Below are 57,671 nucleotides of genomic sequence, written 5' to 3' on the forward strand. Positions count from 1 at the left end.
GATAACTACAAAGCAGGGTAAAGGTGTAGTGATTGGGTTTACCGACAATACGCAATTCCGAGGCTATTGGTATGGCACGAACAAAATGCTAAGTAATGCTATTTATCAGTCAGGCTTTCTTAAGTAAGTCGCGAGTTGTTAGGTAGTAAGAATTGTAGTGGTAGCGGTTTCGATTACCTTGCTGCCAGCAGTGAGCTTTTGGGGGGCGGTGTAAAGGTCATTGCCCACACTAAAATACTAAGTTGTGGGTAGCGAGCTCTCAATAAGCTTGCCAATGCGTTTACCGTAACACCGGTAGTAATGACATCATCCACGATGGCAATGCGCTTAAGATCAGGGTTAGAAGCGACTAGTTTATCAATACATTGTGGCGTTAGTGAAAACACCTGCTTAGCATGCTGAAGCCTTTGTGCTTTCCCTAAATGATGCTGAGCAGACCTACCTTGTCGAATCGCCCAATTGGTGCAAATGGGAATATTCAGTGCACTACCAATGGATTTAGCTAGCACTGCAGCCTGATTATAATGCCGCGTTGCCAGCCGCCACGAGCTTAAAGGCACTGGTAAGAGAAGTTGCGCCGTGGTGTGTGGTAGAGGCGGTGTATGATGAGCTAAGTGTTGCTGTTTACCGACAAACCACTTGGCTAATACCTTCCCCGAAGTGAGTGAATGTTGAAACTTAAAGCCATGAATTAAGGTGGTTATTGGGTAAGTATGTAAAGCCAGTACCGACAGTTGCTGATACGCACTATGCTTAACGTGCCGACCAACTGGCCCAAAGGATAGTAAATTATTACCGTGATCTTTGGCCGAGAAAAAAAATATATCATGTTCACACCAATGACATACTGGCGCAGGACTTGCTTGATAACATAGTAAGCATGAAAGATTCATAGTACGTGAATTTTTGTATTCCTATGTTAAGTCGCTTTTTCTCGCACGTAGCGACAGTACGATGACGTGTCTTTAAGCATTTTTTGAGATAATGGGTAATCATGCATACATGGCAGCCTATTAGGTTTGCTTCTTCATGCAACAGCCAAAGGATGTATACAGTGAAAGATTTGCATACAAACACACCGCTTGTCACCCGAACTCAAGGTACAGGAAACGATCTGGTTTTCCTTCACGGTTGGGGTATGAATAGTGGCGCTTTTACCTCGTTTATCCCCTATTTAACGAATAGTTTTCGAGTCACCACTATCGATCTTCCCGGTTTCGGCGAAAACGCTCAGCACGTGCCTTCCCCTTATGACGCTGAGTCTTTAGCACAAATGATAGCGCCATATATCCCACCAGAAAGTATTGTTGTAGGGTGGTCTTTAGGTGGTTTGGTGGCGCAACGATTAGCCCTAATTGGTAAAGATTTTAAGGGTTTAGCGCTTAAAGGTTTAGTTACGATAGCCTCTACACCTCGATTCATCGCTGGCCCTTGCTGGCCTGGTATTGCAGGTGATTTACTGGCCATGTTCGAAAGTCAGTTAGAGAGTAACTACAATAGAACGCTAGAGCGCTTTTTGGCTATTCAAGCGATGGGAAGCGATACGGCCCGCCAAGATATCAAAGCCATTCGCGGGCATATCAGTGAATACCCAGAACCTGACCAGCACGCACTGAAACAAGGCTTGAGAATTCTTTCTACAGAAGATTTACGCCAAGACATTGGCCGTATAACGGTGCCAACTCTTCGTCTATATGGTCGCTTAGATAGTCTAGTGCCTACCAGTGGCATAGATCGTATTTGCGAGTTGCACCCTCAAGCCGATACGGTGGTGTTACCCCACGCAGCGCATGCGCCGTTTATTTCTCACCCTCAACAAAGCGCCGATATTTTGTTTAGCTTTGCATCAAGCGTATATCAACAAAAAGCATCGTGACCCGATGCTTTCAACATTGTGTTTAGGTGTTGTATAGCGGCTGCAAGTATATACGCCTTAATGTCGAGCCAGTGAAAGACTAGGCGAGAGGGAAGAATATTGCTCGTTTTCACAGCCAGTTAAGTCTTATGAGCGGTACAGACCTTTTCATTTAGTGCAATTTGGTTAATAATTGCACATGAGAGTGTAGAGGTAGTGTATGTCTGGTATATCAGGTGTAAATAGTAACAATATAAATTCCGCGATTTTGTCCGGACAATTTGGTTTGCAGAATGCCAATAATGGTATTACGCAGGCTGCGTCTAATATTGCCCAGCAAACCACGAACGCAGAGCGAGATCCGCAAGCAGTTTTAGCCAATCCTGTCACCCAAAGCTTACAGAATGTACGCAATATACTTCCCTCTTCCCAAGATGATGTCACCACTAATCTGTTGTCATTGAAAATCAACAGTATCAATGCTCAGGCTTCCGCCAAGGTGCTTGATGTGGCAAATGACACCATAGGCACCATAATCGATACGTTAGCGTAGTAGTGTAGGAGTGTAATGTGAACATTGTTACCCCTATCCTCACGGCCATAGCGTACCCTACTGCAAACGTTAATACTGAGTCTGCAAGAAGAGACAATGCATTACGTGAAACTATCCCTCAGTCGGGAGATGCAGAGAAAGGGGCATCGCAAAAAGGCCTAGGTTCGGACAGTGACAAAGCTCGAAATCCGGGACAAACGCCTGCGCCTGTTACCTACGATCGCCCCCAAGTCCAAACTGAACTGCAAAGCGCGTTTGAAAGCGTGTTTGGCGAACAAAAAGACAATGGCTCTGATGAAAGCGCGGGTAAACAAAATGCCCACGATCAACAGGAATCAAGCCAACGGGAATCAAGCCAACAGCAAGCCTCACAGTCTGAACAGCAAACAGAAGAACAGCAAGAGATAAGTAATTTAGAGGCACGTGATCAAGAGGTCCGTACTCACGAACAGGCGCATGCCGCTGCGGGTGGACAATACGCTGGGTCGCCGCAATACGAATATACCACTGGGCCAGATAACAAGCGTTATGTTACCGATGGTGAAGTGTCTATTGATATTTCTGAACTAAATAGCCCTGAAGAAACCCTTCGTAAAATGCAGCAAGTACGTGCTGCTGCACTCGCCCCAGCTGAGCCTTCGGCACAAGATTTAAAAGTGGCAGCAGAAGCTACCCAAAAATCGTTTGAAGCTCGCAGCGAAATCGCTGAAGACAACGCTACAACATCATCGGTATCGCCTAGCGCATCAGATATCACGCCCCCTGATATTGATGAAATTACCGATAATGCGGGTGTTGAACGCCCTACAAGGGCATTAGACGAAGCTGTTTTACAAGCGCAAACGGTTGAGCAAGATGCTGTAAGCCAAGGATCACCAAGCGCCGCGAGCCAAGGAGCACAAAGTACTAGTGAAGCTTCAAATGAGATTGGTGGTGGTTTTGATACGCGCTCATTAGCATTTGGTGACCAAGCCTTACAAGATGAAGCCAATAGCGGCAGTGACCAAGAAAGCCAAGCCAATTCAGCCCGTATTGGCCGCATCCAAAATTTCTACACGCAAGCCTATACACCAGTACGTGAAGGTTTTTCCGCTAGCGCCTAGGGTTTGGTGCCTATCACTTAATACTTATAGCGCTTATTTAGCCCCGCTTACCGCCCACGACCAACAACATGTATTCTTAACAGCACCACTCTCATAAATACAAACTTCCATTGGATAGATACAAAAAAGCCAGCATGTATGCTGGCTTTAAAATTATAATCGCGCGAGTAAACAATGGCGTTAGGCGTTATTTCTTTGCTTTAGCGAACGCATCGGCAAAGGCATTACCCATAGCACTGTTTTGCTGCTGGCTTTGTCCGCCACCACGCTTGTGGGGCTTATCTGCGCGAGGATTACCACGCTGAGACCCATTAGTTCGTGGATTCCCATTAGACTTTGCGTTAGCAGCGCCATTGCTGTTATTGCTTTTGTCTGCTTGATTCGACGAGGTTGGGGTATCTTCTAAACGCATAGTAAACGATATACGCTTACGTGGTACGTCTACCTCAAGCACCTTAACTTTAACGATGTCTCCTGCTTTCACTACATCCCGTGGATCTGAAATGAACTTGTTGGTTAGCGCTGAAATATGCACTAAACCATCTTGGTGTACACCAACATCCACGAATGCGCCAAAGTTAGCAACGTTGCTCACCACGCCTTCTAAAATCATACCCGGGGTAAGATCTTTAATGGTCTCTACCCCTTCTTTAAAGGTGGCAGTTTTAAACTCAGGGCGAGGATCGCGGCCTGGCTTATCAAGCTCACTTAAAATATCTTTTACCGTGGGTAAGCCGAAAGCATCACTGGTAAAGGTATCAGGCGATAAGGTTTTTAGTAGCTCTGTGTTACCGATAAGATCGTTAACCGCTACTGCGGCCGTATCCACAATTTTATCAACCACAGGGTAAGCTTCGGGGTGAACCGCAGACGCATCTAGCGGGTTACTTCCATTTACAATACGTAAGAATCCAGCGGCTTGTTCGAAGGCTTTTGGCCCCAAACGCTCGACTTTCATTAGTGCTTTTCTATTGTCGAAGGCGCCATTAGTATCTCTAAAATGCACAATGTTATTTGCCAGCGTCTTGTTTAACCCAGACACATAACTAAGTAGCGCGGGTGAGGCCGTATTTAAATCTACACCCACAGCATTTACACAGTCTTCAATAACGCGGTCGAGAGATTTACCTAACTGGCTTTGGCTAACGTCATGCTGATATTGGCCTACACCAATGGCTTTAGGTTCAATTTTTACAAGCTCGGCTAGCGGGTCTTGCAAACGACGAGCAATTGAAACTGCACCACGTATAGACACGTCCAAATCAGGTAGCTCGTTTGAGGCTAATTCAGAGGCTGAATAAACCGAGGCGCCGGCTTCGCTTACCACGATTTTTTGTGCACCTAGCTCTGGGTTATTTTTAAGCATTTCCCCGACAAGCTTATCGGTTTCGCGGGAGCCTGTACCATTACCTATACTAATAAGCTCAACTTTATGTTGCTTACATATAGTGGTGAGGGTACGCAGTGACTTGTCCCACTGATTCTGAGGCGCATGGGGGAAGATGGTATTTTTAGCGACAACTTTACCTGTTTTATCAACGATGGCGACTTTCACTCCCGTACGCAGACCAGGATCAAGACCCATGGTGGTCTTAGCGCCAGCAGGAGCGGCCATTAGCAAATCGTTAAGGTTCTTAGCAAACACCTCAATCGCTTCTTCTTCAGCGCGTTCACGAAGGCTACTGAATAACTCAGTTTCCATGTGTAAGGCGATTTTAATTTTCCACGCCCACTGCACTACTTGCGTTAAGAAATCATCGGCAGGACGTTGACGGTGCATAATATTGTAGTGGCTAGCAATAAGGTGTTCACAGTGAGAAGGCGCACTGGCATCATCTTGCTGCGGGTCGGCATCAAGTTGAATATTCAACATGCCTTCGTTACGACCACGAAACATAGCAAGGGCGCGATGTGAGGGTGCATTTTTGTATTTTTCGCTGTGTTCAAAATAGTCTTTGTACTTAACCGCTTCTTGCGCTTTACCGTTTGCTACTGTGCTTTTAATATGTGCGTTTTCAACAAGGTAGTTACGAATTTTACCAAGCAGTGCCGCATCTTCAGCAAACCGTTCCATTAAAATAAAGCGAGCGCCTTCAAGCGCGGCTTTAGTATCAGCCACGCCTTTTTCGGCATTAACATATTCAGCAGCTAATTCGTCGATAGATTGGTCAGGGTTAGCAAATAAGGTATCTGCTAAGCCTTCAAGGCCTGCTTCAATGGCTATTTGACCTTTGGTGCGTCTACGAGGCTTAAAGGGTAAGTATAAGTCTTCCAATGTGGTCTTACTGTCAGCGCCGGTTATATTGCGCTTCAACTCATCAGACAGTTTTCCTTGTTCATCAATAGATTTTAAGATGACTTGGCGTCTGTCTTCTAGTTCACGAAGGTAAGTAAGACGTTGCTGAAGCGTACGTAACTGAGTGTCGTCTAGCCCTTGAGTGGCTTCTTTACGGTAACGTGCAATAAACGGCACCGTTGAACCTTCATCAAGAAGCTTAACCGCAGCACTGACTTGGGAAGTTTGTACGGCAAGTTCTTCGGCAATTTTGTTAATAATCATAATACGCTCTAGGCAATAGCAAATAAGGATGTAGGGGCTAGCATTAGCCTTTTTACACCGCTTTCATTTTAGTTGGAATAACTGGCGGCAATTATACCACCGCGACGGGTCAGGAGAAGCCTGTTTGTATGGTCAGTATTCATGGAAAACGTTTTAACTTTATTACAGTTTATCGGTTGGATCGTACCAGATACGGTTTATCCACCATTCTTTTACATCTGTTTCAGTTTTTACCGTAACATCATCATCTTCTTCTTTCCCCACTAGGGCTCGAGCCATAGGAGAGTCGATAGAAATATAATCTCGACGGCCAAATATTTCATCGTAACCCACAAGGCGAAGTTCTAGCACCTGCCCTTGTTCGTTTTCGATTTCTACCCAAGCACCAAAATAAACTTTATTTTCCTGCTGGGGACTATAATCTACAACTTTTAGGTTTTCCAAACACTTACGTAAGTAACGTACGCGCCTGTCGATTTCACGTAATTTTTTCTTATTATATTGGTAATCTGCGTTTTCACTCCGATCACCTAAACTGGCAGCCCACGTTACCTTTCGAGTGATCTCAGGTCGTTCTTCCCGCCACAAGTGGTCAAGTTCCTGTTTTAACTTTAAATATCCTTTTCGTGTTATCAGTGGTGTTTTCACAATTATTTAGCTAAATTGAAATCTTATGGCTAGTGTATGTGGGTGAATTAATAGAACGCAATAAACAAATGCGTCGAAATCTCCCATTTAAACCACTTTGTGCAAATATTGAACATAAACCTTTAGGTTGTTGTCGCAGTATAAATAACAACCGGCTAATGAGCGGGAAACTCGAATGGAAGATGAAGCACGAAAGGTGGAAAAAAAGCCTGTAGACAGGCGCCGAGCTGAAACTAACAGATCAATGGGCGGCACTATAGCCGGGTTCATGCTGTTTTTAACTGGCGCGTTAATGGTGCTGTACGGCTTACTTGATATTGTAGTACGTATGGATAGCCTAATAACCGCAGGGTATCTCGTGATTGGCTTATTGATGTATAAGCTTGGGCAATATCTGTTAAATCATTTTGCGGTATTTAAAATGCAGCGTGAACGGCGTCGCGCGCCACCACGTCATACTTAAATAGGTTGTCGATAGGCCGCATAAACAGCGAGTTATCGAATGGTTAACTGTCTAATACACCTTCTAGGCAAGGTGTGTGTTTGCTGTATTCGTAGCGATATCTGTGATGCAGCCTTCACTTATACTCGTTCTTTCTAGTACTACCCTTAGTTAACGCATTAAAAAGCCGACACTTATGTAAGTGTCGGCTTTTATTGTTAGTGGCAAACGCAAAAGCGTAACCGCTACACAGCGTTGAAGCGCGGCGTGATATTACTCAGCAGCCGCTTCTTCAACGATTTCTAGCAATTCAACGTCGAAAATTAGCGTTGAGTTAGGTGTAATTGAACCCGTAGCACGTTCGCCATACGCTAAATCAGAAGGGATATGGAAGCGGTACTTCGCACCTTCTTTCATAAGCTGCACGCCTTCAGTCCAACCAGGAATAACTTGGTTAAGTGGGAATTGAGCTGGCTCACCACGCTTGTATGAAGAATCGAATTCAGTACCGTCTAACAATGTGCCACGGTAGTGAACTTTAACGACATCTTCAGCTGCTGGGCTTGCGCCTTCACCTTCTTCTAACACTTCATACTGAAGACCAGAGTCGGTAGTAGTCACGCCATCTTTCTTGGCGTTCTCTTCTAAATACGCCGCGCCGGCTTCAATATTGTCTTGTGCGGCCTTTTGCGCCATTTCTTGTTGCTTAGCACGAAGTACTTCTTCGCCTTGCTGAGCAATTTGCTGAATTTCTTGTGGGGTAAATTTCAGTGTATCGTTAAGGCCATCTTCAAAGCCTTCTTTCAACGCCGCTTCATCTAGCGGAAAGCCCAGTTGCTCTTGCTGTTGTGCGCGGTTGCTCACGAACAAGCCCATACTTGCACCCATAGCGTACGCTTGTTTTTGTACGTCTGTCATTGATTCTGTCGAAACATCGGCGGTTTCAGCGATGTCAGTGCCGGTAGTAGCGGCCTCATCAGAGGTATTTGGCTGACAGGCAAAAAGGCCTAGGGCAGCAATAGTAGATAAGGCAACAAGCGACTTCTGCATAAAACGTCTCCATAAATTTTTATCATCATGCGTCTATGTTTAAACTGCTGCATCCAGGGCAGTCTGCACGATAGTGAAAGATGCGTGATCCATGCTATGTTAAACCTAGCATTCACAAAGCGAAACCTATTTGATTATGTTTAGGGCTCAAATGTTCCCCAGATTATTGTTACTCACCTTATTAATAAGTGGATCTATAGGATGTACCTTCCCTGAGACCACGCCAATTAAACAATGGCGGCATGTGGAAGAAGGGGCCTATGCAGCTGATATATCGCCGGATGGCACTATCTCCGTTGTATCAGGTATCAATAATGGCATCAATGTATGGCAAATAGGCGAAGACACCCCTTTATATCAATGGAGCCATCAAGGGGAAGGCAATAATTTAGTCGTTTCGTTACATATATCAGCCGACAATACTCATGTTGTCACTGCCGACAGAGAAGCGTTTGCGCTGTGGAGCATTGAAACCGGCGACCCAATTGGCTTTTGGCGTATTGACGAAGCGTCTATTCGAGATGTCGCCATCTCGAATAACGGTAATGGCATCTTAGTGGCTCGTTCGAATGGTAAGGTCATGTTTTTTGAGCCTAAAACGCAGCGCAGACTAGAGTTTTTAGGGCATCAAGAAAAAGTGAACTCTATTGATATTTCCCCGAATGGCAAGTTTGCGCTCACTGGTGGCAACGACTATATCGCGTATTTATGGAGCACAGATACAGGGCAAATAATTCATACCTTCACGCACCCTTCTCGGGTAACCAAAGTGGCGTTAGACGACAAAGGCCGTTTTGCCTTTACTGCCGATAGCCAAAGCAAATCACAAGTGTGGAACGTGCAAACTGGCGAGGCCATTAGTGGGCTGAGTTTTATTGCGAGACAAAAAATCTTCACTGATGCTGTATTTTCTGATGATGGTAAGTATTTGCTAACAGGCTCACCATCACGCCAAGTGTATTTATGGGATTTGAATAGTGGAAAGGAAGTTGACGCTTGGCAGGTTGCATCACGAGACACTGTTTCACCGCCAACTGCAGTTGTTTATGGCGTTGGCTTTATGTCCGATGGTAATATTGTGACAGAAAGTAGCAGTGGTCTTGCCGAAGTATGGCAGCGCAGTAAATAGAGTAGATTATGACAGATAAAAATAGCGGTACTGACAGTGTCGCATTTCGGGTAGAACTCGATAGTACGAACAACAGTATTGAAGAGCTCCAAACGAAAATAGCGTTTCAAGAGCATACTATTGAAGCTTTAAACGAAGCGCTGTCTTCGCAGCAGCAACAACTAGATGAGCTTACCTATAAGTTACGCCACGTTATCGACAAGGTTAAGTCAATTGAGCCTTCGAACATGGCCAAAGACTCAGAAGAAACACCGCCTCCCCATTATTAATAACCCGAACCCTAATATTAGCTTTCGAAACATTAGCGAGTCTTGATGTAACGAAAAGGCTTGTTGTATTAGGGCGCAGAGCGCTAGGGCATAGAAAGCTAGCGCGTATCAGGTGACGTGCTTTGACTGTCTGATTCAGTGGTGTTGGTTGAATCAGGCAATGCGGGTTCAGATAAGGTTTCCAGCTCTACCGACTCTTCAATGTCGCCGCTGATTGCTTTGATAAAAGCGTTTTTGATAATGGCGCCCAGCGCACTAAATACATCGGTATCTGGGCTACTCAAATCCCCTTCAATCGGAATGCGAGTAGCGACTTGATCTTCACTTTGGTTCTCAAATATCTCAGTAATAAAAGCCGATAATAGCTCTACGGTACCTTCAAGAAATCCATCGCCATCTCGTTCAATATCGCCCTTCCATGAAAATACTTCCACATGGTGCAAAATGGGTTTTATGTAACCCTTTACTTTTCCATCATCGGCAGCGACTTCGGCAGCCAGCGTAAGTGAGCCAGCCTCTAGGTCGAATGGCGCGTAGGTATCCAGCAGGTTCTTAAAGTTAATTAGTGCCACATTGTCGGCTTGAAGATTGAGATCGAAAGTGGGATTTTGTGTGGCAGGGTTAAGCTTTGCTTTAAGGTTCAGTGTACCTTGCTGGGCAGTTTGTGCGCTCACTGTAGCGTTAGCCACCCGATTGTCAGATAACGCATCGCTATTCACTAGATTCGTGACTTCACCTTGGATATCGTGCAGCGAGATATCAATAACAGGCGAGGTTTCAGGGTTATAAAAACCAATTTTCCCATCTGAAACACTGAGTTTATCGATACTTAATGGGAATAGTTGATTTGCAATGTTGAGCCAATCTTCGTTTTTACCGGCTTGACTGTTATCACTGGTGGCACCATCGACAAAATTAATTTCAGGACGAGTAAGGTTTACAGTACCGCTTGCGGCCCCTTTGATAAGTTGGCTCCAGTTCAATGTGAACTCAACCTTATCGGCGCGAAACAAAGGCTTGTCTACTTGTCCGTTAGACTTGTACAACAACACATGCTCTAAACTATAAGCACCGCGCCATAGCATTAAATCTACGTCACCTACTCGGCCGCTGTATTCACCCGGCTGACTGAGTGTTTTATTGATATACCACTGAGCCGCATAAGGCATGCTCATACGAATGATAATGAGCAACCCAAGTACAATGGCGAGTGAAATAAATAAGTAACGATTTGCGGTTTTCATAAATACTCCTTTCAAAGAGTATTTCAAGATTTATGCCGCCCAAAGTCAGCCTAATGTAAATGTGGTGAGGTTGAATAACTCTTTTCTATCAGTGAGTTAATGTGATGGAAGATGGCGCTTTTTAACACTGCATAATGTAAAGATACGCCGAATGTGGGCGGGATCTTCACAGAATGCGTAATAGTTACTGCTTATGAGTAGTACACTGGCGCTAATGGTAATAGCGTGAACAGTGAAATCAGAAGTGACACAAACGTGATGGATGCAACCGCGAACTAGTGAGGTTTGAAAATGCCAATCACGTTTTCGTTTTCGCGGGTGGCGGCATTCACTTGTTCTTCGGTTTGCGCTTCATTGTAACCACAAGCCACGCACTCTAGCTTTTCTACGTTATTTTCGTAATATAGCGAGATAGTGTCTAACGCTTGGCATTTTGGGCAGGTAGCGCCTGCAACGAAGCGGCGTTTAATCGATTTTTGCATTGCAGCTCTCTTAACGTAATTTACTCAGTATTATACCGTGAAAAGCCATTTCCTGATCAGATTTTGATAGGAATTTGCTATTATACGCGACCTAAATTGTTCCCGCGAAGGTTATGAATGATAAAGCTTACCAACGTATCGCTAATGCGTGGCAGAAAAGTACTGCTAGAAAGTGCATCGGCGCAGGTATTTCCAGGCCATAAAGTCGCCCTTATAGGGAGCAATGGCTGTGGTAAATCGACCCTGTTTTCCTTACTGCGTAACGAAATGTCAGTAGATGCAGGCGACTGTGTAGTACCTGCTGATTGGCGTATAGTGAGTGTTGCACAAGAAACCCCTGCCACCGACAGACGTGCAATAGAGTACGTTATTGATGGTGATAGAAATCTTCGCCGTTTACAAGCACAGCTTCACCAAGCTGAGCAAGATGAAGACGGCGTATTGATTGGTAAAATTCATGGCCAACTAGAGCAAGCTGGCGCTTACGATGTAGAAGCAAGAGCCGCGACTATTCTATCAGGGCTGGGCTTTACCAACGTTCAGCTTACCGCACCGGTTACTGATTTCTCTGGTGGTTGGCGTATGCGTCTTAACTTGGCGCAAGCACTGCTATGCCCCTCTGACCTATTGTTGCTAGATGAGCCCACAAACCACTTAGATTTAGATGCCGTTATTTGGCTAGAAAAGTGGCTGCAGCGCTACGAAGGTACCTTGCTGCTCATTTCTCACGATAAAGCGTTCATTGATAACACGGTAGCGCAAATTATTAGTGTTGAGCAGCAACAGCTAATTACCTATACCGGTAACTATTCTGCCTTTGAAAGGCAGCGTGCCGAACGACTTCGTTTACAAAATATAGAGTTTGAAAAGCAGCAGCAAAAAGTGGCGCATTTAACCTCTTTTATTACCCGCTTTAAGGCCAAAGCGAGTAAAGCCAAGCAAGCGCAAAGCCGCATTAAGCAACTTGAAAAAATGGAAACGCTGTTGCCAGCTCATGCGGCTAGCCCATTCAGTTTTGAGTTCGTACCGCCTGCTGCACTGCCTAACCCCCTGGTGCAAATGGAGCACGTACAGTTAGGTTATGATGACCATATTGTATTGCAGCAAGTGAAGCTTAACTTGGTGCCAGGAAGCCGTATTGGTCTATTGGGGCGAAACGGCCAAGGTAAATCTACTCTTATCAAGTTGTTAGCTGGTGTACATGCCCCGAAACAAGGCGTTTTCGATACTGCTAAAGGCCTCAAGATTGGTTACTTTGCTCAGCATCAATTAGAAACTCTCGACCCTAACGCCACGCCTATTTTGCACTTACAGCGCATAGACGAAAAAGCTACCGAACAGCAATTGCGAGATTATTTAGGCGGTTTTGGCTTTAACGGCGATGAAGCGCTTTCAGCTGTTGCGCCTATGTCTGGTGGCGAAAAAGCGCGGTTAGTGTTAGCGCTTATTGTGTATCAAAAGCCAAACTTGTTATTGCTCGATGAGCCTACCAACCACCTTGATTTAGAAATGCGTCATGCGTTGAATATTGCGCTACAAGGCTTTGAGGGTGCCATGGTGTTGGTATCGCACGATAGATTTTTACTCTCATCGGTATGCGAAGACTTTTACTTAGTAGATAGCGGCGAAGTGGCGGCGTTCACTGGCGACTTAGACGACTACCGCGACTGGATTTTAAAGCAACAAGCCGCCGAAAAAGCCAAAGCGAACAGCGATGCGAAAGCGTTAAATGAAGACGCAAGCGCTGTTAGCGAGCGTAAAATCGATCGTAAAGAAGAAAAGCGCCGAGAAGCAGAGTTTAGAAAGCAAGTCGCACCACTGAAAAAAGCCTTAGAGAAGCACGAAAAGGCCATGGACAAATGTTCAGACGAGTTGAAAACCCTTGAAGCATCGTTATCAGATACAAGTTTGTATAACGATGATAAGAAAGCCGAGCTGATGCAACTGTTAGATAAACAGGCAAAGCTCACTCAGGAGCTTGAAGAAGAAGAGATGCAATGGCTCGATGCACAAGAGCAAATGGAGGCGCAGCGCGCAAGCTATGAAGCACAGTAATGCGATTGTAAATGCAGAAGATTTTTGGCAATACGCAGGTAGTCGCTATGGCAAAGGCGACGTAGCGCCACTTGCCATTTTGTTGCAAGACCGCCATGGTGTGAACGTAAACATACTATTGTTGATATGCTGGTGTATTGAACATGGCTTCATTATTAATTTGCCTCAGTTAAACGCGGTGATAAACGCCGTTGAAGCATCAGAGCACGCTCTTAAGCAACATCGACTTGAGCGAAAGCAAGCGAAGCCAGAAGACAAACAAGATGCAAACTACCCGCAGGCCTTAGCGAAATACAATCAGCTAAAAGATGACGAGCTGGAATTAGAAAAAGCGCAACAAGCTATTATTGTAGAAACGGTTAATAGCCTTGGTTTAGCGTCCTTGCCCTCAGGCGCCTCTAGTATGTCAGGTGTGTTCAATGCCTCTATCGCTGCACTTATTAATGGGTATAAGCTACGAGAAAAACAGGAAGCCCGTGAATTAATTAGCCAGTTACTTAAGCAATTGTCGTAGAAAAAAATAAGAAAACATCATGAGCAAAATCGCGTTATCGCATGGAAAGATTATAAAAAGCAGCTTTCGGGTACCAAGTTGGGCAAAGAACCGTCATGTTCAAACTATATGGCCACGCTTCATTCAAAAACGCTTACCGCTAAAATACAGCATGGAACGCCTAACATTGCCAGATGACGATTTTGTCGACGTTGCATGGGGGCCAAAGCCCGCAGAGCCTTCGGGCATTATTGTGATGTTCCATGGCCTTGAAGGCAGCATTCGTTCACATTACGCCAATGATATGATGGCCAATTTATCGGTAAATGGCTGGCAAGTGGTGATGATGCACTATCGTGGCTGTAGCGGTGTTCCGAACCTAAAGCCAAGAGGCTACCATTCTGGCGAGACTGGCGATCCGAGCTTTTTTCTTGATTGGCTAAACCAAAAATTCCCCCAACTCCCTAAAGTTGCTGTGGGCTTTTCGCTTGGTGGTAACATGCTGTTAAAGCTGCTTGGTGAGAACCCCGCGCAAAAGTGGCTGAATGCGGCTATTGCTATATCGTCACCGTTGAAGCTGTCTGAGTGTGCCAAATCAATTAACCACGGTTTCTCGCGGGTGTATCAGAAATACCTCTTAAACAGCATAAAAACCACGCTACGAAAGAAAATGTCGTTTATCGACTATCGTAAACTTATCCAATTAACGGGTGATGATGTTGATGGCATTTCCAGTTTTGCGCAATTTGATGAAAAAGTCACAGCGCCCTTGCATGGTTTCGAAGACGCGAACGACTATTACGAGAAGTGCAGTGCGTACCACTTCTTGAGCGCTATTCATTGCCCTACGCTTGTATTACACAGTATTGATGACCCCTTTATGAACCATTTAGTGGTGCCTAAAGAAGAAGAATTAGCACGCAATGTTACCCTTGAACTCAGTGAGCGTGGTGGCCATGTTGGCTTTATGCAAGGTTCGGTGTTTAGCCCTAAAGTGTGGCTTCATGAAAGGGTAAAAAGGTACGTTAGCGATGTACTGCCCATTAACCCCACCACGCCCTACGTGTAAGTTTCCTATCTTGTTTGCACGTTAGCTGGCTTTATCTCATGCTTAATCGTTAGCGTGAGCTCACTTTTTTCTGGAGGCAGAGATGATAATTCCAATCGACGCGGTTGATACCGAAACCCTACATAGTTTAGTGGAAGCATTTGTGCTGCGAGAAGGCACAGAATACGGCGCTGAAGACGTCACTATGGAAACCAAAGTGACACAGGTATTAGATGCGCTTAAAAGTGGTGAGGCCGTGCTAGTGTATTCAGAGCTTCACGAGAGCGTGGATATCAGACCAAAAGGCGATGTGACATCCCAAAGTGAGTCTGCTGAAGAAGAGTAGGTATACCTGCTGCTTAAAACAGAGCTTGTACGTAAATTGAAGAATAAAAAAAGCCGGGCGAGTGACCCGGCTACCTTTCATCAGGAGAGCATCCCAAAACGAGAAAGGTTTAGAAACTGTAGCGTGCAGTTACCTGCATGACGTCTAAGTCATCCATAAGCTTGTAGTTGGCACCCACGGCCCATTGAGGGGTGATGTAATAGTTCGCGCCTACTTTGAACGTGGCATCGCCATCTTCAACGTCGTAGTAGCCTACTTCGCCTAGAAGCTCAACCTGCTCAGTCACCATAGAACGAACGCCAGCATTCACACTGTAGCCCGTCTCATCATCGAAATCGCCATCGATACGCTCAAAGTTGGCGCCGAAATATGCATCGGTAGTGGCGTTAAGTGGCATTCTGTAACCAGCACCTAGGGTTAGCATATCGAAATCGAAGCTGCCTTCTTCAAAGTTGCTGTATTCACCGTTTAAGTAAATGTTGCTGTTTAATAGATATTTGCTGCTTAGTACGAAACCATCGGGTTCGAACGATTCGTTATCGTCAAAATCCATCTTGCTATAGCCGCCTTCTACATAACGCCAGTCTGGAGACTCGGCTAACGTTGCAAAAGAGGCTGCGGTAGCGGTAAGTGCTGTAAGTAAAGTGATTGCTTTGCGCATTTGAAAAAACTCCTATTTATCGCAGAAAGAAAAAATACCTGCGCTTCAAATTTTGCGAACCTGTGCATCGTGATGTGCAAACAAGTATCGCGAATTCCATCGTTAAATCTGAAGTTAGTTTTGCAAAGGGTTTGCCAATCACGATATGAACTGATGGTTAAATAGACGATTTTTCTTTAACATACAGAAAGATAGCGGTTTTTACCTAAAGCTGCTTTTTATCTCCGGAATAGATTTATCAAATAGTGTTGATTATCTGAACAACAAAATCTGCTAAATGTGTATCTAAAAAACAACACTATATCCTTTCGTCTAATGACTGGTACGTTTTTACACAGTGAAAGATGGCGCTTAAATTCAAAAAGTACTTTTGTAAATGTTTGAAAAGATGACGTTTGATGGTTATTCAACCTCTTTTAGATAAGTTGGATCATTCTTTGCAACTGCTCTTAATGAGTTCAAGCGCGGTTAATTCGCTACCCAGTTCTTCTTCCTTTATGGGTAAGCGAGGTTCCTATCAAAAAAGCACCTTTGGGCATTCATCTACGGAGTTAGCTGGTGGCTTTTTTGAACGCGTTTTGGCATAGCCCTAATTCACGGAGATTACGACATGCACCAAGAGTTTAAACAAGGCCGCTTTGATGGCGTGAAGAGCGTCAGCAAAGTAACTAAGCGACGCTCCAGGTCACTTTTCTCTCGCGTTGCGGTTGTGATTACCAGTGCGTTGTCATTATTAGTCGCGCCAGTGATTAATGCTGAAGGGGTGAGTAATAGCAACGAACCTCGTGATGCATCCCCTATTCTTCAATCTGTTATCGACGCCGCAAAAGCGTCTGCCGAGGAAAGCTATGAGCAAAACGATCATGGTCTCGATGACGGATTAAAATCAATTGATTATCAAACCTATCGGGCTATCCGCTTTAATCCTGAAAAAAGCCTGTGGAATGGCGAGAACGACTACGAAGTGCAGTTTTTTCATCCTGGCTTTCTTTATGAGCTACCTGTGACAGTTCACACTATCGATGAATCTAATAGCGCTCAGCGTATTCCCTTTTCTAGTGACATGTTCCGCTATGACGACAAAGCTGCGCCGTTAGCAGGGCTGACCAACGATAAAACGGGGTTTGCAGGCTTCCGGGTTCATTACCCATTGAAAAATGAAGCCTATAAAGATGAGTTTGCCGTATTTTTAGGGGCCTCTTATTTTCGTCTAGTGGGTAAGAACCAAGTATATGGTATTTCTGCTCGAGGGCTTGCCATTGATACTGCCCTAACGAAAGGGGAAGAATTTCCTCACTTTACTGAATTTTGGCTTATTGAGCCTAAAGAAGGCCAGCCTATTACGATTTATGCTCGACTGGAAAGTCCGTCAGTGGCCGGTGCGTACAAGTTTGTCATTGAGCCAGGCATAGATACACAAGTAGATGTGAAAAGCTGGTTGTTTGCCCGCGAAGATGTAGAAAAGCTAGGTGTCGCCCCTTTTACCAGCATGTTTCTTTATGGCGAAAACAGTGAAAAGCGCTCAGACGACTATCGCCCTGAAGTACATGACAGCGACGGTGTATTAATGGTGACACATGCAGATGAAGAGATTTGGCGTCCATTGACTAACCCAGCAAAACTACAAATTACTTCGTTAAGTGACAGCGCGCCAAAAGGTTTTGGCATGTTACAGCGCGATGGCGAGTGGGGTAACTACTTAGATGGTGAAGCAAACTATCATATTCGCCCAGGCCTTTGGGTAACGCCCACCGAAGGGTTCGAGAAAGGTCGCTTAGAGGTGGTAGAAATACCGACTAACTCAGAGACGCACGACAATATTGTGGCGTACTGGGTGCCTGAAGCGCCATTACTTAGCGGTGAATCTCGTTATTTTGCGTATACCTTAAAAACAGTAGAGCGAAACCCCGTTGTTAGCGAGTTAGCAACCGTTATTCGTACACGCCAAAGTAAACCGTCGTTACCTGGCGAGAAAGTGAAAGATGAAACAAAGCAGGCTCAGCGCCGCTTTATTGTTGATTTCTCTTCTCCTGACTTCTCATCGCCGGAACTGGCAGCACCTGAATTGTCAGCTAATGAAAATACGGCTACAAGCTTCAACCCAGACACTACCAAGCTTATTGTGCAAGGTAGCAATGGTGCAATTTCTCAGCAGCGCCTTTACCCCGTTAATGAAGGTAAAGAATGGCGCGCCACTTTTCTTCTTATGCCCAAAGACAAAAGCACGGTAGATATGCGTGCTTATATCGAGCTAGATGGCAAACGTATCAGTGAGGTTTGGAATTATGTCTATCAACCCAAGTAATGCTTCCATTTCCCCTAAATCCTCAACAAAGCGTGATCGATTCATCACGACAGGAGAGCACATGCGCTTATTTATAATGGCAATGTTAGTGCTTCCGAGTACGGCTTTGGCCGGTTGGAGCCTTTATGAAATTTTTCTTCCTAATGGGTTAACTAAACTTGAGATGGCCCAGCTTGGATTAGGCCTAATGTTGTTCGCTTGGCTGTGTATGGCCTTTTGGACCGGTATTATCGGTTTTGTACTACAACTGTTTAATATTGACCCTTTAAGCTTACGTAAAAAGCAAAGTAAGCCTGATGAAGCCACACAGTTAACTCAGCGCCATGCGGTGGTAATGCCTGTATACAATGAAGATACGCGCCGAATTATGGTGGGTTTTGAAGCGTGTGTCCGTGAGTTAATGAATACGCCACAAGCTGATCATTTCGATTTTTATATGCTAAGTGACACACGGGATCAAAACAAAGCAGATGCCGAGCTTCGCGCGTGGCAACGTATGACCAAGCGTTTAGGCAGCTACGCGTCGCAGGTATTTTATCGTCGCCGGGAAAAGAACCTTCATCGCAAAGTGGGTAACTTAAAAGAATTTTGCGAACGCTGGGGCGCGAACTACGAATCTATGATTGTATTAGATGCCGATAGTATTATGACTGGCGAGCGAATGTTAGATTTAGCCCGCCGTATTGAACAAAACCCAGATACCGCATTAGTACAAACTATCCCTATGCCGGTACGTCAAAATACCTTCTTTGGCCGCTTTGTACAATTTGCTGCGCACCTTTACAGCCCAATGCTGGCAACAGGTTTGTCATTTTGGCAAACCGATAGCGCCAACTATTGGGGTCATAACGCGATTATTCGCATTGCGCCCTTTATGCAGCATTGTGGTTTACCTAAATTAGAAGGCAGCGCCCCGTTTGGTGGTGAAATTTTAAGTCATGACTTTGTTGAAGCTGCGCTACTTCGCCGTGCAGGCTGGCAGGCCTATTTACTGACCGATACCACGGGCAGCTATGAAGAAGTCCCTAGCAACGTTGTCGATTACGCTATTCGTGATCGTCGTTGGGTACAAGGTAACATTCAGCATTTAGGTTTGCTGAACGTGAAAGGCCTGAAAGCGGCTAACCGTCTTCACTTCTTATTTGGTGCGTTTGCCTATATTTCATCACTAATACTGTTTTGTATGCTAGCGCTAGGTACAGCTGATGCACTCATCCGTGCTACGTCTGTTCCAGATTTCTTTACCTCTGAATATCAGTTATTCCCAAGCTGGCAGGTAGCCCGTCAAGATATGATGATGGTCACAATGTGGGGTACAGCTGCGTTGTTATTTTTACCTAAAGTACTAGGGATAGTATTGGCGCTTATCAAACGCAGAGAAGAGTTTGGTGGCACCTTTTCGTTACTGAAAAGTTCTGCATTAGAAATTACAATGGCCATTCTTATTGCACCGTTAATGATGTTTTATCATAGCTTCTTTGTGATCAGTGTTTTTGTTGGTCATTCTGTTAAATGGGAAGCACAAGAACGTGAAGGTAAAAAAGTACCTTGGAGTGTGGCCTTTAAGCATACTCAAATTATGAGTTGTTTAGCCGTAATTTGGGGTGTGACTACATTTTATTACACACCATCGTTATTTATGTGGTTGCTACCTGTGTTAATTGGAATGGTACTGGCTGCGCCGGTTATTCGTATTACTAGCAGTGATAATCTAGGCATACAAATGCGTAAATGGGGCGTGTTTGTTATCGACCAAGAAGTGAATGAATGCACCGCGCTTAAACGTTTGCGGGTGGCTATGAATTACTTCGCATTGTCTCAGTACAAGGCAGAAGAGCCAGCACTCCCTGAAAGTTTGTGGGTAACCATGCCTGAGCAAGTATTAAGTGAAAAGCCGCTGCCTATGCGTCCAGCATTGGTCAATAACGCGTAACGTGTTGTACACGTTAGTGGATTAAAGCGCTGAACATAATCAGCCAGACACAAAAAAGCCGGCAGCTTTACTTCAAAGGTAAAGCCCCGGCTTTTTCTATATAAGGTGTACTTACTGGGTAAAAGTTACGGAGAAAGAAACCGGAACCGTAGTAGTAATACTCTTTAGCCCTGCAATTTTTTGCAATGCTTCAATACCTGCCGTTAGTCCGAAAGACTCAGCTTTAATTAGCGTAGGCGCGGTAGTTGAAACCGTTAAAGTATCTGCGTCTACTTTGCTTGCCATTACAGAGAAGCTAGTAGGAACCGCCATACCATGCAACGTTAAAATGCCATCAACTTTGCCGCTGGCCACTTCGCCGTCGGCTAAATTCAGCATTGACTCAGGTAAGGTTGCATCGAAAGTTGCTTCAGCAAACTCTGTCACATTGAATAGCATGTTTTGCATACGTGTATTACGAATATCGATTGACGTATTTACCGACGCCAAATTAACCGTAACACGCAATTTTCCAGCATTAGATAAACTGCCTTCAAAACTATCGAATTTATGTACTTCGGTAATTTGTGAATTCTTGGTAGAAAGGAAATGCAAAACACTGGTGTCGCCATCTAGGTCCCAGTCAGCAAGTGCAGGAAACGTAAGACCGCATGCAAGCAAGGCAGTTGTTACCTTACGAATACGTGTCGTCACCATAATATTACTCCTTTAAATAATAATAATGTCCACTCGAGACTACTCGAAGATGGCATAGACCAAATAACCTAACGTACTAATTACGATGAGGGTTTACAAAATCATTATACTGGACAACATCTTTCCATGGCACTCTTTGATCGCCCATTACTACAAAATCTGGGTTCTCTAGCGAATGACGCTGGTTATAAGTAAGCGGTTCGAAGTTAGCAGCAGCAATACTGCCTCCAGCTTCAGATACTATGCACTGTGATGCACCTGTATCCCACTCACCCGTTACACCAATTCGCATAAATACATCGGCCTTACCTTCTGCAATAAAGCAGGCTTTTAGCGAACAGCTGCCTAATGGCAGGGTTTGATAAACCCGCTTTGCACACATACGACCTAATACTTTTTCGCGGCTTTGCCTACGACTAATGGCAATCATCACCACACTGTTTTTAGGATCATCAAGCTTACGGACGGCAATTTTCTCTTCCCCGTCAGGTGACGATTTATAAGCCCCTTTACCCTTCTCGGCAAAATACAGCGATTGCCCAGGGGGCCAGAAAATAACACCAATTTTAGGCTGATTATTTTCAATAAGTGCGATGTTCACCGCAAAGTCACCGCTTCTGGCGATAAACTCTTGGGTGCCGTCGATAGGATCGATAAGCCAATAACGCGGCCAATCTTTTCGCTCTTCCAAGCTGGCATGCTTATTTTCTTCAGACAGAATAGGAATGTCGGGGGTGGCGTCGCTTAAGCGTTTAACAATAATATCGTTGGCAAGGTAGTCGGCGCTAGTAACTGGAGAATCGTCTTCTTTTTGGTAAGCGTCAAAATCGCCTTTATCATACACTTTAAGCACAGCTTCGCCGGCTTCAACGGCAACGGTTTTTGCGAGCTCTAATAGTTCGCTGTGGGGGTGTTCATCGGGCATAATCTATTGGTCCTTCAACCATTTTTGAGCAAGTAACAGCGCAGCGATACAGCGGGCTTCAACAAAATCTTCACGAGCCAGTAACGCGTCTGCTTCAGCAAGGGGCCAGTGAATCACTTCCAATGGCTCAGGTTCATCACCCTCTAGTTGTTCAGGGTATAAATCTCTTGCTATTACAATGGTCATGTTGGCATTAAAAAAGGTAGGTGCCATGCTAACTTTGTGTAATTCAATCAGCTCATTCGCACCAAAACCTGCTTCTTCTTTCAATTCTCTATCGGCGGCTTCAATGGCGGTTTCACCTGGGTCGATAAGGCCTTTTGGAAAGCCAAGTTGATAGGAGTGAGTACCTGCGGCATATTCACGAATCAATACCATGGTATTTTTATCAATCATGGGAACAATCATGACGGCGCCACGATTGCCACCTGCCATCCGTTCAAACTCTCGCGTTGCGCCATTAGAAAACTCTAAGTCTAGGCGCTCTACGCGAAAAAGCTTACTTTGGGCAACAATTTCCCGATTGTGAATTTGCGGTAACGGCTTGTTCGGGTCAATTTTTCGCATGTCTCTTGCTACAACTTTGTTATCATACCTACTGTAACTAGCTTACTTCATTATAAGGAAAATCGCTTGCCCTTTCTGCCCTGGAATGAAATTGATACGGTGTTGTTAGATATGGACGGCACCCTACTGGATTTGCACTACGACAACCGGTTTTGGCTAGACCATTTGCCAACGCGTTTGGCTGAAATCAAAGGTATTCCTGAACAAGAATGTCGTGACATGATGGCCTCACATTATGAAAAAGTGCACGGTCAAATTCAGTGGTATTGCCTCGACTATTGGGCAGAAACACTGGATATCGATATTATGCCGATAAAGCGCGAGTTGGCGCACCTTATTGAAATTCGTCCCGATACCGTCCCTTTCTTAGAGGCGTTGCATCAGTCTGGTCGCGAGGTGGTGTTAGTTACTAATGCACACCCTGGTAGTTTGTCGTTAAAAATAGAGCGTACGCAGTTAGACGCACATATTGATAACTTAATCTCCACCCATGAGTTTGGTGTCACTAAAGAGTCGCAGTTGCTGTGGCAGAAGCTACACGCACGCTTAAACTTCAACCCAGCGAGAACCTTGTTTGTAGACGATACAATACGAATATTAGATGCGGCAAAAGAGTTTGGTATAAAGCACCTTCTTGCGGTTGATAATCCTGACAACACTTTACCGAACCGTAATATTACCGAATTTCCTGCTGTTACCGACTATCGTTTAATGTTAGATGATATTTTGGCAAACCCTGTCTCTAGCAACGAAGGAGGTAAACATGCTGAGTAAATTATTTGTAGGGTCTAAAAACCCGGTTAAGGTAAATGCGGCGCACATCACGTTATCCATTACCTTAGAGCAAGATTTCGATGTTTACGAAGTGGGCGTACCTAGTGGAGTTTCTGAGCAGCCTATGAGCGAAGAAGAAACGCGGCTAGGCGCGGTAAACCGCGTAAAAGCACTTATTGATATGCACAAAGACGAGACAAACGATTCGTGGTATGTGGCTATTGAAGGTGGTGTTGATGTATTCGAAGATGGTCCTGCTACCTTTGCTTACGTGGCGATTTATAACGGCGGGCGCATGTCGATAGGCCGAAGTGCCAATTTGCCGTTACCGGTTAGTGTGTATCAAGCATTGCAGCGGGGCGAAGAACTAGGCCCTGTAATGGATAAGTTATTCAATACTACTAATGTGAAGCAAAAAGGGGGCGCCATCGGCTTGCTTACCCTTAATCATGCTTCGAGACAAAGTGTTTATGAAGTCGCGCTTACGTTAGCCATGGCAAAGTTTCATTTTCCCGATTTATATACCGATTGATATACAACATATACGCTGCTAGTTGCCTTTGAAATAACATCGTAAACCGCAGTGTTTTACTCAAAAATACTCTGTAAGCCCTACCGAAATGGTGACAAATTTCCGTAATAATTTCTTATCGGGCTTTTCTCGAATATCGCTCATAATGTCTAATCATTAGTCTATCTTGTTGATCTTTCGTTAGAAACATTAGCCTGGCTAATCTGGCGCTGTAGTTGCACTACTTCCCATCACAAACGGATTAAGGAGTGTGACAATGAGCGATACAATCAACACGTATAACCCTGCAACGGGTGAGAAGCTAGATCATTATCATTTAATGTCAGCGGATGATGCAGAGCAAGCGGTAACCCGCTCGCAAGAAGCCTACTTAAACTGGCGCAGAACTTCTTTTGACGCCCGTGCCCAATTATTCAATAACCTTGCTGATTTGATGGAAGAGCGTATTGACGACTTAACCAGCCTGATGACCCGAGAAATGGGTAAGGTAGCTGAGCAAGGTAGGCAAGAAGTGCAGCTATGTGCAAATATCTGTCGTTATACGGCAGAACATGGCGCTGAAATTCTTGAAGATGAACATCGTATTTTTGAAGGTGGTCGTGCCATCATCAGTTACCAGCCTATTGGCGTGATCTTAGGTATTCAGCCTTGGAATTTCCCCCTTTATCAGGTTATTCGCTACAGTGTTTCAAACATTATGGCGGGTAATACCACGGTACTTAAGCATGCTAAAAACGTATTTGGTATGGCCGTGGCTATCCAACAAATGTATGAAGATGCTGGTTTCCCTAAAAACGTTTATCAGTCGCTATTGATTGATGGCGGTACAGCGAGTGACTTAATTAAACATAAGCATGTTCGCGGCGTAACCTTCACAGGTAGTGACGAAGTGGGCAAGCAGGTTGCTAAAGAAGCAGCAAGTTTGTCGAAAAAGACAGTGATGGAGCTAGGCAGTAACGATGCGTTCATCGTGCTAGCAGATGCTGACATCGACCAAGCGGTTGAAACCTGTATTAAAGGCCGTGTTATCAACAATGGTGAAACCTGTGTAGCAGCCAAGCGCTTTGTTATCGTCGATAGTATTTATGATGAGTTCAGAGATAAGTTTGTTGCCCAGTGTAAGAAACTTAAAGTAGGCGACCCAGCGGATGAAAATACCGACTTAGGCCCTATGGCCCGTGAAGATTTACGCGATGAATTACACGAGCAAGTGAAAACGTCATTGGACGCAGGGGCAACTTTATCACTCGGCGGTGAAGTACCAGATAGTAGTGGTTATTTTTACCCTATCACTGTATTAGAAAATGTTTCACCAGGCATGCCGGCGTACGACGATGAATTATTTGGCCCAGTGGCTTCGCTAATTCGCGTTCGTGACGACAAGGAAGCCATGACAGTAGCAAATGATTCACGCTACGGTCTTGGTGGTGGTATCTTTAGTACTGATACCGACAACGCTATCGCCCTTGCCAAAAACGAGTTCGATACGGGTATGGTAAACATTAACGGTTATTCGTTAGCTCAGCCTAACTTGCCATTTGGCGGTGTTAAAGATAGTGGTTACGGTCGTGAGCACGGTGGCTATGGTATGCGTGAATTCGTTAATATCAAAACCATCATGATCGCAGAGCAGCAAAACAGCTAAGCGTACCAATGCGGTTAGCCCACAGTGTTGGGCTAATCTGCAACAAGGCGCTGAATAGGAGTACGTAGTATGTTAGTCACATCCATGAAATCTAGTTCAGCCCGTGTTGCGAAGCCGCACTGTTCTAATGTAGGTACAAAACTAAGTATTGGGCTGGGGTTACTTACCTCAGCCTTTTTTGTTTGTGCAGCGCCTTCGGCCAACCCGACAGCCAATCCAATAGCCAATCCAATAGCAAGACCTGGTGATTCCGTTCAGAAGTCGTTGCCGCAGCATGCATCAACGGATACAAGCGCCACTACCGTATGTGAAGGAGTTTCATTACAAGTGCTTGGCTCTGGCGGTCCAGAACTCGATGATGGGCGTGCTTCTGCATCCTACCTTCTTTGGAAAGACGAAAAGGCTAACGTGTTGGTAGATGCTGGGAGTGGAAGTAGTGTTCAATTTGGCGCGTCGGGTGCTGATTTTACCGATGTAGACACCATCTTATTATCTCATTTGCATACTGATCATGCCGCCGACCTACCCAGTTTTATCAAGGGAAGTTATTTCACACGTCGAGATACAGATTTAACCGTCTATGGCCCTGCAGGTAACGACCTTATGCCAAGTACTCAAGCGTATCTCGATGCGCTGATAGGTAAAGAAGGGGCATTTAAATACCTGTCTTCTTATACCCAAGAAGGTGAAGATGATTATAAGGTGTCTGCACACACTGTTGCAGATACCACTTTTTCCACATCCATTAGTGATGATATCAGCATAGAGGCTATATCGGTGCACCATGGCCCAATCCCTGCGTTGGCGTGGAAAGTTACTATTGATAAATGTGTTGCCGTATTTTCAGGCGACACCAACAATGCGGATGGAACATTAGCTAACTTTGCTAAGCATGCCGATGTGCTTGTGTTACATAATGCTATTGAAGATATTGAAAAGGGAGCGGGTAGCGCAGCCACCAACTTACATATGACGCCTAAGCAAATTATTGAAATTGCTAAAGAGTCCGAAGCAAAACGTATTGTGCTTTCTCATATAATGAAGCGCAGCGAAGCAGGGCTAGATGGGCTTACTGAGGCTATTGCGGTTATTGCTCCCGGTCGGGTGTTTGCCGCGCAAGACCTAATGAATATTCCATTGGTTAGCGACCTTACTCGTGAAGAAGGCCGCTAACTTATATAGCATTGCGCCTATTGTAATTTAATGGCGATATAACCATTCGCATCGGGTTGTCCGAAGAATTTAGACGCCTGATGTACTTCTTGAGGAAGGCTATCATCTGGCTTAAATTTCCCGTCTACCTTAACTTTTTTCATGTCTGGGCTAACTACAGCATCAATAGAAAGGCCAAGTAGATTTGGCTCGCTGACCACAATACCAATGTCGTCACCCACACAGCGAAGTTTGGCAGAATAAGTGCCAAAGTCGATTGGGCCTTGTGTACCTGCAACGGCGGCATTCAACCAATCACCTGTGCCTTGTAGCGCCACACACTGAGGGCCAAAGGTAAGTTCGTCGAGCTTCACTTTAAATCGCCCGCTGGCGTTAACTGGCAGAGGCAAATTCACTTGCGCCAACACGCGGTCTACGGGGAGATAAACTGAAAAGTTTGTGGTTTCTACTTTGTTTGTATTAAACAAACTGGTTTTAAATGGCCCTTCAAAAGCAATGTCGTTTACATCGCGAATGTTACCCGCTTTTACATGCGCGCTTACCTTTCCAATCAGCAACGCAAGGGGGCTAAGCTCCCAATTAACGTTATTAATAGGGAGTCCGTTCACCACGATGGTTTGCGCCTTACCCGTCCATAATGTGCCACTGACACCGCTTATCGATACATTTTTTGGCAAGTCTACTCTGCCAATCACCTGAATAGCAGGCATGTAAGCAATTGCAAAAATTAGAAAGGCAACAATGCCACCCACTAGCCAACCAAACTTAGACTTCATGCTTTTCCTAACTGTAAACGGCGAACTTTGATGTAACCTGGATCATCAGCTTCAGCAATATCGGCCTGAATGATGACAATGCCCATGCCTTCAAGGGTTTTTAACCATTCCAGCACATCATTAAAAGGGGCTTGGTCTATCCAAACTTGTAACTCATCATCTTGCGGTTGCATACGCGAAATAGCGATGCTGTGACTTGACGTAGTGCGGTTAACGGCTTGAGGTAGTGAGCCTCGAAAAGGCGTAGCGCGGTTGCTGCTTTTTCTGAGTTGTTGAGCGCGAACGGCACTGTCTTTTACCCATACCAGCAAGCTTTGTTGGTTATCTAGCAATTGCTTTTGCTGATGCAAAGCTGCATTAAGGGGCGACCAAATCAAAAAATAAAATAAACCAATAACCACTACCACAGCAGAGATCATTACCAGTATTTGCTCGCGCTCAGTAAGCGCTTTAAATTTGCTAACTAGTGCGTTCACAACACACTCCTAATTGATACCGTGCCAATCACATTGTCATCACGGTTATTGATAGCCCCTTGCTCTACGGTAAATCCAGCACCTTCCGCCTGTCGGCGAAATTGCTCTAATGCCTCAAAGCTTTTACCTTGCGCTTGAATACGAATTTCGGTGCGGGTGGCATCAAACCGTAAAGTTTGTGGTTTTACTTGTGTGCTAGCAAAGGCTTCTGAAAGCTGATCTAGCATCACTAACATAGAGGCGTCGCCGCCAGTTTTTGATAATTTATCGAGCTCATATTGCAGCTTAAGCTTCACGTTACGATAAACGCCAATATTGGGGAACCCAGATTTTACCGCTTGATCTATTTCACTGGAGAGCGCCGCGTTATCAGATTTCAGCTGGTACAGGGTAACGGTTTTATCAACCAGGCTGGTACATAACACCAGTACCGCTAATACAGCCGCGACACGCCATTGTGCCCACGCATTATTACGAGTACGTTTTACTTTATACTCGCCCTGAAGCAAGTTGAAACTGCTCGACATCGCCTCTTTGGCTAACACATGCATAGGTAGCTCAAGAGGGGCGTCATTTACCGTGATATTCGGCACACCACTTAAATCAATACCCGCATAGTTGGTAATGACAACCGGGGCTTCTTGTTGGCTGGTGAAATGGCCCAGGGTGGGTAACAACCACGCTTGCTCGCCCTGTATACCTTGAAAGGTATCTTGGCGTACCAACATTTGCTCGCCTAGGGTGAGTACAGACCAACCGTTTTCAGTTACCGGTACGGCGAGTACATCAGGAATTAGATGGTTACAGAACAAGCCTGCATCAGCTAACCATTGCTGCCACATTTGAAGTTTTGCATGACTTACCACGGCAACGGCTTGGCTATCGCCTACTTTAGGACCAATAGCAAAAAACTGTTCGCTAATATCAGTGGCTAATTCATCTTCAAGCATGAAGGGCAAAGCAGAAAGTACCTTTCTACCCGCTCTTGGCGGTAAAGCTACCCATTTAAGTAATATTTCGCTGCTAGGTGCTAATGCAATTACCGCACGGTGCCCAGCGCGTTCCGCTAAGGTAGAAAGGGCGTCGGCATTGGGAAGTTCACCAGAAGCGATAATTTCTTCTTCGGCTGTAGACCATACTAGCCAGCTAATTGGGTCGGCCTCGGTGGCACCTAACCTAATCAGGAGTTGTTCCATTATTTTACGCCTCCAAACTCGCGCTTTATTATTTTTACGCCCGCGTCACTACTTGCGTTAAATACGGTAGAAAGTTGAAACGTTGCTTTATTGTAACGGGTCTTAGTGTGCAAAATAAAATACTCAGTGGTTACCGTAAACCATTCTTTTCGGCTATCAGATAAACTTAATGCTTCAACACTCGGCTCGGCCAGAAATTCGCTTACGTCTTCCCAGCCATCTTGTGGGCGGTTACCCAGCAAGCTAGTGGCTTGTTGTAAATCTAACCCCGTTAAGCCGGCTAATAGCGCTGCATGTTCTTCATCTATGGTATTCACATTAATGGCTAGGGTGTCGTTGTCGGGAATTACGCAAACCAGAGGAAGAATTTCATTCAACCAAACCGCAGAGACACCATTAATAATACGCAATTCGCTTGTCGATGCCAGTAGTCCGTTTGCTGCTAAGTAAGGAAACTCTCTCGACTCATACTCGCTATCTTCTGCGCCATAAGGGCGCATATTGTCATCCTCATCTACCCAGTCGGCCAAACTGTCTCGCACGGTATCAGCGGTAAAGCTGTTTAGATCGTCAATTTCAAGGGCCAAAAGCATAGTGTGAAAGGCATCCATCGCTTCGGTAGCGCCATCACCACTATTCACGTTTGCGCTAGCGCTGCCTTGTAGAATAGCGTTTAGGTTAAAGCATGCTTGAAGGTCGGTAAGGTTCGCTTGTAAACCGCCATTGTCTAACGGGTACATAAATTCCTGTGCCCAAGGCTGGTCTAGCGAAATTTTATCACCGGTTTCTTCCATCAAGGTTTGAAGCGACTTTCTTGCAAAGGCCTCGGCTCCCAAGGCATACCAGTACGCTTGATTACTGTCTTTAATATTCATGGTGCGCTGAACTTGCAACTGCAAGCGGGTACCCATTTCAGTGGCCAATACAGATACCAGCGCTACAATCATCAGCACAATCATAAGCGCCACGCCTTGTTGGCGAGAAGGCTGCGAACGGGGTGTTTTTGTAGGCGCTTTGATAGCCGTTTTAATAAGAATGCCCATTACGCCGAACCTCCTGTTAAGGCAAACTCACGACGTACTAAACCAAAATCTTTACTCACAAACTCAATCGCCACCGCAGTGGGTAACGCTTCACCTTGGTAACTTTCACTCCAACTTAGATCGTCGCTGTCATCAGTACTACTTTCAGCGCTAATGAATTCAACGGTAAAGCTTTCTATATTTTCAAGCAGGGTACGGGTCTTAGGTTCATAGCCAATAACATTATCGACGTAGTTGCTATAAAGGCGTTCTAGTCGGTCTTCATCAAGGCGATATGCCACATATTGTAGGGTGCTTCGGGGCAACATGAGTTGAGGGTTGTGCCAACCGCCGCGCACAAAGCCAATACCATCGCCGTCACTATCATCTACCTCGCCGCCAGCCATTACTACGGTTTGGGTTTCCCCTTCAGCGCGAACTGGCCGTGGCACCGCTTGTTGAATATCACGCTCTATGATGACCATGGCACGTTGTAGTTGTTGTAACTTCTCAAAGCGCTCGCTAGATAAGTCGTTGCTATCAATTACCGTGGTTAGCAGGCCTGTAGATGCCAAACCAATGAGCGTAAAAATAGCCATGGCAATCAGAATTTCAATGAGAGTAAATCCGCGCTGCTTCATTAAATGCCTGCGCTGGTGGGCTTGGCCACAAAGGTAGTTACTGACGTGACACTGCCAGAATAATCTGAATCTAAGCCTACGCTGATACTTACCGAGCGAAGTTCATCGTCGTTGGTTTTAGTTACTTTTTGCTGCCAATACCAAGTACGGTCAGCCATTTCCATGCTGCCTTTTAAATTGTTCTTAGGTGGCCAAGTATCATCAAGCTGTAACTGGTTAAGCCGGTTACTGGCAACATAGCTGGCAAAGGTTACCGCTTCAATTTGCCCTACGTTATTTAAGTGATCCCCTGCGGCCTTTAGAATAGCCGTACCGGTTAAGGCAAAAATAAGCAGTGCCACCATGACTTCAAGCAGTGTCATGCCTTTTTGATTGTTGGGCGAATGCGAAAACGGGCTTTTCACTGATCTGGGCTCTCAAAGGGGCCAGCCAATTCTAGTGGCGGAAACTCTTCATTGTTTAGCGCAAAATAAACGGGTTCGTCGTTAAAGTCGCCTTCATAGGCAAAACTAAGGCTGAAGGGGGTAATATCGCCGCTAGACATGATTAATATTTGCGGCGGTGGCAGTTTCTTTTCTTCTTCGCTGCCTATTTCAACACCATCTTCAGACACGCTTAAGGTTTCGTCGAATATGCCTCGGTCAAAAAGTTGGTCTTCTTTGGTCCAAGGCAAGTCGTCTAAATTTAGCGTAAATGAGAAGTCTTCAGGTAATGTGTGAGGTTCATAATATTTCTCTCCCTCAATACGTTGCCACTCATCATTTTCATCTAAAAAAACAAAGTAGTATTCGTTGTCTTTTTGCTCTATACGAATGCCAAGTTGCTGCTGGTTTAGCACGGCATAATCGCTTGCCATATCGACCAGTACTTGTAGTCGTTGGGCTTGGCTTTTTAGCAAGTCTGCTTTACTGGCGCCAAAGGCATTGAACATCACGTAGCCAGCCGCTAAGCCCATAAGCAACAGTACCAGCATCACTTCTAATAGCGTGAAGCCAGTGTGCTTGTTGTGAGGATGAAAGCGGCCAAGCATAAAATAACTTAGTTTAAGTATTCGTTAATGTTCCAGTTACCAATATCGTCATCGGTACCTGGTTCACCGTCTGGGCCATTTGAAAAAATGTCTACTACGCCTAATTCTCCTGGGCTAATTAACGCATAAGGATTGCCCCAAGGATCTTCTGGCAAACGCTTAATGAAACCGCCTTCTGGGTAGTTTCTTGGAATGGGATCAAGGGTTGGTGCGGTTACTAACGCTTCTAGCCCTTGCTCAGTCGTTGGGAACTTATTGTTTCGAAGCTTATACATTTCAAGCGCGCTTTCCATTTGCTGGATATCAACGGCGGCTTTTTTAAGTTGTGCCACTTCTTGGTTACCCAAAATTTGCGGCGCTACCATCGATGCCATAATGCCGATGATAAGTAGCACCACCATTACTTCAATCAAACTAAATCCAGAACTACGTTTTAAGGTTTTCATCAGATATTCACCATATTGTTTAAGGCCAAAATAGGCTGCAAAATTGCCATTACGATAAACAGCACTATGCCAGCCATCGACACGATAAGTAGAGGTTCAAATACTTTTAGTGAGACACCAACAAGGGCTTCAAATTCCCTATCTTGGTTATCGGCGGCGCGACCAAGCATTTGCTGTAATTCGCCAGACTTTTCACCCGATGCAATCATGTGCATCATCATTGGCGGGAAAATTTTTGTATTGTCGAGCGCAGCGCGCAAGCTGCTCCCTTCTTTTACATTAATGGCAGCATCGGCTACCTGATTCTTTATATGCTGGTTTTCAAGTACATCGCCAGAAATGCGCATAGATTCAAGTAAAGGCACGGCGCTGGCACTTAATATACTTAAGGTACGTGCAAAGCGAGCGGTATTAAGCCCGCGGGACACTTTGCCAATAAGCGGAAGTTTCAAAATAACTTTGTGAAACCTTAGCTTCATCTTTTTCTGCTGAAGCACACGCTGAACAATTACCGCCAGAATAGCCACTACTACCAGCAAGATAAGGCCGTAATTTTGTAGCCAAGTACTTACCGAAATAAGTACTTGGGTAATACCTGGAAGGTCTTGCCCCATATGGTCGAATTGACCCACAATTTTAGGTACAACCACTGTCAGCAATAACATCACAATGCCGAAAGCGAAAAACAGCATAAGCGATGGGTAAATAAGTGCTTGGGTAATTTGGCTGCGAGTTTGCTGGCGTCGTTCGGTATAGTCGGCAAGGCGATTAAGTACCGTATCTAAGTGACCGGATTTTTCACCTGCCGCCACCATGGCGCGGTATAAGTCATCAAATACACTAGGAAATTCAGACAAGGCATCGGCTAAACCATGACCTTCAACCACTTTGCTTCGAACAGCCATCATCATATTCTTTTGACGGGGCTTTTCACACTGCTCGGCAACCGCCAGTAAGGCTTCTTCTACCGGTAAGGCAGATTCTACCAAGGTGGCCATTTGACGGGTTAACAGGGCCAGATCTGAGGCTGAAATTCTCGGTTTAAAAAACGAGAAACCACCACTTTTACCGTCACTTTTTCCGCGCTCGGTAACTTGTTCTACTTCTAAAGGAATGAGCCCTTTTTCACGCAATTGCTGGCGCACTTGGCGAGCATTATCGCCTTCCAGTACACCATTTGCGTTACGGCCACGGTTATTTACCGCTTTATAAGCGAAGGCGGCCATACTAATCCTCCTTGGTTACACGCAGGACTTCTTCTAAAGAGGTAACACCTGCAAGTACCTTACGACACCCGTCATCCCGAATACTGGGGGTAGAGTGCCTGATATATTTTTCAATGGCCTGTTCACCCACGCCTTCATGCATCATTTCGCGCACTTTCTCATTCACCAGCAATAACTCGTGAATACCCGTACGACCTCGGTAACCGGTTTGGTTACAGGCAGCGCAGCCGTGAGGTTGGTAAATGGTAAAGTTGCTATCGGCATCAATATTAAGGGCTTCACACTCTTGCGGATCCGGTGTGTGAGGGGTTTTACACTCTTTACACAGTGTGCGCACTAAGCGCTGCGATAATACCGCCAGTAAACTTGAAGAAAGCAAAAAGGGCTCAATACCCATATCTTCTAAACGGGTGATAGCGCCAGCGGCGGTATTGGTGTGAAGGGTCGATAATACTAAGTGGCCGGTTAAACTGGCTTGAACCGCAATTTGTGCCGTTTCCACATCTCGAATTTCACCCACCATCACCACATCGGGATCTTGTCGCAAAATTGCTCGTAGGCCGCGGGCGAAGGTCATATCTACACGAGGATTTACCTGTGTTTGACCAATGCCGGGTAAGTCAAATTCAATAGGATCTTCTACGGTTAAAATATTGCGGTCGCGAGAGTTAATTTCGCTAAGGCCTGCATACAAGGTGGTACTTTTACCAGAACCTGTTGGGCCAGTAACCAAAATAATACCGTGAGGCTTTCTAATTAATGAAGAAAAATGGTCGCGGTTTTGCTGGGTCATGCCTAAGTCTTTTAGGTTTAACCGTGCGTTGTTTTTATCTAATAAACGCAGCACCACACGCTCACCATGGCTAGACGGCATAGTAGACACACGTACATCTACTGCGCGGCCTGCAATGCGTAGGGTAATACGGCCATCTTGCGGTACCCGTTTTTCAGCAATATCAAGTTTCGCCATTACCTTAATACGAGAAACCAGCATGGAAGAGAGCTTACGATTGGGGCGTAAAATCTCTCGTAATACACCATCTACACGAAACCGAACCACTAACTGGTTTTCAAAGGTTTCAATGTGAATATCCGACGCGCCTTCTTTAATCGCTTCACCTAACATGGCATTAATCAGCTTGATGATAGGGGCGTCGTCTTCGTTATCTAATAAATCTTCGGTATCAGGTAAATCTTCCGCAAGGGCAAACAAATCGCTCTCGTTACCTAAGTCTTCCATTAACTGCTTTGCTGCAGAACTATCACGCTGGAATGCACTGGTTAGAAAGCTTTCGAACTCATCAGCAGCAATAGTTTTAGGTACAAAAGGTTCGCCGTAAAAGCGGCGTACTTCGGCAAACACTTCAAAAGGGGTGTTTTCCGTAAAATACAGCACAGCAGGAGTGACATTGGTTTCAAGCAATACCTGGTTACGCTTAGCAAAGCTGAACGAAAGCTGGCGAGGGCCAGCCACGGCTTCTGGTAAGCCTTCTTCATCAACCATTGCTTCGAGCGCTTCTTCCTGTGCCTCTACCGCAAGGGTGAGTTGCTCGTCTTGACCTGCCATATTACTCGTTACCTTCATCAAGGTTGTCTTTCTCAGTCAGGTATTCTTCAAATGAAGGCGGCAAGGAAAGTTCATCATCCCAATTAGGCATACTAGGGCTTTCAGCGTTTGGCATTAGTGAAATACCATCTTGCTGGCGTTTAAGCTGTAAGGCACGAATGTAGTTGTACTTACGATGGCTAATAGAGTTCATGGTTGCGCCATCACGAACGATAGTTGGCTTTAAAAACACCATTAGGTTACGTTTACGTTTGCTGGTAGACGTCGACTTAAACAAGTTACCAATAATAGGAATATCGCCTAATAAAGGCACTTTAGATACGCTTTCTTGAACGTCTTCGTCTATCAAGCCGCCTAATACAATCGTGCCGCCATCATCTACAATAACCGTAGTTTTAATTTCACGTTTATTAATAGAGATATCTACCGAGGTGGCACCACTGACGCTAGATACTTCTTGTTCAATTAATAACTGAACTGCATCGCCTTCATTTATTTGAGGCGTGACTTTAAGCTTAATGCCTACTTCTTGGCGATCGACCGTTTGGAACGGGTTCGAGTTATTCGAGCCTGTAGAAGTACCAGTAATAATCGGTACTTCTTGCCCTACAATGAAATAAGCTTCTTCGTTGTCCATGGTCGTAAGGTGCGGTGTGGCCAATACGTTAGAGTTAGTGTCGGTACTAACTGCTTGCACAACCGCGCCCCAGCCGTTATCAATAATACCCGCAATTAAGCCATTCGCACTGCCTAACAAGCTAGCAAGAGAAGTATAATCACCTTCATCAGTAGTGGTGACCTCAACTACAGCACCCTCATCGGTCACATAGGCTTCGGTATCGGTATCGTCTTCCGCTTCTTTAAGCGCTACCGCCAACGATCCTACTGGGATGACACCATTGCTAAACTGAGTACCACCGCCATTTTCAGACACCCACTGTACACCTAAGGTAGTGCCGTCACCTTCGAATACTTCTACAATAATGGCTTCAACCTGTACCTGTGCGCGGCGAATATCAAGCTGACGGACCACTTCTTCTAGTGAGCGCATCATGTCAGGTTCCGCAGTGATTACTAACGCATTAGAATCTTCATGGGCATCAATGCTGACGTCACGGTTAGATGAACCACGGCTGTTGGTGCTGCCACTTTTCTCTTCTGCTTGAATACTGGCAGAAACCCCTTGTAGTACTTTTACTAGATCGTCGGCTTTGGCATAGTTAAGAAACATTACGCGAGTATTACCGCTGGTTTCTAACTCCTGATCCATACGCTCAATAAGATTAATTAAACGTTGGCGGGCTTTAATGTCGCCGCTTACAATCACAGAGTTAGTACGGTCGTCGGCTACCACTCGAGGGTCTGACTTAGCACCGGTATTAGCTTTACCTTGTGATTTGTTAATGCTGTCGATAATACGCACCATTTCAGAGGCTGAGGCGAAACGTAGCTTCACAATCTCAACTTCTTCATCACCTGCACGGTCAACACGCTCAATAATTTCAACTAAGCGGTTCACCACAGCCGCGCGGCCAGTAATCATCATTACGTTTGAAGGGTCGTGGCTTACTACATTACCACCGCCAGCTTGGTCGTTAAGTTGACGTAGAATAGGCGCTAATTCTCTTACCGGTACGTTATAAACAGGCACGACGCGGGTGATCATTTCATCACCGTCTTTCGCTGAACCTTCTACTACAGGAATGTTTGATGTTTTAGCATCTTTAGAGCGTACTACTTTTAAAATACCGCTCGGCATTTCAACCACAGCAAAGTCGTAAACCTGAAGCACGTTTAAAAAGAATTGATAATACTGATCTTCAGTCAGCATATCGTAGCTTCGAACACTGATTTTACCGCGAACATTGGGGTCGACAATAATGGTCCGCTCTAAGTTTTTGCCCACAATATTAATGAACTCACTAATATCAGTGTCTTTAAAATTAGGCATATATTCAGCGGCGGTTACCGAGAAACAAAGAAGGGCCGTGCACAGGGCTGTGCTCAGGCGAGATAACAATTTTTGGCTAGTGCGCCTTTTCATTCTGTCTTCCTTTAATTCTTATTCTGCTGATGGCTCAGGTAAATCGAGATAGAGCGTAGTAAAACTGCCATCACGAATGATTGTAAGTTCAATATTCTGAGCATTGCGAAGTTCAGATAGTGCTTCTTGGGATTGCTGCATGTCTGTCAGATCCAATCCGTTAATTTGTGCAATAACATCGCCGGCTTGAAGCCCTGCTGACTTAAATAATGCGGGTTCTTTACCTGGGCTAACTTGATAGCCGATTAGCTGTCCTTCTTCCGTTTTTGGCGAAATAGAGATGAAGTCGGTAAAGCTTGCTGGGCGATCTCGCAGTGAAGCGGTTGCTTCAATGGCTTCTTCACTTAACTGTCTTGAATCGGGCTCGTCTCGCTCATCTGGAACAGGCTGTGGACGACGTTTAGCTTGTTGTTGGCGACGTTTGTTCGCTTCGTCGTAATCAATGCCATCTAACATCAAGGTTTCGTTTCTAACCCCATTTTTAATAATAACTCGGTCTCGGAAAACTTGCTTCAGGGTGGCGTTAGTGCCTTCAATCTTTTCACCCAGACCATACACCGCTTGACTATTGCGATTTTCGATAACCGCAGTGCTAGAACCTTCATCCGAACTTGCCACCACACCGGTAAGGGTAAGGTTAAGACGCGTTTCAGGCGCATCGGTAACTGGCGCTTCTTCTACCTTTGCAGGCGCGGCTGCCGCGTTACCAAATAAATTTAATTGTTGTATTTTGCGTATGTTGACCCCACTTTGCCCTGAAGCCGTAGAAGGTATAGGCGCAAAACTCACTGCGGGAGTCGCAGATAATTGAGGTTCAGGTATAATTCGCCATAGTAGCTTAGCGGCAAAGGCTATTAAATATAGGCTCAGCAGCACCACAATTAACGTGTGAAGTTGTTTTTGGTTCTGGTTTACAAAAACAACCAGAGACTGTGGATTGAGTTTATCGAATGTCATGTCGCCACTTGATGGTACTGCTTATTATTAAAGTGAAAATTTGGTTAACCGCGCTTTGTCCGACCCATCATAGCCTAGTCGAGGTGGGGCTCACAACACTAAAGCCGCACCGTTACGAAATTATTACAAAGGTCTTATGGAAACGAACAATACATCACAAAATGTGAGGCTAGACAAGTGGCTATGGGCTGCAAGGTTTTTCAAAACCCGCGCCATTGCCAGAGACATGGTTCAGTCAGGAAAAGTTCACTACAACGGACAGCGCACCAAGCCCGGCAAGAATGTAGAGCTTGGCGCAGTGATAAAAGTTCCCTCAGGTTGGGATAATCGCGATGTTATTGTTCGAGGGCTCAGTGATAAACGACTCAGTGCAGCACTTGCTCAAGACTTATATGAAGAAACTGAGACAAGTGTAACAAAACGTGAAGAAAACCAAGTTGCACGAAAATTGAACGCTTTTCATAGTCCTAAGCCAGAACATCGGCCAGATAAAAAACAGCGCAGACAAATTATTAAATTTAAGCAGCAGTAGAAGTACGCTGCCTAACAGGACAAGTTTATGAGTGATTTTGACAAATTACATCGATTTTTATTTACCCAAGCAAACGTTCGCGGCGAATTAGTTCGTTTAGATGAAAGCTTAAAGCACATTGTTCATAGCTATGAATACCCCGTGCAAATTCAGCGTCTGTTAGGGCAGTTGGCCGCGGCAACATCTTTACTTACGGCTACGCTTAAATTTAAAGGCGAAATTGCCCTACAAATTCAAAGTAAAGGGCCCGTAAGTTACGCGGTTATTAATGCCACCCATGAACAAACGTTTCGTGGTATTGCCCGCTGGGATGAAAGCCTTGAAACGCTTCCAGAAGCGTTTGATGAGTTACTTACCGAAGCGGTATTGGTGATGACAATTACTCCTGATGAAGGCGAGCGTTATCAAGGTATTGTGGCATTAGATAAGCCAACATTAGCTGAGTGTTTAGAAGAATACTTCGCCCAGTCAGAACAGTTAGCCACTCGCGTGCACTTAATGACCGACTTACAAGATGAAAACAATGCCAGAGCGGCGGGTATGCTGCTTCAAGTATTACCAACAGATGCTAGCGCCACTGACATCACCCAAGCAACAGGGTTTGATCATATTGCTACGTTAACCGAAACCTTAACGGAAAAAGAAATGTTCTCGTTGTCGGTAGAAGACATTCTTTATCGTTTGTACCACCAAGAAGAAGTGGAAGTGTACCCAGCGAAAGCGGTTAGCTTTGCGTGTACATGTTCCAAGGAACGCAGTGCAGAAGCGCTTCGTAACATCGATAAAGCTGAGCTTTTATCCATAGTAAAAGAAGATGGCGACATTAAGATGAATTGTCAGTATTGCCATGCAGAATATCGTTTCGATAGTATCGATATTGAGGCGATTCACAGTGGTAATGCACCCTCACCTGATACTAATCAATAAGGGGGTACTCCTTACCCTTAAGTCGCCCCTAAAATAAGAAAACCTCTTAATTCATTTCCCTTTACAGCACTTGTTGTAAGGGGAAGTTGATAAAAAACCACGTATCCCGTTTGGTATCCCTCCTTAAAATAAAAAATGTAATTTTATTACGTTTTTTTCGAAAGTTGATCCAGATTAATAATCAGTATTCTTTATAGAAATAACGCTATGCCTTTATTTACTTTAGACTCAGTTAAATGATACTTTTTGAAAGTGCTATTGAAAGATTACATTAAGGGTTACGGTTATGAGTGTAGCAGCGTCTTTAAAAACGGATTTAAAAATCTCTCCATTGGTTGATTTGCCTAGCGCCGAATTAATCGAACGCGCAATTAAGCGGGGCGAGGGTGTGTTAGACACTAACGGGGCTTTGGTCGTTGAAACCGGTGAAAGAACGGGTCGCTCACCAAATGATAGGTTTATCGTAAAAGAGCCTTCCACTGAGAATGAAATCGATTGGGGCAAGGTTAATAAGCCATTTGATGCTACTAAATTCGATGCCTTATGGAACAAAGTAGAGGCCTACCTAACTACTCAAGAGCATTTTCTATCTCACCTTCAAGTGGGCTCAGATCCTGCGCATGCACTTCCTTTAGAAGTAAGAACGCAAACTGCGTGGCAGCACGTTTTTGCGCGTAATCTTTTTATCGTGCCAGACAAATGGAACGTTAATAACGAAAGCCCGTGGCAAGTATTAAATGTTCCTGGGTTTGTGTGTGACCCAGAGCGTGACGGCACCAACAGTGATGGCGTGGTAGTCATTAATTTTGCTAAAAAACGTGTGCTTATTGCCGGCATGAGATACGCCGGTGAAATGAAAAAAGCCATGTTCTCGGTTCAGAATTTCTTACTTCCTGCGAAAGACATATTACCCATGCATTGCTCCGCCAACGTAGGCGAGCAAGGCGATGTAACTTTGTTCTTTGGTTTATCGGGTACAGGTAAAACCACGTTATCTGCCGATCCTAAACGCTTTTTAATTGGCGATGATGAACACGGTTGGGGCGAAGGCAGCGTGTTTAATATTGAGGGCGGCTGCTATGCAAAATGTATCGACCTTTCGCAAAAGAACGAACCGGTTATTTGGGACGCCATCAAGTTTGGCACTATTTTAGAAAACGTTGTGTTAGACGATACTCGCACCCCAGATTACAAAGATACGTCGCTAACCCAAAATTCACGGGCGGCTTATCCGTTAAGCCACATTGAAAAGCGGGTTGAAGCAAACCGTGGCGGCGAGCCTCGCTCTGTCGTATTTTTAACCTGTGATGTAAGTGGTGTGTTACCGCCTGTATCAGTACTAAGTGAAGAAGCGGCAGCCTATCATTTCTTAAGTGGCTACACCGCGAAAGTGGGCTCGACAGAAATTGGTTCAACCTCAGATATTGAATCAACATTTTCTACCTGTTTTGGCGCACCCTTCTTCCCACGCCCAGCAGGCGTGTATGCCGAATTACTGATTAAGCGTGTAAAAGCGTTTAATGCCAAAGTGTACTTGGTGAATACCGGTTGGACTGGCGGGCCTTACGGTACAGGTCAGCGTTTCGACATTCCTACTACTCGCGCTATTATCGATGCCATTGTATCGGGTGATTTAGCCAATGTTGAAACCCAACATATTGAAGGCTTAAACCTTGATGTGCCTGTTGCAGTATCAGGCGTTAACGATAATTTATTAGTGCCTAAGCAAACCTGGAATGATGCAGAAAAATACGAAGAATATGCGCAGAATCTAGTCAATAGCTTTAAGCAAAATTTTGAGAAATACGATGTTAGCGACGCCATTGTAAAGGCAGGTCCTGGCAACTAATTCTTGCTGCGTTTTTTTAGGGCGCAGTTAGATGTTAGGGGAGGCAACCCTTCCCTTCCCAACCTTCATCACACTCAACGTGATTGATGTTTTGCCCGCGCTTAGCCGCGGGCTTTTTTCGTTTCCTATCTTGCGCGAGTTATACTAAAGGCGTACTGTAGCGTCCTTGGTAGTCGATAACGGTCTCACGTTAAAATACGCTCCAAACAAAAAATCAAAAAACGTTGTAGTAAGTCTCTTAACTACAAATCATGCCCTGCTACACCAAAATATTGCACTATTTCGTTTAGAACCCTGTTTGTAAAGGAGCATGGATGAGTCGTCGTCCTATTACTGTTGTTATATTTTCCGGTTTTTTCTTACTGGGTATGTTGTTTATATTATGGGGTATTTTACTGCCAGATATTGCTGCCGACCTGCGTATGTCAGAGCTGGTAAGTGGTTTGTTCTTCTCGCTTTTCTCATTGGGTATGATGGTGGGAGCCGTAGTTGGCGGTAAGTACGTTAGTCGCTTTGATTACATGCCATTGTTAGCATCGCTGTTGGGTATAAACGCTGTTTTATTATTGCTTATATCGTCATTACACGGATGGCAATGGGTATTGGTGGTGGCCGTCGTTATAGGCATAGTCAGTTCCTCAATTTTTACTATTGGGCACACCTTAATTGCCCGCTTGTATGAAGAAAAGCGCTTTACCATGATGGGGCTAATGGACTTTATGTTCAGTTTAGGCACTTTTGCCGCTTCGTTTTTTGTTACCTTGCTTTATCTTCAAGAAGAAAACTGGCGTAGACCAATTCAAGTGCTTGCACTATTTATGCTAGCCCTGTCGGCGTATACCTTTATGGCAGCGCACTCTCAAGCCAAATTGCTCCGAGGCCAACCAAAAGCGCAGCGTAAAACACTCAATTTTGGTGCGGTAATTAAACAACCTATCTTTATATTTATGGCGTTGCTTAGTTTTGGCTATGGGGCTGTAGAGTTTGGCAATGCAAATTGGTTTGTAAGCTATGCGCAAAACGGCATTGGGTTTACCGGTGAACAATCTCGAAACCTGCTCGCATGTTTTACTGCGGGTATGGTAATAAGCCGGTTGGTTTTTCCTTTTTTATTGCGATTTATGTCGGTGCATCGGCTCATTGTCATATTGGCTACAGCGTCGTTGTGCGGCGTATTTGCCATTAAACTTACCACTGACCTGTACAGTATGGGCGCAGGTAACTTACTGTTAGGGCTTGGCTTAGGTGGGTTATTTCCACTTATGTTGTCGGCAGCCATGAATATTGATAGTGATAATGGCCCCGTATTATCTGGCATTTGTATTATTGGCAACTCTACCGGCGTGCAAGTGGCCTCTTTTTCAACGGGGTTATGGGCAAACTATGTCCCCCTTACCACTGCGTTTTGGGTAATACCTATGGGGGGATGTATGTTGTGGGTTGCTGCGTGGGCGTATAGCCGAATGGTGAAACAGCACGGTTACTCATGAAGGGGTAAATAGAACTCTGCGATTAAACCTTGCTGTGGGTGATTGCGTAGCTCCACACCACCATCATGAGCTTCCACAATACGTCTTATAATTGATAAACCTAAGCCAGAGCCCGATGTACTTCGGGCTTTGTCACCTTGCGCGAAGGGCATAAATACATGCTCTAATTCTGCTGCGGGAATACCAGGGCCAAAGTCGCGTATTTTACAGTAAACCCGTTTTTCATTACGGTTATAAAACGTGGAGATAACAATATTATCGGAGCCGTAGCGAAAGGCGTTCTCGATAATATTATCGATAACCCGCTTCATGGCTACGCGGCGTAAATCAAGCAAGGGAATATCGTTAAGCTTCAACGCGATATGATGCTTCTCTTCAATATGCCGCGCTTGCGCTAATTCGATAATAAGACTGTTTAGGTCAGTATTTTCTTTTATCTCTTCTGTGTCGTAGCGGGCGTAGTCGATGAATTGATCGATAATCGCATTCATATCTTCAATATCGTTAACAATGCCATCTTTTATCCAGTTTTGAGATTCAGGCAGCATTTCAGACGCAAGACGAATGCGTGTCAGCGGAGTACGTAAATCGTGAGATATACCTGCCGTCATCAAAGTCCGGTCATGTTCTAGCTGCTTGATGCCTTGATTCATACGGTTGAAGGCGCGGGTAACTTGAATCATTTCCGTGCTGCCTTGCTCTTTAAGTGGCGCGGGGTGCTCACCTTTACCTACCGCTAATGCGGCTTTTTGCAAAGAAGACAGTGGCATGGTCATACGCCGAACAAATAGCCAACCACCCGCCACACTTAATATACCTATCACCATCAAATACATGGTTAACGGTGAAATATTCGCTTCGTTTAAGCCGGTTATGGGTATAGCAATCCAAGTGTCGGGGTAGCGAGACAACGAGATCCATACCGTATAAGGTGCGCTGGCGTCGGTTTTTTGCGAAACCGTACTAATGCGAACATCGGCAAGTTGCTCAATTTGTTTGCTTACTTGCGATGACATAAACCCATAATAAACCGCGCTTTCTAAACCTTTGGTTCTTGCTTTGCTGGCATCGAGTATTTGAATGTCGGTTTTGTCGTAATAGCGGGCTCTGCTGTCGTCATTGCTGACTAATAAGTCTTCTGCTAATACCGATTTCACTTGCGTGGCAAGTAGGCTGTTGATTTGCTGATAACTAGGCTGAATAAAATAATAGGTTACAGACAGGTAAGAAACGACTTGGTTAATAAGCAAAAGTACGCCAATCAGCATGACTGTTTGGCCAAATGCACTTTGAGGAACCAGACGCACTACTTCACCAACCTATATAAACAACCCATTTTTCCCATGGTTATTTATGCCTGCTCACCATCGGGTACGAATACATAGCCTAAACCCCAAACGGTTTGAATATACCTCGGGTTGGCGGGGTCTTTCTCTAGCATTCTACGCAATCGCGATACTTGAACATCAATACTGCGTTCTAGCGCGCTGTAGTCTCGCCCGCGAGCAAGATTCATAAGCTTATCTCGTGATAATGGCTCTCTAGGGTGGGTAACTAAAGACTTCAATACCGCAAACTCGCCGCTTGTGAGGGTAAGAGGGGTAGTACCCGCAGTCATTTCTCGGGTAGCCAAATTCAGTTTGTATTCGCCAAATTCGATAACTTGAACGTCTTTAGAAGGCGCGCCTGGGGCTTCACTATTGCGACGACGTAATACCGCCTTCGCACGTGCAAGTAACTCTCGGGGGTTGAATGGCTTAGGTAAGTAGTCATCGGCACCCATTTCAAGGCCAATGATTCTGTCTACTTCATCGCCTTTTGCGGTAAGCATGATGATAGGAAGTTCGTTGCCCATCTGTCGTAATCGACGACAAATAGACAAGCCATCTTCGCCAGGAAGCATTAAATCTAACACCATAAGGTGAAAGTTCTCGCGTTCAAGCAATCGGTCCATTTGCTCTGCATTTCCAGCGCTTCGCACCTGGTAGCCTTGCTCCACTAAATAGCGTTCAAGTAAGCTACGAAGGCGCATATCGTCATCGACAACGAGAATTTTAGACGTTTCCTGACCCATGACATGCCTTTAATAGTAGTTTTCTTCACTATAACGACTCGTCACCAAATACAAAAGAGAGGAATGCATGAAAGCCTTCTCCTCTTTGTTACAAATAGTGTCTGTTAGCAACTACTCAAAGCGAACGACATTAAGTGCTTTGGTGTCGGCGGTGCCGTTTAAGGTGTCGGAATATAGGGCAACAATTTGCTGAGAGCCTGTGTGTTCTTGCTCAAAAAAGGTATCTTGAACTTTTCCTGCAAACCCCTTCCAGGCCTTTGCATATTTTGCTAAAAATGCCTCGTGCCCCCATTCCTGCTGACGTTGCTTAACTCGTGCAGGAGCAAAAAATATTTCTGCATCTAAGGCATTCTTATTGGGTTTTTGCTCGGCTTTCCAATCGGTGGCACCAATAAGCGTTACTTTGGAAAGCTTATCACCAAGGGCGTCGCCAAGTGATGTGATCAAAGCACCGTTGGCAGCAAAATCGAGCAACCAGTATTGCTGATCTTTAGACAGTGTTTCTACATCGTCGTAGCTAAATACGTGGTCGTAGCAACCTGACGCTTTTACCATGTCTACATTTGACGCAGAGGTTAACCCAATGACTTGATAATTAGCATGTCTGTGAACTTTTTGATCTTTAAGCCGTTGAGCGGTGCCCAATGCAGTTTTGCTAGATGCACTAGAGAGCAATAATGACTCACCTTTGCTAAATTCATCTACAAAATCATCCAGCACAAACGAGGTCATATATAACGGACGGAAATTTAGCTGCCAAGCTTCACGGCTTTCATCATACCCAGGGTCAACGGCGCAGCGTAGAAATTGGTCGTAAACCGGGCTAATACTTTTACGATTTTCGTGAATATCAGAAAAACCATGGGGGGCGACCTTTCCGGCTTTGATTACCCAGTAGCTTGCCATAGGCAGGTAACCAAACACTTTCTCGCCTGCTTTAATGTCAGCGTGGTTTGATGCCACCACAGTGGCAAATCCCCATACAGGTACAATGCCGTAACCTTCATCAGCGGGGAAAAAACCCCAGTACCCCATGGTAAAGCCCAGCGCGGCATAAGTAATATTATTGGCTGAAAAACCAAAGCTGTCAGTTTTAAGTAAAACCTCATCTTCAGCTAAGTCATTGGTAGATAGGGTTTTGTCTACTACTTGGGTGGCGTCGATTTTGTCTTGTTTCACCCAAATCTGCGTACTGGTTACGGTTGTCATGGCGTCACCTTTCATCTCATTTTAATAGACTACGATGCCGTACTTTGTATGGGTTTTCGACTTTAGGTTGTAAATAGATTGTTATAGGGGCGGCGAATACACTAAGTCGCAGGCATGCTTTCTCGATATAGCTGCGGCAGTATTGCGAATTTTTCGCTTTCGGTTAGTGTTCACCGCGAACGCAAGAAAGTAGAAACGACCACCACTGAAAATCGAAAGCGGTGGTCGATGTTTCCGCTAGAAAGAATAGCTAAACATGACTGAGCCCGTTCGGCCCTCAGAAGGCTTAACCACTACAGAGTCGAACAAGTCGGCAGACGTGTAATACTCCTCTTCAAATAAGTTATTTACGCTGAGTAGTATGCGGTAGTTTTCAGCTACATAACCCACCGAGCCAGTCCATACCATGTAACTAGGCAGCAATATGGTTTCCAATACATCGGTGTAGGTTTCATCCGCCCACCCAAAACCAAGGCTAGCTGTTACTCTGCCTCTTTCTAAAGGCTTGTTATAGTTCAGGAACAAGCTCACAGTGTTGTCAGGTAGGCCGCCACGGTCAAGTTCTACACCTTCGCCTACAAAGGTAGACCGGTTGCCCGCAATTCGGCCTCCGTATACTTGATACGCTTCAAGACCATTCTGGGCAGCAAAGTCAGCGCCGTTGATCACCGCTAATGCACCATCACTCACCTCGGTGGTTTCAATATGGGTAGCGGTAGCAGTAAGCGAGAAACTTTCATTCAAAATAGCGCGAGCTTCAAATTCAACCCCTTCACTGTAAACCGCTACTAACGCTGAGGTTTGCCCGATTCTGTCGGTTTTTTCCTGATCAAATATGGCGAGGGCAGCATAGAGTGATTCATCGTCGCTGCTGTATTTAATTCCTAACTCGGCTAAGGTTGATTCTGCTAAATACTCACCGTTATCCACACTACTTGGAATAATCCCACCAAGTTGATTGGTGCTTAGTGAACTCGACTCAGCGTAAGTGGCGTAAGGCACAAATCCCGACTCCATCTTGTACGACACGCTCACATTGTAACTAAACGCTGACTCGGTATCGGTATGCACCTCACCATCGCCAAACGGAATACCTAACAAGGAAATGGCCTGGTCTTCTGATTCAACATCGAAATAGTCGTACCTAGCACCAAGTAAGATGCTCCAAGACTCAAGGGTGATATCGGCAATATAAAACAAGCCCGCATTAAGCATGGTGGAAACCTGCTCTTCGTTATAGTTTCTTCTTACCGTGCCATCAATGCCGGTAGGGTTACCGTCTTCATCGTAAATAATAGTGGCATCTTCATAGGGGTCATCTACCGCCCAATCAATTCTATCGTCAGGGGTAGGCCCTACGGTAATGTCTCGAAAGTCGAAGGTTTCGTCGTAGTACGCATGGTTGTAGTCGAGGTCTTCGTTACGAATACTGATACCGGTAATGTGTTGAATGGTGGCACTATCATGAAAGGTTTCAAAGTTTAGACTTGTTCTAAATTCCATAGCTTCGGCCCCAGGGTAATCTGCGGTAAAGCCCCAGCTCTGAAACTTAGTATGATCCATATAATCATAATAAAACTGGTTCTTCCACGTCATATCATCCGACAAATAGGTCGTAAAATCTAAGTACGCAGTGAATGCTGTCGAGTCAGCGAAATCAATATCATCAATAAAGGTCGTTTTATGATCTATTTGCGCGGTGCCGGGGTTACTGAGTGCATAGGCATTTTCAATCCCGTCAGCCACACCAGGACAAGAAAGCAGCATAGCGTTATAAGTATAGTTACTGTTATCGGCGGTACCCGGGCTGCAAAAAGTACCTACGCCTGAAAACGACGAGTTAATGAAGTAAGGCGCAAATGGCGAGATAAAACCCGACTCTTGAGGCAGTAGTCTATCTGCCCCAATAGGGTTATCTGAATTTTTTGCCACGGGTGCACCTGTGATGTAGGTGCCATTATCAATTAAATCTTGGGTTACCCTGTTCCATCCTGGTACTTGAATGGCATCTGATGTTTGGTATTGGAAACCAAATTCCATCAATGTGTCTTCGGTTAAATCGATATCAAATGCAACTTGCACAATCTCATTCGTTGGCTCGTAATTATCGTAATAGGAACCTGAATCTTCTGCTTCAGCAAAAATGTATACGCCTGCTTGTTTATCACCAAACATGAAAGGTGTACCGCCCTCTACAGCAAGAATTTTTTGATCGTATGTGCCTAGGGTTAAGTGGATTTCGCCGGTAGCTTCATCAAAGTATTTTGTGGCATCTGATTTAGCCGATTTGGGTGAGTAATTTAATTGCCCGCCTACACTACCGTTTCCATATAAAGGGCTAACCGGCCCCCGCATAACTTCCAACCCTTTTGCCCCACGAATATTGGTTTTAAACGCACCTGGGTTGGCAATTCGTCTAAAGCCACGAAAGTAGTTATCTGCCGATTCACCACGAATATCCATGGCGCCTTGAATACCAAAAAATGAACTGGTAAAGGCTCCAGGGGTTATTCGTACGAGATCATCTACAGAACGCAATCCGTACGCTTCAATTAGGTCTGAACTAATATCGGTTACCGAGCGTGGTGTTTCTACCAAAGACTTATCTAAGCCAAATGCACTTTTCGATTCTATTGGAATCAGTGAGTTGAGGTCTTTTACACCGGTAATTGAAATGGTTTCCATGTCTTCATCACTCGGTGTTTCTTGCGCCAAAGTAGCACCCGAGTATGAGGCAAAGAGCGAAAGCATCGTTAAATAGAGGGTTTTATGCGTAAATTTTTTCATTGAGCAGCCTAGTGTGTGTTGTTGCGCAACGCGCTTTTTAGTTATGTATTAAATAGCTCACGTCTTTTTTTGCTTTAAGTAGTAGGCGTAAACAGTTTAGTTGTTGTAATGCACGGCTCAACAAGGCAATTTTTTGGTATTAGCAGTCGAATTTCTATTTGATTATTGTTTAATTTTTTTCTACTGATGCTGAAAGCGAGGAATCAGTATTCTCTTGTTCGATAACCTTATTCTCTGGAATCAAAATACTCATGATAATGGCGGTAAAGCCTGCAGAAGTAACCGAGGAGGAAAGCACGTTTTTAAAGGCTATAGGTAAGCCTTGAATGGCATCAGGTACCATCAGCACACCTAAGCCAGTGCCTAGCGAGGTCGCGATAATAAGTGACTTACGACGGTCTATAGGTTCGCTAGCCAATATCTTAATACCCCCAACGGCAATGGTGGCGAACATGACTAATGTTGCACCACCAAGTACAGGTTTAGGCATTAATTGAAGTGCGCCGCCGATAATAGGGAACAAGCCTAAAATGACTAACATGGCCGCCACGTAAAAGCCCACATGTCGGCTTGCTACACCGGTTAATTGAATAACGGCATTGTTCTGCCCAAATGTGGTATTTGGAAAGGTATTGAATACGGCGGCGATGGCCGAATTAACACCGTCGGCTAAAATGCCACCTTTGATTCTTTTTATATATTTAGGGCCTTTTATCGGTAAGCCACAAAATAAGCTATTAGCAGTAAGGTCGCCGGAGGTTTCTAGTGCAGTCAGAAAATAAATAAGCGCAATGGGAATGAATATATCGAGGTTAAAATTGATTCCATACTTAAAAGGTACTGGAATACTGACAATAGGTTGTTCGGCTAAACTAGCAAATGAAACCCAGCCTAAGATAGAGGCCACGACCGTGCCCAAAATCATGCCTATCATGATGCCGGAAAGTCTTACCCAAGGATTACTAGAAACATTAAGCGCAATAATAGTAACGAGTACAAATAGACCAAGAGCAAGGTTCTCAATGCTGCCAAAATTAGGGCTGCCAAACCCGCCAGCCAAGTCTGTGATACCTACTTTTATAAGGCTTATACCAATAGTAGTAATAACGATACCTGTGGTTAATGGCGTTATTACCCTTTTAATTTTATTGATAAACAAACTGACGATAATTTCGATGAAAGCCCCGATAAAGCAAACGCCCAGCAGAGTAGAGAGTATTTCTTCTTTGCTGCCCCCGTTAGCTTTAATAGACAGCCCAGCTATTAATAACGCGCTAATGAACGCAAAGCTGGTGCCTTGTACCGCAATTAAACCGCAACCTACTGGCCCGAAGGTTTTTGCTTGAATGAAAGTCGCAACGCCTGAAACAAACAGCGACATACTAATAAGATAGGGTATTTCAGATTCAAGTCCTAAAGCAGTGCCAATAATCAGAGAAGGGGTAATAATACCTACGAAGCACGCCAGAATATGTTGCAACGCGGCAGTAATGGATTGGTTTACTGTTGGAATATCATTTAATGCAAACAAGACATCGGTATTTGGTTTCATTAAGTCCCTTTATAAACCAAGTATTGTCAGAAATTAATGCATATCTTCTTTATGCACTAATTCCTATGCAAGAAGTTATCCTTTTTTAATCTTGTTATTTTTGAGCAGCAATAGACATAAGTGAAGTTATAATAACGCTTTGAATTTAATTGTTTTAATAGCATGTATATCTTTAATATAAAATTAAAATAGACAGGGGATGGGGATTGAGGAATAAATATTAAAATGAATTTGGTGCGTTCAAAGTAACCATTTTAGTGCAATGTTGATAAGAAAAAATAGTATTTAAAATTCAAGCGTTAATACTTCAGTCTAGTTTCTTGTGTTATCTAAAAATAATAAAAAAGGCTTCCTAGAAAGCCTTTTTTTTGAAATTTTCAAATGTTATTTAAAAACTGCTAGAACTAATTATTCTTGAGAATTTAACCAATCCATTTGATGGCCAGCACGGCGCTTTCTATTTAAAATATCTTCAAGAAGTGGAGTAAGAATAAGCTCCATCGCCAACCCCATTTTACCGCCAGGTACTACGAGTGTATTAATACGCGACATAAACGCGCCATCAATCATTTGTAGTAAATACGGGTAGTCAACGTGCTTCATTTCACGCCTGAACCGAACCACAACAAAGCTTTCATCCTGCGTAGGTATTTCACGGGCACTAAATGGGTTTGAAGTATCTACCGTAGGTACACGTTGAAAGTTAACATGGGTTTGAGAGAACTGAGGCGTGATGTATTGGAAATAATCATCTAGCCCACGCACGATGCTACTCATTACCGCTTCACGAGAATGGCCTCGGTCGGTGGTATCACGCACAATTTTTTGAATCCACTCAAGGTTTACAATAGGCACCATGCCTACCAATAAATCCACATGCTTGGCTACATCATTTTCTTCGGTTTTTACGCCGCCATGTAAGCCTTCATAAAACAGTAAGTCGGTATTTTGTGGTAAATCTTGCCATGGGGTAAAGGTGCCAGGCATTTGATTAAAAGGCACGGCTTCATCAAAGGTGTGCAGGTACTGGCGGAACTGGCCTGAACCTGAGCTTCCGTATTCTCTAAAGAGGGTTTCGAGTAATTCGAAATCGTTGGCCTTTGGGCCAAAGTAACTAATATGTCGGCCCTGTTCTTGGGCTTTGCGAATTTCCACTTCCATTTCCGGGCGAGTAAATCGGTGGAAACTGTCGCCGCCAACCACTGCTGCGTTCACATTTAAGTTTCTGAAAATGTGGCGTATAGCATTGGTTGTCGTGGTTGTTCCTGCCCCTGACGAACCGGTAATGGCAATAATTGGATGTTTTACAGACATAGAAATTCGTTTGAGAAATGACGGGTACTAGTTATAAGCCCACTGACACCATTAATCAAGAGTTAGACTTAAGTAAGGGGTCGAGTGAGCAATTACCCAGCACATTTTAGTTATCTTTTTCACGGTTGTCGTTTTTATGGTGATGTTGCAGTAAACGAATGATTAGTCGAGCTTCTTCTTCATCTAAATCAAGTAGAGCTCGCATTCGCTCCAAGTGATTAGCATCGTGATCGCTGAATTTACCATCTTCTAATACCGTGCGAACAGTCTCTTTGAAGCGGTCTCGTTTAAGCTGCATTTGAGCGGTAAAACTGGACGACAAAATACCGGCAGGCAGGGCGTAAAAGCAGATGCCTAAAAGGGTGATTAAACCGCCAAAAATTTTGCCCCCAGGCGTAATGGGAACAATATCACCATAGCCAACAGTGGTCAGTGTTACCACTGCCCACCATAGTGAAGCGGGTATGCTGCTAAAAGCCTCAGGCTGCGCAGTGTGTTCAATGTAGTAAATGCAGGTGGCAGCAATAACGGTAAACAACATCAGCACGCTGAGTGCGGCAATTAATGCATGAGACTCGTTTCTTATGGCAGTAATTAGCGTTTGCATCGAGCGCGAGTAGCGGCCAAGTTTTAATATTCGCAGCACCCTGAATACCCGTAATATCCGTAAATCTAGGGTAACAAACATGCTTAGGTAGAAAGGTAATATGGCAAGCAAATCAATCAGCGCCATAGGGCTTTTAAGATAGTGCCAGCGCTTTTGCCAAGGCGTATGCAATTGAACGTCTTTTGACGATGCGAGTGCCGAAGGCGGTGCTGCGCCACTACTCCAAATGCGAAGTAAGTACTCAAGGGTAAAAAGGCAGACAGAAATCACTTCAATAATGTGTAACTCTGTACCCCATTGTGAAGAAGTTCCCGGCACGGTAGATAGCATCATAGTAGCGATATTAATCACAATGACAGTCACGAGTATCACATCAAAGTACTTACTTGTTTTGTGATGTGATTGAGCATCTTTATAAGAAGCTAAAATATTGTAGCAAGTGGTCTGAAGTGACATAAATGCCTTTGCGTTACAGGTGCAGTTTAATACTCTACCAAGAATCGGCAGGTAAGCAAAAATACACCGTTAATAAAATAAGGATTAACTATGAAAGCATGTCATTGGCTGGCAGTGGTAATGTGTACAGCTACGGTAAGTGTAAATGCAGATGAAGCACTGCATACCGAAGCTGCACCCACTATTGATGGGGTAGCGAACGAGGCACTTTGGCAAGGGGATGATTGGTATCCTATGAATGAAGTGATTATTGGTGATACACCTGCTGCCAGCGATTTTACAGGAAAGTATAAACTTCGCTGGAACGAAGATGCCCTGTATTTGTTGGCTGAAATTCGAGATGACCATTTATCTGACACTTATGCCTCGCCCATAGAGCGTTATTGGGATGACGATTGTTTAGAGATATTCATTGATGCAGACGGCTCAGGTGGCGACCACTTCAACAACTACAATGCTTTTGCATACCACTTAGCGTTAGACAACCAAGTGGCGGATATCGGCCCAAGCATGGCAGCAGAAAATAAGGGTGAAGCTGTGCCTCAGCTTTATAACGACCATGTTGATAGTGCGTGGAAACGCCAATCGGACGCCCCTTTTGTGGTGCATTGGGAAACCGCAATAAAAGTGTTTGCTGATGATTATGTTCACGGTGAATCCAACACGCCTGTAACGCTGAAAAAGGGTATGAAGCTAGGCTTTATGCTGGCTTACTGTGATGCGGACGGAGGCGATAGAGAACATTTTATGGGGTCGCACCCTATTACCCCAATCAACGGGGATAAGAACCAAGGATACAAAGATGCGTCTGTATTTGATGTGCTTGAGTTAAAGTAAGCACGGGGTAATACAAACAAAAACGCCGCCTAAGTCTTGTTAGCTTAGGCGGCGTTTACATGTGCTTTTATTCAGTGCTTCTCTTAAAAAGAGATTAAATAAGAGGCTATATAAGACATCTACATAGCATCTACAAGCGCCTAGTCGGCACTAGATTCACGGGCAATGGCACGGTAGCCAATGTCAGTTCTAAAGTACGCGTCTTTGAACTGAATTGCATTTACCAGCTCATACGCTTTTTGCTGAGCTTCAGTCACGTTATTACCCATGGCAGTGGCGCACAATACGCGGCCACCGTTAGTCACCACTTTGCCGTCTTCTAGTGACGTACCAGCGTGAAACACTTTGCCATCTAAATCGGCAGCTTGTTCAAAGCCAGTAATTTCATCGCCCTTGTCATAGCTTCCCGGATAACCACCTGCCGCAAGAACAACACCGATGGCGGCACGTTCATCAAACTCAATAGTTTGATTGCCAAGTTCACCCTTACAGGCTGCTTGGCACAAATCGACAATATCAGATTGTAAACGCAGCATAATAGGCTGGGTTTCTGGGTCGCCAAAGCGGCAATTGTATTCAATTACTTTTGGCGTGCCATCGGCCATGATCATAAGCCCAGCGTACAAGAAACCCATGTAAGGGTTACCTTCTGCTGTCATACCTTCAACGGTAGGCATGATTACTTCTTTCATCACGCGGTCGTGAATTTCTTGTGTAACCACTGGGGCAGGAGAATATGCACCCATGCCACCTGTATTAGGGCCTTTATCGCCATTTGCGGCGCGCTTATGGTCTTGGCTTGTGGCAAAAGGAAGCACGCTTTTACCGTCTACCATAACGATAAACGAGGCTTCTTCACCATCTAGGAATTCTTCTACTACAACGCGGCTACCAGCTTCACCAAAGGCATTACCTGCTAGCATGTCGCGAATGGCATCTTCTGCTTCTTGTAGCGTCATCGCTACAATTACGCCTTTACCTGCTGCTAGGCCGTCTGCCTTAATTACAATAGGCGCGCCTTTTTCACGCACGTAAGCGATGGCTGGGTCAATTTCAGTAAAGTTCTGATATTCAGCGGTAGGAATATTATGGCGAGCTAGAAAATCTTTAGTAAAGGCTTTTGACCCTTCAAGCTGCGCTGCAGCTTGTGTAGGGCCAAATATCATTAAGCCTTCGTTAGTGAACGCATCTACCACACCTGCAACCAACGGCGCTTCTGGGCCAACAATGGTTAATTCAACATCGTTACCTTTAGCAAAAGACAGTAAGCCAAGAATATCGTTTACATCAATTGCTACGTTTTCTAGCTTAGGTTCTATTGCGGTTCCAGCATTACCAGGGGCAACAAACACTGTTGAAACTTCAGAAGATTGCGCTGCTTTGTAAGCTAGCGCATGCTCGCGGCCACCGCCGCCAATTACAAGTACGTTCATTAACTATTCCGTTTTAAGGTTTTGGTTTTACGACTTTGTTTTTACAAACCGGGCTTTTTAAACTTAAGTGTCATGCGATTACTCTCGCCAATGGCAAGGTACTTCTCACGATCTTGATCTTTTAATTTGAGGCTAGGAGGAAGCGTCCATACACCGCGCGGGTGGTCGGCCGTATCTTTAGAGTTTGCATTGATGTCACTAGCTTCTTCAAGCTCAAAGCCCGCTTTCTCGGCAGCAGCAACAACGAAAGAGCGCTTCATATAGCCACTTTTCTTCATCGCTGAATCTTCAGCAGATTCAGGTAGTTCATGTTCTACCACACCTAACACGCCACCAGGCTTAAGGGCTTTAAAGAAAGCACCAAATGCATTATCGATGCCTTCAGTACCTTGACCCATGTACCAGTTATGAATATTACGGAAAGTAAGTACCACATCGGCACTACCAGGCTCTGCAATATCAAGGGCTTTGGTTGGGTGAAAAGCAGTGACTTTTACACCTTGATAAGGCGCGCTGTCTTTTACTTTTTGATTGAAGTTTTCTAACGACTTACGGTAATAATCGTTGGTTGATTCGTCAACGAAGAAGTGAGCAGCAATGTACTGACCTTCTTTTTGAACCAAAGGCGCAATAATGTCGGCATACCAGCCGCCACCCGGTGCAATTTCAACCACTGTCATGTCTGGTTTAACACCAAAGAATCGTAATGTTTGCTGAGGGTTACGGAATTCGTCACGTACTTTAGCTTGTGCTGAGCGGTGTTCGCTCATGGCTGCATCCGAGATAGCATCGGCACTTGCATAGGTTGCTGACATGCCAAGCGTGGCTGCGAGTACTAATTTGGCTAACTTCTTCATTGTTATTTCCTTATTATCATCGAGGGTAACGGCGATTACGTTAACTGCTAATACTGATAAACACCAGTTTCAGATTAAGCTTAACAACAAACTATGACACCTACCCGACACCCAACATGCTAAATCTGTACTCTGCCGTTTTGCTTTTTCTTGCTTCAGAGCTGAGAGTGAGAGTAGAAGGCATTCAAAACACGCGGTAAACCCATCCATGGGCACTCTGCCACAGCATCCATGCTGTGGAAGGTTTTGAATGCCTTCTACTCTCACTCCTATCAACCGGCGTCATGCTTATTAAGTACGAGATCAGTTTGCATTTAAACACGCGGTAAACCCATCCATGGGCGCTCTGCCACAGCATCCATGCTGTGGAAGGTTTTGAATGCCTTCTACTCTCACTCCTATCAACCGGCGTCATGCTTATTAAGTACGAGATCAGTTTGCATTTAAACACGCGGCAGACTCATCCATGGGCGCTCTGCTAAAGCATCCATGCTGTGAAGGTTTTGAATGCCTTCTGCTCTCACTCCTATCAACCGGCGTCATGCCTATTGGATTGTGAGTTTTAGCGTGTTCCGCACTTTTATTCAATGGCAACTGTAGAGCCTAGCTATCAAAAGAGGGGAAGTGAATGCCAGTACTAAACCCTCTGCGGCAAGGATGCCATAGGTAACCCTTCACCCATCTCTAACCAGCTATCTGTTTCCAAAGCACGGCACGCAATAAGCTAGCAAGATGTAGTAGTGAGTACGAGGGCGGAGCCCCCATGGACGGGTTTACGGCGTGCTCCAAACTCGTACTCGCTTACTGCATCATCTATTTTAATGGCGGAAGTGGCGCATGCCAGTGAACACCATGGCGATGCCGTGTTCGTCGGCTGCATCAATCACTTCTTGGTCGCGCATTGAGCCACCAGGCTGAATAACGGCTTTAATGCCAGCTTCTGCGGCAGCATCAATGCCATCGCGGAATGGGAAGAAAGCGTCAGATGCCATTACAGAGCCTGCTACTTCTAGGTTTTCATCAGCGGCCTTAATACCTGCAATTTTTGCAGAATATACGCGGCTCATTTGACCTGCGCCCACACCCACTGTCATACCGTCTTTACAATATACAATGGCGTTAGATTTTACGTATTTGGCAACTTTCCAGCAGAACATCAAATCACGAAGTTCGTCATCTGAAGGCTTAAGTTTGGTGACTACTTGAAGGTCTTCCATTTCAACCATGCCAAAGTCGCGCTCTTGAACTAGCAGCCCGCCGTTAACACGTTTGAAGTCGTAACCGTCTGTTAGTTGACCAGCCCAATCACCACACGCTAATAAGCGTACGTTTTTCTTTGTGCTGACAATGTCTTTTGCTTCGTCGCTAACGATAGGTGCAATAATCACTTCTACGAACTGACGATCCACAATCGCTTGTGCCGTTTTCGCATCTAACTCGCGGTTAAACGCAATAATGCCGCCAAACGCAGAGGTTGGGTCGGTTTTAAACGCGCGGTCGTAGGCAGACAAAATGTCTTCGCCAATAGCTACACCACAAGGGTTAGCGTGCTTAACAATAACGCAAGCTGGCTCTTCGAATTCTTTAACGCATTCTAGGGCAGAGTCGGTGTCGGCAATGTTATTGAACGACAATTCTTTACCTTGAAGCTGAGTGGCCGTAGACACTGACGCTTCTTGAATATCGTTTTCAACGTAGAAAGCAGCGCTTTGATGGCTGTTTTCACCGTAACGCAAATCTTGTTTCTTGCTAACCTGAACGTTGAATGTACGTGGGAATTCGCTGTGCTCATGTCCGCAGTCGTCTTCGCAATCGGTAGCATCAATACGTGCGCCAAAGTAGTTAGCAATCATGCCGTCGTATTCAGCAGTATGCTCA

The 57,671-nt window shown here is 44.8% G+C and carries 54 protein-coding genes (2 of these 54 cut by a window edge); 22 read left to right on the forward strand and 32 right to left on the reverse strand.

Going from position 1 to position 57,671, the window contains the following annotated elements; translation table 11 throughout:
* Nucleotides 1-127, forward strand: partial view of a M14 family metallopeptidase gene (locus AAC006_RS04590; RefSeq protein WP_339890788.1) — the 3' portion only. Its footprint begins 2,498 nt before the window's first position; 127 of the gene's 2,625 nt are visible here — the last part of the coding sequence; its start codon lies beyond the left edge, outside the window; the stop codon is at nt 125-127.
* Nucleotides 128-173: 46 nt separating this feature from the next.
* Here the strand turns inward: AAC006_RS04590 and AAC006_RS04595 are convergent, their stop codons facing one another.
* Nucleotides 174-893 carry a phosphoribosyltransferase family protein gene (locus AAC006_RS04595; protein ID WP_126872126.1) on the reverse strand — a complete coding sequence of 240 codons (720 nt, stop codon included), beginning with the start codon at nt 891-893 and terminating at the stop codon, nt 174-176.
* Between the two features lie 152 nt (nt 894-1,045).
* Here AAC006_RS04595 and bioH point away from each other — a divergent pair, with 152 nt between their 5' ends.
* From bioH to AAC006_RS04610, 3 genes are all read left to right on the forward strand, one after another.
* Nucleotides 1,046-1,876, forward strand: a complete 831-nt coding sequence (bioH, locus tag AAC006_RS04600; RefSeq protein ID WP_288389454.1) for a pimeloyl-ACP methyl ester esterase BioH — start codon at nt 1,046-1,048, stop codon at nt 1,874-1,876.
* Between the two features lie 199 nt (nt 1,877-2,075).
* Nucleotides 2,076-2,408, forward strand: a complete 333-nt coding sequence (locus AAC006_RS04605; RefSeq protein WP_013786715.1) for a hypothetical protein — start codon at nt 2,076-2,078, stop codon at nt 2,406-2,408.
* Between the two features lie 17 nt (nt 2,409-2,425).
* Nucleotides 2,426-3,511, forward strand: coding sequence for a putative metalloprotease CJM1_0395 family protein (locus AAC006_RS04610; protein WP_126872125.1), 1,086 nt, complete (start codon nt 2,426-2,428; stop codon nt 3,509-3,511).
* Nucleotides 3,512-3,698: 187 nt separating this feature from the next.
* Here the strand turns inward: AAC006_RS04610 and AAC006_RS04615 are convergent, their stop codons facing one another.
* Entirely contained in the window at nt 3,699-6,071 is a 2,373-nt protein-coding gene (locus AAC006_RS04615; RefSeq protein WP_126872124.1) for a Tex family protein, read from the reverse strand.
* 162 nt (nt 6,072-6,233) lie between these two features.
* On the reverse strand, nt 6,234-6,719 hold the full coding sequence (gene greB / locus AAC006_RS04620; protein ID WP_211070261.1) for a transcription elongation factor GreB: 486 nt from the start codon (nt 6,717-6,719) through the stop codon (nt 6,234-6,236).
* 175 nt (nt 6,720-6,894) lie between these two features.
* Here greB and AAC006_RS04625 point away from each other — a divergent pair, with 175 nt between their 5' ends.
* On the forward strand, nt 6,895-7,182 hold the full coding sequence (locus AAC006_RS04625; protein ID WP_288389459.1) for a hypothetical protein: 288 nt from the start codon (nt 6,895-6,897) through the stop codon (nt 7,180-7,182).
* Nucleotides 7,183-7,434: 252 nt separating this feature from the next.
* On the opposite strand, the gene fkpA is transcribed toward AAC006_RS04625, so the two are convergent.
* A complete protein-coding gene (fkpA, locus tag AAC006_RS04630) occupies nt 7,435-8,211 on the reverse strand; it encodes an FKBP-type peptidyl-prolyl cis-trans isomerase (RefSeq protein ID WP_288389460.1) in 777 nt (258 codons plus the stop codon).
* 196 nt (nt 8,212-8,407) lie between these two features.
* On the opposite strand from fkpA, the gene AAC006_RS04635 reads away from it, so the two are divergent.
* Together AAC006_RS04635 and AAC006_RS04640 are read left to right on the forward strand one after the other, a co-directional pair.
* Nucleotides 8,408-9,340 (forward strand): hypothetical protein, encoded by a 933-nt coding sequence (locus AAC006_RS04635; RefSeq protein WP_126872146.1) that lies wholly within the window; start codon nt 8,408-8,410, stop codon nt 9,338-9,340.
* A gap of 8 nt (nt 9,341-9,348) precedes the next feature.
* Nucleotides 9,349-9,609 carry a SlyX family protein gene (locus tag AAC006_RS04640; RefSeq protein ID WP_013786694.1) on the forward strand — a complete coding sequence of 87 codons (261 nt, stop codon included), beginning with the start codon at nt 9,349-9,351 and terminating at the stop codon, nt 9,607-9,609.
* A 98-nt stretch (nt 9,610-9,707) separates the two neighbouring features.
* On the opposite strand, the gene AAC006_RS04645 is transcribed toward AAC006_RS04640, so the two are convergent.
* The gene (locus tag AAC006_RS04645) at nt 9,708-10,853 is read right to left on the reverse strand and encodes a DUF748 domain-containing protein (protein ID WP_126872122.1); all 1,146 of its coding nucleotides are present in this window, start codon (nt 10,851-10,853) and stop codon (nt 9,708-9,710) included.
* 275 nt (nt 10,854-11,128) lie between these two features.
* Complete coding sequence (locus AAC006_RS04650) at nt 11,129-11,335, reverse strand: YheV family putative zinc ribbon protein (RefSeq protein ID WP_013786692.1); 207 nt, start codon at nt 11,333-11,335, stop codon at nt 11,129-11,131.
* A 117-nt stretch (nt 11,336-11,452) separates the two neighbouring features.
* On the opposite strand from AAC006_RS04650, the gene AAC006_RS04655 reads away from it, so the two are divergent.
* The 4 genes from AAC006_RS04655 to AAC006_RS04670 all read left to right on the forward strand — a co-directional run bounded on the left by AAC006_RS04655 (nt 11,453) and on the right by AAC006_RS04670 (nt 15,277).
* Nucleotides 11,453-13,390 (forward strand): ATP-binding cassette domain-containing protein, encoded by a 1,938-nt coding sequence (locus tag AAC006_RS04655; protein WP_126872121.1) that lies wholly within the window; start codon nt 11,453-11,455, stop codon nt 13,388-13,390.
* Complete coding sequence (locus AAC006_RS04660) at nt 13,377-13,904, forward strand: TIGR02444 family protein (protein WP_126872120.1); 528 nt, start codon at nt 13,377-13,379, stop codon at nt 13,902-13,904. Before AAC006_RS04655 ends, AAC006_RS04660 begins: the two co-directional genes overlap by 14 nt.
* Nucleotides 13,905-13,923: 19 nt before the next feature.
* Nucleotides 13,924-14,952 (forward strand): hydrolase, encoded by a 1,029-nt coding sequence (locus AAC006_RS04665; RefSeq protein WP_126872119.1) that lies wholly within the window; start codon nt 13,924-13,926, stop codon nt 14,950-14,952.
* A gap of 82 nt (nt 14,953-15,034) precedes the next feature.
* The gene (locus tag AAC006_RS04670; RefSeq protein WP_013786688.1) at nt 15,035-15,277 is read left to right on the forward strand and encodes a YheU family protein; all 243 of its coding nucleotides are present in this window, start codon (nt 15,035-15,037) and stop codon (nt 15,275-15,277) included.
* Nucleotides 15,278-15,386: 109 nt separating this feature from the next.
* Here AAC006_RS04670 and AAC006_RS04675 read toward each other — a convergent pair whose 3' ends face one another.
* Nucleotides 15,387-15,938 carry an outer membrane beta-barrel protein gene (locus AAC006_RS04675; protein WP_126872118.1) on the reverse strand — a complete coding sequence of 184 codons (552 nt, stop codon included), beginning with the start codon at nt 15,936-15,938 and terminating at the stop codon, nt 15,387-15,389.
* Between the two features lie 610 nt (nt 15,939-16,548).
* On the opposite strand from AAC006_RS04675, the gene AAC006_RS04680 reads away from it, so the two are divergent.
* The gene (locus AAC006_RS04680) at nt 16,549-18,243 is read left to right on the forward strand and encodes a glucan biosynthesis protein G (RefSeq protein ID WP_126872117.1); all 1,695 of its coding nucleotides are present in this window, start codon (nt 16,549-16,551) and stop codon (nt 18,241-18,243) included.
* The gene (gene mdoH / locus AAC006_RS04685) at nt 18,224-20,176 is read left to right on the forward strand and encodes a glucans biosynthesis glucosyltransferase MdoH (RefSeq protein WP_041452640.1); all 1,953 of its coding nucleotides are present in this window, start codon (nt 18,224-18,226) and stop codon (nt 20,174-20,176) included. Before AAC006_RS04680 ends, mdoH begins: the two co-directional genes overlap by 20 nt.
* 111 nt (nt 20,177-20,287) lie before the next feature.
* On the opposite strand, the gene AAC006_RS04690 is transcribed toward mdoH, so the two are convergent.
* From AAC006_RS04690 to nudE, 3 genes are all read right to left on the reverse strand, one after another.
* Nucleotides 20,288-20,872 carry a YceI family protein gene (locus tag AAC006_RS04690; protein WP_126872116.1) on the reverse strand — a complete coding sequence of 195 codons (585 nt, stop codon included), beginning with the start codon at nt 20,870-20,872 and terminating at the stop codon, nt 20,288-20,290.
* A 76-nt stretch (nt 20,873-20,948) separates the two neighbouring features.
* Nucleotides 20,949-21,797: a 3'(2'),5'-bisphosphate nucleotidase CysQ gene (gene cysQ, locus AAC006_RS04695; RefSeq protein WP_013786682.1), complete on the reverse strand. Its 849-nt coding sequence runs from the start codon at nt 21,795-21,797 to the stop codon at nt 20,949-20,951.
* A gap of 3 nt (nt 21,798-21,800) precedes the next feature.
* On the reverse strand, nt 21,801-22,364 hold the full coding sequence (gene nudE / locus AAC006_RS04700) for an ADP compounds hydrolase NudE (protein WP_013786681.1): 564 nt from the start codon (nt 22,362-22,364) through the stop codon (nt 21,801-21,803).
* Nucleotides 22,365-22,430: 66 nt separating this feature from the next.
* Here nudE and yrfG point away from each other — a divergent pair, with 66 nt between their 5' ends.
* From yrfG to AAC006_RS04720, 4 genes are all read left to right on the forward strand, one after another.
* Nucleotides 22,431-23,138 (forward strand): GMP/IMP nucleotidase, encoded by a 708-nt coding sequence (gene yrfG / locus AAC006_RS04705; RefSeq protein ID WP_126872114.1) that lies wholly within the window; start codon nt 22,431-22,433, stop codon nt 23,136-23,138.
* Nucleotides 23,128-23,670 carry an inosine/xanthosine triphosphatase gene (gene yjjX / locus AAC006_RS04710; protein WP_013786679.1) on the forward strand — a complete coding sequence of 181 codons (543 nt, stop codon included), beginning with the start codon at nt 23,128-23,130 and terminating at the stop codon, nt 23,668-23,670. Before yrfG ends, yjjX begins: the two co-directional genes overlap by 11 nt.
* A 256-nt stretch (nt 23,671-23,926) precedes the next feature.
* A complete protein-coding gene (locus tag AAC006_RS04715) occupies nt 23,927-25,315 on the forward strand; it encodes an NAD-dependent succinate-semialdehyde dehydrogenase (protein WP_126872113.1) in 1,389 nt (462 codons plus the stop codon).
* 69 nt (nt 25,316-25,384) lie between these two features.
* Nucleotides 25,385-26,488, forward strand: coding sequence for an MBL fold metallo-hydrolase (locus tag AAC006_RS04720; RefSeq protein ID WP_339890795.1), 1,104 nt, complete (start codon nt 25,385-25,387; stop codon nt 26,486-26,488).
* 17 nt (nt 26,489-26,505) lie between these two features.
* Here the strand turns inward: AAC006_RS04720 and AAC006_RS04725 are convergent, their stop codons facing one another.
* Genes AAC006_RS04725 through gspC form a run of 12 tightly spaced genes read right to left on the reverse strand, consistent with a single transcriptional unit; the run spans nt 26,506 to nt 37,869 of the window.
* A complete protein-coding gene (locus AAC006_RS04725) occupies nt 26,506-27,264 on the reverse strand; it encodes a type II secretion system protein N (RefSeq protein WP_013786676.1) in 759 nt (252 codons plus the stop codon).
* Complete coding sequence (locus AAC006_RS04730) at nt 27,261-27,740, reverse strand: type II secretion system protein M (protein WP_013786675.1); 480 nt, start codon at nt 27,738-27,740, stop codon at nt 27,261-27,263. The genes AAC006_RS04725 and AAC006_RS04730 overlap by 4 nt, the downstream gene beginning before the upstream one ends.
* Nucleotides 27,737-28,936 carry a type II secretion system protein GspL gene (gene gspL, locus AAC006_RS04735; protein ID WP_129740434.1) on the reverse strand — a complete coding sequence of 400 codons (1,200 nt, stop codon included), beginning with the start codon at nt 28,934-28,936 and terminating at the stop codon, nt 27,737-27,739. Before gspL ends, AAC006_RS04730 begins: the two co-directional genes overlap by 4 nt.
* The gene (gspK, locus tag AAC006_RS04740) at nt 28,936-29,979 is read right to left on the reverse strand and encodes a type II secretion system minor pseudopilin GspK (protein ID WP_288389466.1); all 1,044 of its coding nucleotides are present in this window, start codon (nt 29,977-29,979) and stop codon (nt 28,936-28,938) included. Before gspK ends, gspL begins: the two co-directional genes overlap by 1 nt.
* Nucleotides 29,979-30,599: a type II secretion system minor pseudopilin GspJ gene (gene gspJ / locus AAC006_RS04745; protein WP_013786672.1), complete on the reverse strand. Its 621-nt coding sequence runs from the start codon at nt 30,597-30,599 to the stop codon at nt 29,979-29,981. Before gspJ ends, gspK begins: the two co-directional genes overlap by 1 nt.
* Nucleotides 30,599-30,961, reverse strand: a complete 363-nt coding sequence (gspI, locus tag AAC006_RS04750) for a type II secretion system minor pseudopilin GspI (RefSeq protein WP_126872145.1) — start codon at nt 30,959-30,961, stop codon at nt 30,599-30,601. Before gspI ends, gspJ begins: the two co-directional genes overlap by 1 nt.
* A 38-nt stretch (nt 30,962-30,999) precedes the next feature.
* Nucleotides 31,000-31,629, reverse strand: coding sequence for a type II secretion system minor pseudopilin GspH (gene gspH / locus AAC006_RS04755; protein ID WP_013786670.1), 630 nt, complete (start codon nt 31,627-31,629; stop codon nt 31,000-31,002).
* Between the two features lie 8 nt (nt 31,630-31,637).
* Entirely contained in the window at nt 31,638-32,075 is a 438-nt protein-coding gene (gspG, locus tag AAC006_RS04760) for a type II secretion system major pseudopilin GspG (protein WP_013786669.1), read from the reverse strand.
* A complete protein-coding gene (gene gspF, locus AAC006_RS04765) occupies nt 32,075-33,301 on the reverse strand; it encodes a type II secretion system inner membrane protein GspF (protein ID WP_126872108.1) in 1,227 nt (408 codons plus the stop codon). The genes gspG and gspF overlap by 1 nt, the downstream gene beginning before the upstream one ends.
* Nucleotide 33,302: 1 nt before the next feature.
* The gene (gspE, locus tag AAC006_RS04770) at nt 33,303-34,868 is read right to left on the reverse strand and encodes a type II secretion system ATPase GspE (protein WP_013786667.1); all 1,566 of its coding nucleotides are present in this window, start codon (nt 34,866-34,868) and stop codon (nt 33,303-33,305) included.
* A gap of 1 nt (nt 34,869) precedes the next feature.
* Nucleotides 34,870-36,912, reverse strand: coding sequence for a type II secretion system secretin GspD (gene gspD, locus AAC006_RS04775; RefSeq protein ID WP_126872107.1), 2,043 nt, complete (start codon nt 36,910-36,912; stop codon nt 34,870-34,872).
* A gap of 18 nt (nt 36,913-36,930) precedes the next feature.
* Entirely contained in the window at nt 36,931-37,869 is a 939-nt protein-coding gene (gspC, locus tag AAC006_RS04780; RefSeq protein WP_126872106.1) for a type II secretion system protein GspC, read from the reverse strand.
* A gap of 136 nt (nt 37,870-38,005) precedes the next feature.
* Here gspC and hslR point away from each other — a divergent pair, with 136 nt between their 5' ends.
* From hslR to AAC006_RS04800, 4 genes are all read left to right on the forward strand, one after another.
* Nucleotides 38,006-38,401: a ribosome-associated heat shock protein Hsp15 gene (gene hslR, locus AAC006_RS04785; protein ID WP_013786664.1), complete on the forward strand. Its 396-nt coding sequence runs from the start codon at nt 38,006-38,008 to the stop codon at nt 38,399-38,401.
* 27 nt (nt 38,402-38,428) lie between these two features.
* Nucleotides 38,429-39,328 carry an Hsp33 family molecular chaperone HslO gene (gene hslO / locus AAC006_RS04790; RefSeq protein WP_339890802.1) on the forward strand — a complete coding sequence of 300 codons (900 nt, stop codon included), beginning with the start codon at nt 38,429-38,431 and terminating at the stop codon, nt 39,326-39,328.
* Between the two features lie 286 nt (nt 39,329-39,614).
* Nucleotides 39,615-41,177 carry a phosphoenolpyruvate carboxykinase gene (locus AAC006_RS04795; protein ID WP_339890804.1) on the forward strand — a complete coding sequence of 521 codons (1,563 nt, stop codon included), beginning with the start codon at nt 39,615-39,617 and terminating at the stop codon, nt 41,175-41,177.
* 314 nt (nt 41,178-41,491) lie between these two features.
* Nucleotides 41,492-42,667: an MFS transporter gene (locus tag AAC006_RS04800; RefSeq protein ID WP_126872103.1), complete on the forward strand. Its 1,176-nt coding sequence runs from the start codon at nt 41,492-41,494 to the stop codon at nt 42,665-42,667.
* Here the strand turns inward: AAC006_RS04800 and envZ are convergent.
* From envZ to AAC006_RS04835, 7 genes are all read right to left on the reverse strand, one after another.
* A complete protein-coding gene (envZ, locus tag AAC006_RS04805; RefSeq protein ID WP_339350607.1) occupies nt 42,658-43,974 on the reverse strand; it encodes a two-component system sensor histidine kinase EnvZ in 1,317 nt (438 codons plus the stop codon). The two genes, AAC006_RS04800 and envZ, sit on opposite strands and share 10 nt — an antisense overlap.
* A gap of 44 nt (nt 43,975-44,018) precedes the next feature.
* Nucleotides 44,019-44,741, reverse strand: coding sequence for a two-component system response regulator OmpR (gene ompR / locus AAC006_RS04810; RefSeq protein WP_013786659.1), 723 nt, complete (start codon nt 44,739-44,741; stop codon nt 44,019-44,021).
* Between the two features lie 111 nt (nt 44,742-44,852).
* Nucleotides 44,853-45,950: a DUF2855 family protein gene (locus tag AAC006_RS04815; protein ID WP_339890805.1), complete on the reverse strand. Its 1,098-nt coding sequence runs from the start codon at nt 45,948-45,950 to the stop codon at nt 44,853-44,855.
* A gap of 237 nt (nt 45,951-46,187) precedes the next feature.
* Nucleotides 46,188-48,737, reverse strand: a complete 2,550-nt coding sequence (locus tag AAC006_RS04820) for a TonB-dependent receptor plug domain-containing protein (RefSeq protein WP_126872101.1) — start codon at nt 48,735-48,737, stop codon at nt 46,188-46,190.
* A gap of 169 nt (nt 48,738-48,906) precedes the next feature.
* Complete coding sequence (locus AAC006_RS04825) at nt 48,907-50,289, reverse strand: nucleobase:cation symporter-2 family protein (RefSeq protein ID WP_126872100.1); 1,383 nt, start codon at nt 50,287-50,289, stop codon at nt 48,907-48,909.
* A 408-nt stretch (nt 50,290-50,697) separates the two neighbouring features.
* Nucleotides 50,698-51,603, reverse strand: coding sequence for a phosphoribulokinase (locus AAC006_RS04830; protein ID WP_013786634.1), 906 nt, complete (start codon nt 51,601-51,603; stop codon nt 50,698-50,700).
* Nucleotides 51,604-51,709: 106 nt separating this feature from the next.
* Nucleotides 51,710-52,666, reverse strand: a complete 957-nt coding sequence (locus AAC006_RS04835; RefSeq protein WP_339890808.1) for an ion transporter — start codon at nt 52,664-52,666, stop codon at nt 51,710-51,712.
* Nucleotides 52,667-52,786: 120 nt separating this feature from the next.
* On the opposite strand from AAC006_RS04835, the gene AAC006_RS04840 reads away from it, so the two are divergent.
* Entirely contained in the window at nt 52,787-53,503 is a 717-nt protein-coding gene (locus AAC006_RS04840) for a sugar-binding protein (RefSeq protein ID WP_339890872.1), read from the forward strand.
* A gap of 140 nt (nt 53,504-53,643) precedes the next feature.
* Here AAC006_RS04840 and purD read toward each other — a convergent pair whose 3' ends face one another.
* From purD to purH, 3 genes are all read right to left on the reverse strand, one after another.
* The gene (gene purD / locus AAC006_RS04845) at nt 53,644-54,936 is read right to left on the reverse strand and encodes a phosphoribosylamine--glycine ligase (RefSeq protein ID WP_339890810.1); all 1,293 of its coding nucleotides are present in this window, start codon (nt 54,934-54,936) and stop codon (nt 53,644-53,646) included.
* Between the two features lie 41 nt (nt 54,937-54,977).
* Nucleotides 54,978-55,793, reverse strand: a complete 816-nt coding sequence (locus AAC006_RS04850; protein WP_339890812.1) for a methyltransferase — start codon at nt 55,791-55,793, stop codon at nt 54,978-54,980.
* 818 nt (nt 55,794-56,611) lie between these two features.
* Nucleotides 56,612-57,671: the 3' portion of a bifunctional phosphoribosylaminoimidazolecarboxamide formyltransferase/IMP cyclohydrolase gene (gene purH / locus AAC006_RS04855; protein WP_013786629.1), read on the reverse strand. It continues 539 nt past the right edge of the window; 1,060 of the gene's 1,599 nt are visible here — the last part of the coding sequence; its start codon lies off the right edge, out of view — the gene reads right to left on this strand; its stop codon occupies nt 56,612-56,614.

This window comes from uncultured Alteromonas sp., assembly GCF_963976965.1.
GTDB classification, from domain to species: Bacteria; Pseudomonadota; Gammaproteobacteria; order Enterobacterales; family Alteromonadaceae; genus Alteromonas; species Alteromonas naphthalenivorans.

Coding starts and splice junctions, on each gene's coding strand:
- AAC006_RS04595 (WP_126872126.1), bottom strand. CDS start 893: ATGAATCTTTCATGCTTACTATGTTATCAAGCAAGTCCTGCGCCAGTA.
- bioH (WP_288389454.1), top strand. CDS start 1,046: ATGTATACAGTGAAAGATTTGCATACAAACACACCGCTTGTCACCCGA.
- AAC006_RS04605 (WP_013786715.1), top strand. CDS start 2,076: ATGTCTGGTATATCAGGTGTAAATAGTAACAATATAAATTCCGCGATT.
- AAC006_RS04615 (WP_126872124.1), bottom strand. CDS start 6,071: ATGATTATTAACAAAATTGCCGAAGAACTTGCCGTACAAACTTCCCAA.
- AAC006_RS04625 (WP_288389459.1), top strand. CDS start 6,895: ATGGAAGATGAAGCACGAAAGGTGGAAAAAAAGCCTGTAGACAGGCGC.
- fkpA (WP_288389460.1), bottom strand. CDS start 8,211: ATGCAGAAGTCGCTTGTTGCCTTATCTACTATTGCTGCCCTAGGCCTT.
- AAC006_RS04640 (WP_013786694.1), top strand. CDS start 9,349: ATGACAGATAAAAATAGCGGTACTGACAGTGTCGCATTTCGGGTAGAA.
- AAC006_RS04645 (WP_126872122.1), bottom strand. CDS start 10,853: ATGAAAACCGCAAATCGTTACTTATTTATTTCACTCGCCATTGTACTT.
- AAC006_RS04650 (WP_013786692.1), bottom strand. CDS start 11,335: ATGCAAAAATCGATTAAACGCCGCTTCGTTGCAGGCGCTACCTGCCCA.
- AAC006_RS04655 (WP_126872121.1), top strand. CDS start 11,453: ATGATAAAGCTTACCAACGTATCGCTAATGCGTGGCAGAAAAGTACTG.
- AAC006_RS04660 (WP_126872120.1), top strand. CDS start 13,377: ATGAAGCACAGTAATGCGATTGTAAATGCAGAAGATTTTTGGCAATAC.
- AAC006_RS04665 (WP_126872119.1), top strand. CDS start 13,924: ATGAGCAAAATCGCGTTATCGCATGGAAAGATTATAAAAAGCAGCTTT.
- AAC006_RS04670 (WP_013786688.1), top strand. CDS start 15,035: ATGATAATTCCAATCGACGCGGTTGATACCGAAACCCTACATAGTTTA.
- AAC006_RS04675 (WP_126872118.1), bottom strand. CDS start 15,938: ATGCGCAAAGCAATCACTTTACTTACAGCACTTACCGCTACCGCAGCC.
- AAC006_RS04680 (WP_126872117.1), top strand. CDS start 16,549: ATGCACCAAGAGTTTAAACAAGGCCGCTTTGATGGCGTGAAGAGCGTC.
- mdoH (WP_041452640.1), top strand. CDS start 18,224: ATGTCTATCAACCCAAGTAATGCTTCCATTTCCCCTAAATCCTCAACA.
- AAC006_RS04690 (WP_126872116.1), bottom strand. CDS start 20,872: ATGGTGACGACACGTATTCGTAAGGTAACAACTGCCTTGCTTGCATGC.
- cysQ (WP_013786682.1), bottom strand. CDS start 21,797: ATGCCCGATGAACACCCCCACAGCGAACTATTAGAGCTCGCAAAAACC.
- nudE (WP_013786681.1), bottom strand. CDS start 22,364: ATGCGAAAAATTGACCCGAACAAGCCGTTACCGCAAATTCACAATCGG.
- yjjX (WP_013786679.1), top strand. CDS start 23,128: ATGCTGAGTAAATTATTTGTAGGGTCTAAAAACCCGGTTAAGGTAAAT.
- AAC006_RS04715 (WP_126872113.1), top strand. CDS start 23,927: ATGAGCGATACAATCAACACGTATAACCCTGCAACGGGTGAGAAGCTA.
- AAC006_RS04720 (WP_339890795.1), top strand. CDS start 25,385: ATGTTAGTCACATCCATGAAATCTAGTTCAGCCCGTGTTGCGAAGCCG.
- AAC006_RS04725 (WP_013786676.1), bottom strand. CDS start 27,264: ATGAAGTCTAAGTTTGGTTGGCTAGTGGGTGGCATTGTTGCCTTTCTA.
- gspL (WP_129740434.1), bottom strand. CDS start 28,936: ATGGAACAACTCCTGATTAGGTTAGGTGCCACCGAGGCCGACCCAATT.
- gspK (WP_288389466.1), bottom strand. CDS start 29,979: ATGGGCATTCTTATTAAAACGGCTATCAAAGCGCCTACAAAAACACCC.
- gspJ (WP_013786672.1), bottom strand. CDS start 30,599: ATGAAGCAGCGCGGATTTACTCTCATTGAAATTCTGATTGCCATGGCT.
- gspI (WP_126872145.1), bottom strand. CDS start 30,961: ATGACACTGCTTGAAGTCATGGTGGCACTGCTTATTTTTGCCTTAACC.
- gspH (WP_013786670.1), bottom strand. CDS start 31,629: ATGCTTGGCCGCTTTCATCCTCACAACAAGCACACTGGCTTCACGCTA.
- gspG (WP_013786669.1), bottom strand. CDS start 32,075: ATGAAAACCTTAAAACGTAGTTCTGGATTTAGTTTGATTGAAGTAATG.
- gspF (WP_126872108.1), bottom strand. CDS start 33,301: ATGGCCGCCTTCGCTTATAAAGCGGTAAATAACCGTGGCCGTAACGCA.
- gspE (WP_013786667.1), bottom strand. CDS start 34,868: ATGGCAGGTCAAGACGAGCAACTCACCCTTGCGGTAGAGGCACAGGAA.
- gspD (WP_126872107.1), bottom strand. CDS start 36,912: ATGAAAAGGCGCACTAGCCAAAAATTGTTATCTCGCCTGAGCACAGCC.
- gspC (WP_126872106.1), bottom strand. CDS start 37,869: ATGACATTCGATAAACTCAATCCACAGTCTCTGGTTGTTTTTGTAAAC.
- hslR (WP_013786664.1), top strand. CDS start 38,006: ATGGAAACGAACAATACATCACAAAATGTGAGGCTAGACAAGTGGCTA.
- hslO (WP_339890802.1), top strand. CDS start 38,429: ATGAGTGATTTTGACAAATTACATCGATTTTTATTTACCCAAGCAAAC.
- AAC006_RS04795 (WP_339890804.1), top strand. CDS start 39,615: ATGAGTGTAGCAGCGTCTTTAAAAACGGATTTAAAAATCTCTCCATTG.
- AAC006_RS04800 (WP_126872103.1), top strand. CDS start 41,492: ATGAGTCGTCGTCCTATTACTGTTGTTATATTTTCCGGTTTTTTCTTA.
- ompR (WP_013786659.1), bottom strand. CDS start 44,741: ATGGGTCAGGAAACGTCTAAAATTCTCGTTGTCGATGACGATATGCGC.
- AAC006_RS04815 (WP_339890805.1), bottom strand. CDS start 45,950: ATGACAACCGTAACCAGTACGCAGATTTGGGTGAAACAAGACAAAATC.
- AAC006_RS04820 (WP_126872101.1), bottom strand. CDS start 48,737: ATGAAAAAATTTACGCATAAAACCCTCTATTTAACGATGCTTTCGCTC.
- AAC006_RS04825 (WP_126872100.1), bottom strand. CDS start 50,289: ATGAAACCAAATACCGATGTCTTGTTTGCATTAAATGATATTCCAACA.
- AAC006_RS04830 (WP_013786634.1), bottom strand. CDS start 51,603: ATGTCTGTAAAACATCCAATTATTGCCATTACCGGTTCGTCAGGGGCA.
- AAC006_RS04835 (WP_339890808.1), bottom strand. CDS start 52,666: ATGTCACTTCAGACCACTTGCTACAATATTTTAGCTTCTTATAAAGAT.
- AAC006_RS04840 (WP_339890872.1), top strand. CDS start 52,787: ATGTGTACAGCTACGGTAAGTGTAAATGCAGATGAAGCACTGCATACC.
- purD (WP_339890810.1), bottom strand. CDS start 54,936: ATGAACGTACTTGTAATTGGCGGCGGTGGCCGCGAGCATGCGCTAGCT.
- AAC006_RS04850 (WP_339890812.1), bottom strand. CDS start 55,793: ATGAAGAAGTTAGCCAAATTAGTACTCGCAGCCACGCTTGGCATGTCA.